57 protein-coding genes and 1 pseudogene (2 of these 58 running past the window's edge) are annotated in these 57,671 nt (G+C 53.3%); 25 read left to right on the forward strand and 33 right to left on the reverse strand.

Translation table 11 applies throughout. The features are described from left to right. Both CHU32_RS09975 and CHU32_RS09980 read right to left on the reverse strand, forming a co-directional pair. Positions 1-180: the 5' portion of a Slam-dependent surface lipoprotein gene (locus CHU32_RS09975; protein WP_176691681.1), read on the reverse strand. Its footprint begins 561 nt before the window's first position; the window shows 180 of its 741 coding nt (coding positions 1-180); it begins with the start codon at positions 178-180; its stop codon lies beyond the left edge, outside the window. A 272-nt stretch (positions 181-452) separates the two neighbouring features. Further along, on the reverse strand, positions 453-1,892 hold the full coding sequence (locus CHU32_RS09980) for an MFS transporter (RefSeq protein ID WP_103677091.1): 1,440 nt from the start codon (positions 1,890-1,892) through the stop codon (positions 453-455). A 107-nt stretch (positions 1,893-1,999) separates the two neighbouring features. On the opposite strand from CHU32_RS09980, the gene CHU32_RS09985 reads away from it, so the two are divergent. After that, entirely contained in the window at positions 2,000-2,872 is an 873-nt protein-coding gene (locus tag CHU32_RS09985) for a helix-turn-helix transcriptional regulator (protein WP_176691682.1), read from the forward strand. Positions 2,873-2,996: 124 nt separating this feature from the next. On the opposite strand, the gene nfsB is transcribed toward CHU32_RS09985, so the two are convergent. After that, positions 2,997-3,650, reverse strand: coding sequence for an oxygen-insensitive NAD(P)H nitroreductase (gene nfsB, locus CHU32_RS09990; RefSeq protein WP_103677092.1), 654 nt, complete (start codon positions 3,648-3,650; stop codon positions 2,997-2,999). Between the two features lie 146 nt (positions 3,651-3,796). Then, positions 3,797-4,378: a TetR/AcrR family transcriptional regulator gene (locus CHU32_RS09995; protein WP_103677093.1), complete on the reverse strand. Its 582-nt coding sequence runs from the start codon at positions 4,376-4,378 to the stop codon at positions 3,797-3,799. Between the two features lie 188 nt (positions 4,379-4,566). Here CHU32_RS09995 and CHU32_RS10000 point away from each other — a divergent pair, with 188 nt between their 5' ends. Together CHU32_RS10000 and CHU32_RS10005 are read left to right on the forward strand one after the other, a co-directional pair. Further along, positions 4,567-5,667 carry an MBL fold metallo-hydrolase gene (locus tag CHU32_RS10000; RefSeq protein WP_103677094.1) on the forward strand — a complete coding sequence of 367 codons (1,101 nt, stop codon included), beginning with the start codon at positions 4,567-4,569 and terminating at the stop codon, positions 5,665-5,667. 30 nt (positions 5,668-5,697) lie between these two features. Further along, a complete protein-coding gene (locus tag CHU32_RS10005; protein WP_103677095.1) occupies positions 5,698-6,039 on the forward strand; it encodes a RamA family antibiotic efflux transcriptional regulator in 342 nt (113 codons plus the stop codon). Positions 6,040-6,192: 153 nt separating this feature from the next. Here CHU32_RS10005 and CHU32_RS10010 read toward each other — a convergent pair whose 3' ends face one another. After that, positions 6,193-8,340: a TonB-dependent siderophore receptor gene (locus CHU32_RS10010; protein ID WP_103677096.1), complete on the reverse strand. Its 2,148-nt coding sequence runs from the start codon at positions 8,338-8,340 to the stop codon at positions 6,193-6,195. Positions 8,341-8,493: 153 nt separating this feature from the next. Here CHU32_RS10010 and CHU32_RS10015 point away from each other — a divergent pair, with 153 nt between their 5' ends. Continuing rightward, positions 8,494-10,149: an alpha/beta hydrolase-fold protein gene (locus tag CHU32_RS10015; protein ID WP_103677097.1), complete on the forward strand. Its 1,656-nt coding sequence runs from the start codon at positions 8,494-8,496 to the stop codon at positions 10,147-10,149. Here CHU32_RS10015 and CHU32_RS10020 read toward each other — a convergent pair. Both CHU32_RS10020 and CHU32_RS10025 read right to left on the reverse strand, forming a co-directional pair. Next, positions 10,048-10,296, reverse strand: a complete 249-nt coding sequence (locus CHU32_RS10020; RefSeq protein ID WP_103677098.1) for a DUF1158 domain-containing protein — start codon at positions 10,294-10,296, stop codon at positions 10,048-10,050. The genes CHU32_RS10015 and CHU32_RS10020 overlap by 102 nt on opposite strands. A 61-nt stretch (positions 10,297-10,357) precedes the next feature. After that, entirely contained in the window at positions 10,358-11,476 is a 1,119-nt protein-coding gene (locus tag CHU32_RS10025; RefSeq protein ID WP_103677099.1) for a YbdK family carboxylate-amine ligase, read from the reverse strand. A gap of 458 nt (positions 11,477-11,934) precedes the next feature. On the opposite strand from CHU32_RS10025, the gene CHU32_RS10030 reads away from it, so the two are divergent. The 8 genes and pseudogenes from CHU32_RS10030 (at position 11,935) to fhuE (ending at position 19,331) form a co-directional block, all read left to right on the forward strand. Then, complete coding sequence (locus tag CHU32_RS10030) at positions 11,935-12,303, forward strand: hypothetical protein (RefSeq protein WP_103677100.1); 369 nt, start codon at positions 11,935-11,937, stop codon at positions 12,301-12,303. 594 nt (positions 12,304-12,897) lie between these two features. Continuing rightward, positions 12,898-13,239, forward strand: a complete 342-nt coding sequence (locus tag CHU32_RS28560; protein ID WP_245880205.1) for a hypothetical protein — start codon at positions 12,898-12,900, stop codon at positions 13,237-13,239. Between the two features lie 179 nt (positions 13,240-13,418). Continuing rightward, on the forward strand, positions 13,419-13,958 hold the full coding sequence (locus CHU32_RS10040; RefSeq protein ID WP_103677101.1) for a hypothetical protein: 540 nt from the start codon (positions 13,419-13,421) through the stop codon (positions 13,956-13,958). A 282-nt stretch (positions 13,959-14,240) separates the two neighbouring features. Continuing rightward, positions 14,241-14,690, forward strand: a complete 450-nt coding sequence (locus CHU32_RS10045; RefSeq protein WP_103677102.1) for a hypothetical protein — start codon at positions 14,241-14,243, stop codon at positions 14,688-14,690. Positions 14,691-15,067: 377 nt separating this feature from the next. After that, complete coding sequence (locus tag CHU32_RS10050) at positions 15,068-15,739, forward strand: ankyrin repeat domain-containing protein (protein WP_103677103.1); 672 nt, start codon at positions 15,068-15,070, stop codon at positions 15,737-15,739. A 137-nt stretch (positions 15,740-15,876) separates the two neighbouring features. Continuing rightward, entirely contained in the window at positions 15,877-16,185 is a 309-nt protein-coding gene (locus CHU32_RS10055) for a hypothetical protein (RefSeq protein WP_103677104.1), read from the forward strand. 280 nt (positions 16,186-16,465) lie between these two features. Then, positions 16,466-16,996, forward strand: a pseudogene (locus tag CHU32_RS10060) (M20/M25/M40 family metallo-hydrolase); the annotation flags it as partial. 193 nt (positions 16,997-17,189) lie between these two features. Then, a complete protein-coding gene (fhuE, locus tag CHU32_RS10065) occupies positions 17,190-19,331 on the forward strand; it encodes a ferric-rhodotorulic acid/ferric-coprogen receptor FhuE (RefSeq protein ID WP_218113721.1) in 2,142 nt (713 codons plus the stop codon). Between the two features lie 55 nt (positions 19,332-19,386). On the opposite strand, the gene pdxR is transcribed toward fhuE, so the two are convergent. Further along, positions 19,387-20,853, reverse strand: a complete 1,467-nt coding sequence (pdxR, locus tag CHU32_RS10070; protein WP_103677107.1) for a MocR-like pyridoxine biosynthesis transcription factor PdxR — start codon at positions 20,851-20,853, stop codon at positions 19,387-19,389. Positions 20,854-21,075: 222 nt separating this feature from the next. Here pdxR and CHU32_RS10075 point away from each other — a divergent pair, with 222 nt between their 5' ends. The 4 genes from CHU32_RS10075 to CHU32_RS10090 are packed head-to-tail and all read left to right on the forward strand — an operon-like array spanning position 21,076 to position 24,044. Beyond that, the gene (locus CHU32_RS10075; RefSeq protein WP_103677108.1) at positions 21,076-21,924 is read left to right on the forward strand and encodes a transporter substrate-binding domain-containing protein; all 849 of its coding nucleotides are present in this window, start codon (positions 21,076-21,078) and stop codon (positions 21,922-21,924) included. 44 nt (positions 21,925-21,968) lie between these two features. After that, complete coding sequence (locus CHU32_RS10080) at positions 21,969-22,610, forward strand: amino acid ABC transporter permease (protein ID WP_103677109.1); 642 nt, start codon at positions 21,969-21,971, stop codon at positions 22,608-22,610. A 14-nt stretch (positions 22,611-22,624) separates the two neighbouring features. Next, positions 22,625-23,290: an amino acid ABC transporter permease gene (locus CHU32_RS10085; protein WP_103677110.1), complete on the forward strand. Its 666-nt coding sequence runs from the start codon at positions 22,625-22,627 to the stop codon at positions 23,288-23,290. After that, positions 23,283-24,044, forward strand: a complete 762-nt coding sequence (locus CHU32_RS10090; RefSeq protein WP_103677111.1) for an amino acid ABC transporter ATP-binding protein — start codon at positions 23,283-23,285, stop codon at positions 24,042-24,044. Before CHU32_RS10085 ends, CHU32_RS10090 begins: the two co-directional genes overlap by 8 nt. 61 nt (positions 24,045-24,105) lie before the next feature. Here the strand turns inward: CHU32_RS10090 and CHU32_RS10095 are convergent, their stop codons facing one another. Then, complete coding sequence (locus tag CHU32_RS10095) at positions 24,106-24,870, reverse strand: SDR family NAD(P)-dependent oxidoreductase (RefSeq protein ID WP_103677112.1); 765 nt, start codon at positions 24,868-24,870, stop codon at positions 24,106-24,108. Between the two features lie 182 nt (positions 24,871-25,052). On the opposite strand from CHU32_RS10095, the gene CHU32_RS10100 reads away from it, so the two are divergent. Next, on the forward strand, positions 25,053-26,390 hold the full coding sequence (locus tag CHU32_RS10100) for an aspartate aminotransferase family protein (protein WP_103677113.1): 1,338 nt from the start codon (positions 25,053-25,055) through the stop codon (positions 26,388-26,390). Positions 26,391-26,729: 339 nt separating this feature from the next. Here the strand turns inward: CHU32_RS10100 and CHU32_RS10105 are convergent, their stop codons facing one another. Genes CHU32_RS10105 through CHU32_RS10120 form a run of 4 tightly spaced genes read right to left on the reverse strand, consistent with a single transcriptional unit; the run spans position 26,730 to position 31,493 of the window. Then, positions 26,730-28,250: an FGGY family carbohydrate kinase gene (locus tag CHU32_RS10105; RefSeq protein WP_425444886.1), complete on the reverse strand. Its 1,521-nt coding sequence runs from the start codon at positions 28,248-28,250 to the stop codon at positions 26,730-26,732. Between the two features lie 18 nt (positions 28,251-28,268). Continuing rightward, positions 28,269-29,687 carry an L-fucose/L-arabinose isomerase family protein gene (locus CHU32_RS10110; protein WP_103677114.1) on the reverse strand — a complete coding sequence of 473 codons (1,419 nt, stop codon included), beginning with the start codon at positions 29,685-29,687 and terminating at the stop codon, positions 28,269-28,271. 35 nt (positions 29,688-29,722) lie between these two features. Next, positions 29,723-30,670 (reverse strand): transketolase family protein, encoded by a 948-nt coding sequence (locus CHU32_RS10115; RefSeq protein WP_103677115.1) that lies wholly within the window; start codon positions 30,668-30,670, stop codon positions 29,723-29,725. Further along, on the reverse strand, positions 30,663-31,493 hold the full coding sequence (locus CHU32_RS10120) for a transketolase (protein WP_103677116.1): 831 nt from the start codon (positions 31,491-31,493) through the stop codon (positions 30,663-30,665). The genes CHU32_RS10115 and CHU32_RS10120 overlap by 8 nt, the downstream gene beginning before the upstream one ends. Positions 31,494-31,800: 307 nt before the next feature. On the opposite strand from CHU32_RS10120, the gene CHU32_RS10125 reads away from it, so the two are divergent. The 3 genes from CHU32_RS10125 (at position 31,801) to CHU32_RS10135 (ending at position 34,338) form a co-directional block, all read left to right on the forward strand. After that, a complete protein-coding gene (locus CHU32_RS10125) occupies positions 31,801-32,751 on the forward strand; it encodes a sugar-binding transcriptional regulator (protein ID WP_103677117.1) in 951 nt (316 codons plus the stop codon). Between the two features lie 27 nt (positions 32,752-32,778). Further along, on the forward strand, positions 32,779-33,333 hold the full coding sequence (gene kptA / locus CHU32_RS10130) for an RNA 2'-phosphotransferase (RefSeq protein ID WP_103677118.1): 555 nt from the start codon (positions 32,779-32,781) through the stop codon (positions 33,331-33,333). 405 nt (positions 33,334-33,738) lie between these two features. Then, the gene (locus CHU32_RS10135) at positions 33,739-34,338 is read left to right on the forward strand and encodes a hypothetical protein (protein ID WP_103677119.1); all 600 of its coding nucleotides are present in this window, start codon (positions 33,739-33,741) and stop codon (positions 34,336-34,338) included. 327 nt (positions 34,339-34,665) lie between these two features. Here the strand turns inward: CHU32_RS10135 and CHU32_RS10140 are convergent, their stop codons facing one another. After that, positions 34,666-34,926, reverse strand: coding sequence for a hypothetical protein (locus CHU32_RS10140; protein ID WP_103677120.1), 261 nt, complete (start codon positions 34,924-34,926; stop codon positions 34,666-34,668). A gap of 228 nt (positions 34,927-35,154) precedes the next feature. On the opposite strand from CHU32_RS10140, the gene CHU32_RS10145 reads away from it, so the two are divergent. After that, entirely contained in the window at positions 35,155-35,358 is a 204-nt protein-coding gene (locus CHU32_RS10145; protein WP_103677121.1) for a hypothetical protein, read from the forward strand. Between the two features lie 90 nt (positions 35,359-35,448). Here the strand turns inward: CHU32_RS10145 and CHU32_RS10150 are convergent, their stop codons facing one another. From CHU32_RS10150 to CHU32_RS10210, 13 genes are all read right to left on the reverse strand, one after another. After that, positions 35,449-35,739, reverse strand: a complete 291-nt coding sequence (locus CHU32_RS10150; RefSeq protein ID WP_103677122.1) for a biofilm development regulator YmgB/AriR family protein — start codon at positions 35,737-35,739, stop codon at positions 35,449-35,451. 45 nt (positions 35,740-35,784) lie between these two features. Then, a complete protein-coding gene (locus tag CHU32_RS10155) occupies positions 35,785-36,000 on the reverse strand; it encodes a hypothetical protein (protein WP_103677123.1) in 216 nt (71 codons plus the stop codon). 64 nt (positions 36,001-36,064) lie between these two features. After that, positions 36,065-36,304, reverse strand: coding sequence for a regulatory protein YcgZ (gene ycgZ, locus CHU32_RS10160; protein ID WP_103677124.1), 240 nt, complete (start codon positions 36,302-36,304; stop codon positions 36,065-36,067). A 333-nt stretch (positions 36,305-36,637) separates the two neighbouring features. Then, positions 36,638-37,531, reverse strand: coding sequence for a hypothetical protein (locus CHU32_RS10165; protein ID WP_103677125.1), 894 nt, complete (start codon positions 37,529-37,531; stop codon positions 36,638-36,640). A 275-nt stretch (positions 37,532-37,806) separates the two neighbouring features. Next, positions 37,807-38,094, reverse strand: a complete 288-nt coding sequence (locus CHU32_RS10170; protein WP_103677126.1) for a hypothetical protein — start codon at positions 38,092-38,094, stop codon at positions 37,807-37,809. 70 nt (positions 38,095-38,164) lie between these two features. Next, positions 38,165-39,505 carry an MATE family efflux transporter gene (locus CHU32_RS10175; RefSeq protein WP_103677127.1) on the reverse strand — a complete coding sequence of 447 codons (1,341 nt, stop codon included), beginning with the start codon at positions 39,503-39,505 and terminating at the stop codon, positions 38,165-38,167. A 15-nt stretch (positions 39,506-39,520) separates the two neighbouring features. Beyond that, the gene (locus tag CHU32_RS10180) at positions 39,521-39,814 is read right to left on the reverse strand and encodes a hypothetical protein (RefSeq protein WP_133159263.1); all 294 of its coding nucleotides are present in this window, start codon (positions 39,812-39,814) and stop codon (positions 39,521-39,523) included. A 201-nt stretch (positions 39,815-40,015) separates the two neighbouring features. Beyond that, positions 40,016-41,104 (reverse strand): ABC transporter permease, encoded by a 1,089-nt coding sequence (locus CHU32_RS10185; RefSeq protein WP_103677129.1) that lies wholly within the window; start codon positions 41,102-41,104, stop codon positions 40,016-40,018. A gap of 1 nt (position 41,105) precedes the next feature. Continuing rightward, entirely contained in the window at positions 41,106-42,632 is a 1,527-nt protein-coding gene (locus CHU32_RS10190; protein ID WP_176691956.1) for a sugar ABC transporter ATP-binding protein, read from the reverse strand. After that, positions 42,632-43,240 (reverse strand): DUF2291 family protein, encoded by a 609-nt coding sequence (locus tag CHU32_RS10195; RefSeq protein ID WP_103677130.1) that lies wholly within the window; start codon positions 43,238-43,240, stop codon positions 42,632-42,634. Before CHU32_RS10195 ends, CHU32_RS10190 begins: the two co-directional genes overlap by 1 nt. 11 nt (positions 43,241-43,251) lie before the next feature. Further along, positions 43,252-44,193, reverse strand: a complete 942-nt coding sequence (locus CHU32_RS10200) for a D-ribose ABC transporter substrate-binding protein (RefSeq protein ID WP_103677131.1) — start codon at positions 44,191-44,193, stop codon at positions 43,252-43,254. 135 nt (positions 44,194-44,328) lie between these two features. Then, positions 44,329-44,973 carry an enterobactin synthase subunit EntD gene (gene entD / locus CHU32_RS10205; protein WP_103677132.1) on the reverse strand — a complete coding sequence of 215 codons (645 nt, stop codon included), beginning with the start codon at positions 44,971-44,973 and terminating at the stop codon, positions 44,329-44,331. Between the two features lie 381 nt (positions 44,974-45,354). Continuing rightward, positions 45,355-47,604 carry a TonB-dependent siderophore receptor gene (locus CHU32_RS10210; RefSeq protein ID WP_103677133.1) on the reverse strand — a complete coding sequence of 750 codons (2,250 nt, stop codon included), beginning with the start codon at positions 47,602-47,604 and terminating at the stop codon, positions 45,355-45,357. Positions 47,605-47,852: 248 nt separating this feature from the next. On the opposite strand from CHU32_RS10210, the gene fes reads away from it, so the two are divergent. The 3 genes from fes to entF are packed head-to-tail and all read left to right on the forward strand — an operon-like array spanning position 47,853 to position 53,160. Further along, a complete protein-coding gene (fes, locus tag CHU32_RS10215) occupies positions 47,853-49,049 on the forward strand; it encodes an enterochelin esterase (protein WP_103677134.1) in 1,197 nt (398 codons plus the stop codon). Between the two features lie 12 nt (positions 49,050-49,061). After that, positions 49,062-49,265: an MbtH family protein gene (locus CHU32_RS10220; protein ID WP_103677135.1), complete on the forward strand. Its 204-nt coding sequence runs from the start codon at positions 49,062-49,064 to the stop codon at positions 49,263-49,265. 10 nt (positions 49,266-49,275) lie between these two features. Continuing rightward, the gene (entF, locus tag CHU32_RS10225; protein WP_103677136.1) at positions 49,276-53,160 is read left to right on the forward strand and encodes an enterobactin non-ribosomal peptide synthetase EntF; all 3,885 of its coding nucleotides are present in this window, start codon (positions 49,276-49,278) and stop codon (positions 53,158-53,160) included. Between the two features lie 32 nt (positions 53,161-53,192). Here the strand turns inward: entF and CHU32_RS10230 are convergent, their stop codons facing one another. The 6 genes from CHU32_RS10230 to fepD all read right to left on the reverse strand — a co-directional run bounded on the left by CHU32_RS10230 (position 53,193) and on the right by fepD (position 57,415). Continuing rightward, positions 53,193-53,669 carry an Imm42 family immunity protein gene (locus tag CHU32_RS10230; protein WP_103677137.1) on the reverse strand — a complete coding sequence of 159 codons (477 nt, stop codon included), beginning with the start codon at positions 53,667-53,669 and terminating at the stop codon, positions 53,193-53,195. Between the two features lie 9 nt (positions 53,670-53,678). Next, positions 53,679-53,993, reverse strand: a complete 315-nt coding sequence (locus tag CHU32_RS10235) for an immunity protein TriTu family protein (protein WP_133159264.1) — start codon at positions 53,991-53,993, stop codon at positions 53,679-53,681. A 21-nt stretch (positions 53,994-54,014) separates the two neighbouring features. After that, the gene (locus tag CHU32_RS28025; protein ID WP_133159996.1) at positions 54,015-54,203 is read right to left on the reverse strand and encodes a hypothetical protein; all 189 of its coding nucleotides are present in this window, start codon (positions 54,201-54,203) and stop codon (positions 54,015-54,017) included. Positions 54,204-54,615: 412 nt separating this feature from the next. Further along, positions 54,616-55,422: an iron-enterobactin ABC transporter ATP-binding protein gene (gene fepC / locus CHU32_RS10240; protein WP_103677139.1), complete on the reverse strand. Its 807-nt coding sequence runs from the start codon at positions 55,420-55,422 to the stop codon at positions 54,616-54,618. Beyond that, positions 55,419-56,411, reverse strand: a complete 993-nt coding sequence (gene fepG / locus CHU32_RS10245; RefSeq protein ID WP_103750837.1) for an iron-enterobactin ABC transporter permease — start codon at positions 56,409-56,411, stop codon at positions 55,419-55,421. Before fepG ends, fepC begins: the two co-directional genes overlap by 4 nt. Then, on the reverse strand, positions 56,408-57,415 hold the full coding sequence (gene fepD, locus CHU32_RS10250) for a Fe(3+)-siderophore ABC transporter permease (RefSeq protein WP_103677141.1): 1,008 nt from the start codon (positions 57,413-57,415) through the stop codon (positions 56,408-56,410). The genes fepG and fepD overlap by 4 nt, the downstream gene beginning before the upstream one ends. A 144-nt stretch (positions 57,416-57,559) precedes the next feature. Here fepD and entS point away from each other — a divergent pair, with 144 nt between their 5' ends. After that, positions 57,560-57,671, forward strand: partial view of an enterobactin transporter EntS gene (gene entS, locus CHU32_RS10255; RefSeq protein WP_103677142.1) — the beginning only. 1,139 nt of this gene lie beyond the right edge of the window; the window shows 112 of its 1,251 coding nt (coding positions 1-112); it begins with the start codon at positions 57,560-57,562; its stop codon lies beyond the right edge, outside the window.

A 57,671-nucleotide genomic window follows, 5' to 3' on the forward strand; every position in this document is an offset into this window, starting at 1 on the left:
TTTACTTTCCGGTGGCGATTGCGGCTGCTCCGGTGCAGGCGTCGTTCCGTTATCAGGCTGAGTCGGCGTAGTCGTTTGCGGTGGGGTCGAGTCGTTATCATGGTGACCGCCGCCACCGCCTCCTCCACAGGCAGCAAGTACAAGAACGGAAAGTAAAATCGCAGGTTTAAGGTGAGTCATAATAAACATCCTGTTTCAGAGGAAATGTGCCGACGAGGAAAAGGAATTTGTGGACATATTAAGACATATTTTTTTACATAAATTATAGGAATTATCCTGGATGGCGGGCGTGGTGGCGGAGTGTGTAAAGGGAAACGTAAAGGTGGAATTATAACTCAATGAAATTAATAACTTTTATAAAAATATGGTAGAGCAGGATTATCCGCGCACCCTAATAATTGGTAGGGAAAATAACCCCGCGAAGATATTATTTTTCCGCGCGGGGCAAGCTCTTATCCTTTAATTTGCATACACCGATTATCCACAGCAATAAAAAGTCGCTGGCGGTACAGCACGGCAACAATCGCTAATATCACCATCATCACCACTTCTACACCAAGGAATCCAGCCATTGCCTGCGGGTAGTGTCCATTTCCCTGGCGCGCTATTGCCAGATACAGTGACCCAAGAACAGCTGGCCCTAACCCGAGCGTCGCCTGTTGCAACGTGCTCAGGATCGCGCTGCCTGCTCCGGCGTCGCAGGCGCTGATATCTTTCATCCCAACCCGATAAAAACTGTTTACTATCAATGCCTGCCCGTAACCAATTAACACGGTGGATGGCACCAGCAATAGCGTGGTGGTGGCGCTGTCAAAACGCCAGAAGGTGAACATCAGCGCCAGTAGCCCCAATATCTGCACCGTCAGACCCGTCAGCAGAATGCGCCCGGTGCTGTAGCGGGCAATCAAGCGCGGGGCATACAGTGCGGAAACAAAATAGGCGATACCCAGTGCGATAAAACTGTTGCCGGACTGCCAGGGAGCCATACCCAGCCCTTTTTGCATCGTCAGCGCCATGCAGAACATAAACCCCGACCAGGCGCTGAAGAACAGCAGAGCGATAACCATCCCAAAGCGGATACTGGCAAGCTGAAGCAGGCGCGGCGGCAGAAGAGGTTGCCTGCCCTGCGATTCCTGACGACGTGCGCTGGCCCGCATCCACAGCCCCAGCGGTATCATCGCTAATAGCGCGGCCTGTGTTGGCCATGGCCAGTGTAGTTCTGGCCCGAGCGCCAGGGGGAACAGCAGACAGCAAAGGATCGCCGCCAGTAAAAAGGTACCCTGCCAGTCAATACGCGACGCTTGTTCTCGACGCGTCTCCGGGACATAACGTCGGGTCAGCGCCAGCACGACCAGGCAAATCGGGACATTAATAAAGAAGGCGTTACGCCAGCCCAGCCCGGCAATATCCGCAGACACCAGCCAGCCGCCGCCCATCTGCCCAACGATAAAAGCAATCCCGCCGATCCCACCATACAGACTGATTGCCCGCGCATGAGCTGGACCTTTGAGGGTAACGTGCAGGGTGGCAAGGATCTGCGGCACAATCAGCGCCGCGCCTGCGCCCTGTATAATACGTGCGCCCAGCAGTTGCGTAATCGTCGTTGCCATTCCGCACAGCAATGAGGCCACGCCAAAGGCCGCCACGCCCCACATAAACAGGCGGCGTCGACCATAGTTGTCGCCAAGTTTACTGCCCATCGCCAGACATACGGCGAAGGCTACGCCGTAGAGCGCGACAATGAGTTCAAGCTGGGTCGCGCTGGCATGTAACGATTCGGTAATCGACTCCAGCGCTACGTTGGTAATTGAGGTGTCAATCAGCGGCAGCATCTGGCCGGTTAACAGTAGAATCAGGGCCGCCCGGCCCGGTGAAACAGCAGACGTATTCATGGTCACTCCATTGCGTCATACAACGATGGGGCGTAGCATCGCTGAATTAAAAAACCGGTACCAGTTCTTGCTTATACTGGTACTGGCACTACCCGGCTGGAGAAACCATGAGCCTGATGAGCGACCGTGAAACGTCAGAGATTCTGCAAAATGACACGCGTAAGCAGCTCGGCGCATTTTTGCGCGCGAGGCGGGAAAGTCTCGACCCGCAGCGGCTGGGTATGCCGCGTAGCGGACGGCGGCGTACGCCAGGGCTAAGGCGTGAAGAAGTGGCGATGCTGGCGGATGTTGGCGTCACCTGGTACACCTGGCTGGAGCAGGGGCGAGATGTCAATCCATCCCCGGTGGTACTGAATGCCATTGCTGCCGCCTTACAGTGCTCGCCGCTGGAGACGCGCCACCTGTTTGTGCTGGCGGGATTAACGCCGCAAGAATCATTTCAGCAGCCACCCTGTGAACGTATTAATGCGGGTACCCGGCGGATACTCGACAGCCTGATGCCCCAGCCCGCCAGCATTCAGAAACCCAATTTTGATATTGTGGCGTGGAACGACAGCTTTTGCCGTCTGATGGGCATTGATTTCAGTGCCATGCCGGAGGCTGACCGCAACTGTATTTATCTTTATCTCACTCATCCAGGCTGGCGAAGCCGACTGGGCGATCAAAATATATTATGTAATTACGTATCTTATTTTCGTGCCGCCATGGTGGATCACCGTGGTGATGCCGCATGGGAAAATAAACTGGCGCGCTTTTTTGCCGCCTCGTCGGAGTTTGAAGCAATGTGGCATCAGCGCCATGAAGTACGTGGTGTGGAAAATCAGATCAAAAATTTTACTCATCCGCAAGTGGGATGCTTTAGCTTGCAGCAGATGTACTGGTACTCCGCGCCGCGCAATGGTGCACGACTGCTGGTATATCTGCCGGTCGACGAGGTCGGGGAGAAAGCGCTGGCACGACTGGATGCAGAGGGAGGGTAGCCAATAGCGTTAGTTGATAAGATAAACCTGCCTGATGGCGCTGCGCTTATCAGGCCTACGCTTGCCTTTCATTAAATCACTACGCTTTAAACCTGCATGGCGCGCGATATCGCGCGCCAGAGCATTAGCACTCGGTCAGCGTGGTGCTGAGCGGCAGACGAGATTTCGGCAACGCGGCATTGAAATCCTCCACGCTGTGCTGGCCTACCGGCACGATCACCAGGCTGGTGAAGCCTTTCTCGCGCAGGCCAAATTCCTCATCAAGAATGGCGGCATCAAACCCTTCAATCGGCACGGCGTCCAGGCCCATTGCCGCAACGCCCAGCAGAAAATTACCCACGTTCAGGTAAACCTGTTTCGCCATCCAGTGATGATCGTCTTTTAAATCTTTACGGTGCATATCGGCAAAGAAAGTACGTCCTTTGTGGTTGGCGGCTTTTGCTTCCGGGGTGGCAAAACGGCCATCGGCTTCTTCCTGATCGACCACGCGTTCCAGCCAGGCATCATCCATTGCGGTTTTCGCACAGAAAACCACCACGTGCGAGGCATCAAGCATTTTACGCTCGTTAAAGACGAAGGTGCCGGCAGCGGATTTAGCCACGCGTGCTTTGCCTGCATCGGTCGAGGCCACAATAAAGTGCCACGGCTGAGAATTGGTGCTCGACGGGCTATAGCGCAGCAGCGTTTTCAAATGTTCAGCCTGTTCGGCGGTCAGTTTTTTGCTCGCATCGAATGCCTTGGTGGAATAACGCTTTAAGGCAATTGAAACAATATCCATAATGACTCCTGGTAGTGAAAATGCGCACCGCACCGGTACGCCCGACGCGCAGCAGAGTAGCGCTTGCGGACGGAAAAAATAAAGTGACTTATCTCGATAACTATTATCTTTTTGTGCGACAAATCTCAGAGCAACAGGGGGCCTTCTCAGGCCTTGCTGGTCGAGAGGGCGCGCCACATGGTTTCAAAACCAATCGCTTTGAATTCGCTGGCACGGGCCGGTTCACGCATGGCAAATTCCATCGTCGTTTCGGCCAGCGCGAGGAAACAGGCATCGCCGAAGGCGTTGAATTCTTCCGTTTTAAATACCGGCAGGATCGAACTGCGACAGAGCGTTTGCATTTCCGGAAACATGTCTTCAACTTGCTGTTTGGTTTGTCTGGTGATTTTCTCGCTCACCGCCAGCTGACGGACAGTGCGATTGCCCAGCGGGTTTTGCACGCCCCAGTCGATGTAGTTATTCCAGATATAACGGGTATTTTCCATCGGGTCGATCATCGCCGGATCGCGATTGGCCAGCATAGCCCGACAGAGCTGCTGTTTAAGGTGCAGATAAAGGGCGTTAAGCAAATCGTCCTTAGTGGCAAAGTAGCGGAACAGCGTACCCTCGGCAACCCCCGCGCTGCGGGCTATCGTGGCGGTTGATGCGGTGATCCCTGACTGAGCAAACGCGATAGTTGCCGCTTCCAGTAACGCCTGTTTTTTATCTTCACTCTTCGGACGAGCCACACCATTTTACCTTTTTGTTTGTAAAAACCACGATTGAAACATGCCCTTAAGAGCACTTCAACGGCGAATGTCAAAAAATGAAAAACGTCTTGACGATATTCGGCCTCTTTCTATAATGAGTGCTTACTCACTCATAATCAAGTTTCATGATACCGTTTCTATGGACAGAACGTGGTTCAGGTCAGGATATGAAACGTCTAACAATAAGTGTGGTTGTCGTTATGTTAATCGCCTGCGCAGCTGGTTTACCGTTTATATGCAATGCCGGATTTGGCCAGGCCCCGCAGGGGACGGAGCTGACAGAAGTGGAAAGATCGCCGCACTATCGCGACGGCAAGTTTCATAATCAGCTCCCCACGCCGGGTTTTACCGGCAAGAAAAACATGCTGGCGGCGTGGTGGGAATTTCTGACCACCCGGCGGGAAAATGCCCGACCTGCTAAGCCGCTGCCGCTGGTGAAGACCGGACTGGCGAGCCTGCCATTGAATGAGGATGTCGCGATCTGGTTAGGGCACTCTTCCTGGTATCTGCAACTGGGCGGAAAACGCATCCTGATCGACCCGGTATTCAGTGCCTACGCCGCGCCATTTTCATTTTTAAATAAAGCGTTTGATGGCGATTATCCGTGGACGGCGCAAGCCATGCCGGAGATTGACCTGCTGATCATCTCGCACGATCACTACGATCATCTCGACTACGCCACCATCAGGGCGCTGATGCCTAAAATTCACCGGGTGATCACGCCACTTGGTGTGGGTTCGCATTTGCGCTACTGGGGGATGAACCCGGACATCATCACCGAGGCCGACTGGAATCGGGCGATTACCGTTGATGAGCAGCTGACCGTGCACGTTCTGCCTGCACGCCATTTCTCCGGACGCGGTTTAAAACGTAACCAGACACTGTGGGCCAGCTTTATGTTTGTCACGCCGGCGGAGAACGTTTATTACAGCGGCGATACGGGCTATGGACCGCATTTCAAAGCCATCGGCGAGCAGTTCGGCACGGTGGATCTGGCGATTATGGAAAATGGCCAGTATGACGAAGACTGGAAATACATTCACATGATGCCTGAGCAGACGGCACAGGCGGCGGTCGATCTTAACGCCAGCGCGATTTTACCCGGCCATTCGGGGCGTTTTGTCCTGGCGAAACACACCTGGGACGACCCCTATAAACGGCTGGCGCAGGCCAGTGAAAATAAGCCATACCGGCTGTTAACACCACAGCTTGGTGAACCGGTAAACATTCACGATCGTTTGCAACACTTTAGCGCCTGGTGGGAATAAACCACCGTTACAGTAGAGAGGGGGAGCCATATGACTATTTCCGCTCAGGTAATCGACACCATCGTCGAGTGGATAGATGACAACTTGCATCAGCCGCTGCGTATTGAAGAAATTGCCCGCCATTCCGGGTATTCGAAATGGCATTTGCAGCGTCTTTTTTTGCAATATAAAGGGGAGAGTCTGGGACGCTATATTCGCGAGCGTAAGCTTTTGCTGGCGGCGCGCGACCTGCGTGATACCGATCAGCGCGTGTATGATATCTGCCTGAAATACGGCTACGAATCCCAGCAAACCTTTACCCGCGTGTTCACCCGCACCTTTAATCAGCCGCCGGGTGCCTACCGTAAAGAAAATCACAGTCGCACGCATTGAGGTGTCGGGCCTGTTAATCGGGCTACCTTTTTGCCGGGTGGCGCTGCGCTTACCCAGCCTACATGATATTAACTATCAAAAAGTTAAGTTGATAACGTAGGCCCGGCAAGCGAAGCGCCGCCGGGCGTTACCGGCAAGATGCTACGCCTGTTTTTACCAGGAATAACCGAACGTGGCCGTCATGGTCCGGCCAATACCGTAGAAACAGGCGGTATCGCTGGCACATGAGGCGACATATTTGGTATTCGCCACGTTATTGACGTTAAACTTAACACTCGCGCCCTTCAGGCTGCTGTTCAGTTCACCGAGTTCATAGCTTACCATCGCATCGTACAGATCCACGGACGGCACTTTAAAAGTGTTCTTCGCATCGCCGTAACTGGTGCCAATGTAACGCATGCCGACACCGGCGGTCAGGCTTTTCAGCGGGCCACCGGGGAAGGTATAGCTGGCAAACGCGGAGGCCATATGCGTTGGAATACGCGCCGGGGTTTTCCCTTCGGTGCCGGCCACGGTAGTGCTGGCAACCTCAGCATCGGTATAAGTGTAAGAGCCGATCAGATTCACCGTCTCATCCCACAGCGCAGAATGGATCTCCGTCTCCACGCCTTTCGAGCGCACTTCACCGGCATTTTCAAACCAGCCCAGCGAGCTGTTATACGTCGGCACGTTATTCTGACGCAGATCGTAGAGTGCCACGCTCATCAACGTATTTTGTGCTGGCTGATATTTCAGACCCACTTCCGTCTGCTTGCCGGTAGTTGGCGCGAACGGTGCCACGCCCGGCGCACGGTTGGTTTGCAGGTTCGGCTCAAACGAGGTGCTATAGCTCACATAAGGCGACAGACCGAAATCAAAGGCGTAAAGCAGGCCGGTACGCCAGGTAAACTTGTCGTCGTTTTGCTGGACTTTGTCCGCCGCGGTGAAATCGGTCGTCCGTACTTCTGACCAGTCGTAGCGCCCGGAGAGCAGCAGCTCCCAGTTATTCCAGCTCATCTGATCCTGAAGATAAATCCCCATCTGATCGAGGTTTTGCTGTTCGTCAGTCATGGTACTAAACGTGCTTTCATCGACGTTCACGCCATAAACCGGATGCGTCCAGTCCAGATCGTACTGGCTACCGGCACCGCGACCGAGGTACTGCTTATCGTGGCTGGATTTGTAATCAAGCCCGCCGAGCAGGGTATGCTCAAGCATCCCGGTCGCCAGATGAGCTTCAAGCTGGTTATCCAGACCAAACTCGTCGGTCTGGCGCTCCTCATGCTGCGCCCGGCGCGTTAACAGCGTACTGTTTGCCGCGCTATTGGCGTATACCAGATAGCGGTATTTTTGCTTGATGGTGGCGTAGCGGGCGTTCTGACGGAAGGTAAAAATGTCATTGAACTGATGTTCAAATTCATAGCCTACCATCGTCTGTTCGCGCCATGACTGGTCGTAATTCGGATCGCTGACGTTAAAATCCCATGGAATATACTGGCCGTTAGCGCTCACCACCGTGCCGTAGTAGGGCAGGAAGTTACGGTAACCAGCATCGGGATCTTTCTGGTAGCTGGTCAGCAGCGTGAAGCGGGTCTGATCGTTGGGAAACCAGGTAATCGCCGGGGCAATCGCCATGCGCGTCTCTTTATAATCATCCACCTGATTATGTTGGGTGCGGGCGATACCATTCAGGCGGTACAATACGCGCCCGTCGTCGCTCAGCGGACCGCCAAAATCAAAGGCACCTTCCGCCAGATCGTGATTACCGGTACGGAACTGGACCTCATGAACCGGCTCACTGGTGGGACGCTTACTGGTCATGCTGATAAGTCCCCCAGGATTCACCTGGCCGAATAAAACGGAGGCCGGACCGCGTACCAGTTCAACCCGCTCCAGCAGCCATGGATCGACAGTGCCGGTTTGCGATGATGCGGTAGCCCCAAAACTTAATCCGTCGAGGAATTTCGGCACATAGCTAAAGCCACGCACGAACACTTCATCGTTACGGTTGGATGAACCGCGATACTCGGTAAATGCCCCTGCGCTGTAGCGCAGCGCTTCTGATACCGACGTCACGTCCAGCGCGTTCATTTGATCGCGGGTAACGACAGAAACTGATTGCGGCGTCTTTACCAGATCCGCCGACGTTTTAGTCGCCGACAGCGTTTTGGTTGCCACCATACCTTTCAGCGGAGCGGTAGGATCTTCGCTGTTCCCCTGCGTGACGACCATGGTTTCTTCGGCAGCCTGTGCCTGAACACTGGCGGCTGCGGTGGCTATACTCATTAACCAGAAGTGCATTATCTTATTATTTTTAAACATATTTTAAATAAAACCCCGTGAACGATGCCATTGAAAATCCCCTGTTCTTGGAGGGAATAGCGGGAGAGGAAAACGTAAACGGCGCTAATGATATTGCAAATTGTTATCATTTGCATTAGCGTTGTAACAAATTTCACGGGGAAGATGGCTGTCATGAAAATGGCGTGGAGTGGTGTGTTAATTGGGCTAAGCGCGACGCCTGCGCTGGCCGCCAGCTGTGACGCAATGTCGGTGCAGGGCGAGCAGCAGGGGAAATTTGATGCCAGCGGCGAAGTGTGTTTTGTGCTCCCCGCGCTGGGTGAAAATTATGTCTCCGCAACGCTACGTGGTGTCACCGATGCACGCCTGCTCGATCAACAAAACCGCCGTTTGCGCACGCTGGTGGAGGGGGAACCTGCCGACAGCGAGCAGTCGCTGCTGTTTTCGCTTCCGTTTAATCAGCCTTCTTCACTGGTATTGCATGGCGAGGAGGGTACCCGCTGGCGCTTTAGCTGGCGGATCAAAGAAACCGCGTCTCTCGCCAGAACCCAGGTGCTCGATCCGGTAAGCCCGCTGTTACAACAATTAGCCCGCGAGCTTCAGGCAGGCGGCAGCACTGAGGCATTCTGGCAGGCGCGACGTCAGGAAGGAACCCCGCTGGTGGAGCCGGTGGATGCGACGCATAAGCGCGTAACCTTTTTGTGGCGCGGCGCGCGCAATAACGTGTTTATTCTCGGATCGCCTGCAGGCGATCACGATCCGCTGTTTCGTCTTGGTGACTCCGACATCTGGTTTCGCAGCTATGTCGTACCGGCCGATACGCTGATGCAGTACAAGCTGGCCCCCGACGTGCCAGTGGTCCAGGGCACGGCGCGCGATCAGCGACGGGCAATCCTGGTCAGCGCCCAGGCCGATCCGCTTAATCCGGCTACCTTGAGCACCGATCGCACCGACCGCTGGAATCGCTATTCGCTGCTGGCACTGACATCCGCCCGCTACTGCACCCCTCAGCGTATGACGCAGCCAGTGACGCATGGCACGCTGACGCGACAATCTCTTTACAGTCACCTACTCAATAACCAGCGCGATATTATTATCTACCGTCCCCGCGTGGCGCAGCCTGCGCGCTGGACGCTGATATTGTTTGACGGGCAGGTGTACCAGGATGAGTATCGCTTCGCCAGCGTGATGGACGATTTGATCGCCCGCCACGTCGTACCGCCGTTCAACATTGTCTTTATCGACAGCCTCGATCACGTCCGGCGCGGAAAAGAATTGCCGCCGAATCCGGCATTCGCTGATTTTATGGCGCATGAACTGGTGCCGTGGCTGCGTCAAAACGGCTTGCCGGTGCAGCGCCAGAAAACGGTGCTGGCAGGCTCCAGCTACGGTGGGCTGGCCTCATCGTGGGTAGCGCTGCGCTATCCACGCATTTTTGGCAACGTGTTGAGTTTATCAGGCTCTTACTGGTGGGCACCGCAGGGCGAAGCGCCGGGCTGGCTGACGCGACAGTATCAACAGTCGCCGCAGTATCCGATCCGCTTCTGGCTCCAGGCCGGACGCTTTGAAAGTCAGGGGCCGGACGGCGGGATCTATCGTAATACTGAAGCGTTTGCTCAGGTGCTGCGTGATAAAGGCTACCGCGCCAGTTTCCACCCGTGGTCCAGCGGCCATGACTATGCCGCCTGGTGTGAAGCGCTGGTGGCGGGGATGCGTGACTTTACCGGCTTAACCCGCCAGCGAAAACCAGCGACGCCAGATAAAGCGAATAATCAGATACTCGATAACACCCAGCGCCAGAAACCACAGGCAGAACAGCAGGGTATATAGCTGGCCGAGATCCATCAGATGAAACACGGCGACCAGTTTCTGCGCCAGCACCAGTCCAAGCGAAGGGGCCGGGAGCAGCAGACAGGAAAGAAACGCCAGCAGTAAAATGCTGCCAGCGATGGTCAGGGATTCAAGCGGGTGTTTCATGTACCGTTAATCTTCTGTTAAAAATCGTATGGCGCATTGTAAAGCCTGGCAAGAAGGGCGGCTAGCCTGCCGCCCAGATTTCGACGTGCTTTTGCACCAGTCCGATAAGCGATCCGCCGTCGGCGATAAACTCCCGCATGTTCTGCGCCTCACTTTTACCCGCTTTAAGCATCATGCCGATATCGTCGAGTGCGCTGCCTGCGCCGAGTTTATCAGCATAAGGCGTCAGCCGCTCAAGCAACCGCGTGAGATCATCAGCAATGGTACACTGTTCACCGGTGTGGACGTCCGTCAGCACGCCTTTCAGTCCGTAACGGCAGGCCTGAAAGCGGTTAAATTTATATAATAAATAGTCCCGCTCCTGATGTTTAAACGGCCGCTCCGTCAACAGCCAGCAGGCAAGCGCCTGGATAAATCCTGCCGTATTCACCGCGTGCGTTAACGTCAGCGGGGTATCCATTACCCGGACTTCCACCGTGCCGAAACCCGGACTCGGGCGAATATCCCAGTGCAAATCTTTAATGCTGTCGATCATACTGGTATAGCTCAGGCGGCGGAACAGCCCTTCGAACGCCTGCCAGTTGCTCACCCACGGCATCGGGCCGTTATCCGGAAAGGAAGAGAAAATATTCAGCCGCGAGCAGGCAAACTTACTGTCCGACCCCTGAAGGTACGGTGAGGCGGCATTCAGGGCGATGACGTGCGGCACAAAACGCGACAAGCCATGCACAAGATAAATTGCATCATCCCCACTCTGACAGCCGACGTGAACATGCTGACCAAACACCGTCGCCTGCTGGGTTAAATAGCCGTAGTACTCCAGTGTCTGCGCATAGCGCTCGCTCTTGCTGACCTCCTGACGCTGCCACGTCTGGAACGGGTGTGTTCCACCGCCGCAAATTTGCAGGTGATGCTTTTCGCCAGCACGCAGGATGACCTGCTGCATAGCCGAAAACTCCGCCGCCGCCTGATGAATGTCGCGGCACACCCCGGTCGCAATCTCCAGCATACTTTCCGTAATATCGTGCTTCACTTCGCCAGCGTTGACATCGGCGTTGACCGCCTCAATCAGCGTGGAAGAATCCTGGCTGAGATCGTAGCCCGGCGGGTTCACCACCTGTAGCTCCAGTTCAATGCCAAGCGTAAAGGGATCGGAGGTGTGGAAATCGGGTAAGGGCATAAAAGACCTCATAAAGTTGTGTTTCACAAAGTATAGAAGGGAGAGGCTTGTTCGTCGTGCGGGGCGCGGGGTCAGGGTAATAAGTACGATTCCGGAAAGACTATGATTTCAAAAGAAGAAACTGCGGTACGTCATATTTAGCTGCCGGGCGCATGGATAAAATCGACCAGGGCAGATGGCAGACGATCAGGGCGGGGCGGTAGCATGTGCACCACCGTTGGGCCATTTTATAAGTTTATTGTTGAGGCCCGGATGTGAGTTAATAATTCAATAAGATATCAATTACACGGAAGATCATATAACCTAATCCTTACGTTTTTTAAGTTTAGTTAGAAATATCAGATGCATACATAAAAACATAGTCTAATTGATTGAACAAAGTTGGACCTCTGTCGAAAACATGATTTTGTAGAAGTTCATATTTAATAAAACTTTATTTAATGAATAAGGGTAATGCAATGAATAATAAATTATTAATTGAAGTTGATGAGGCAATGTCTGCCCCGAAATTTTTTGACTTCCTTAAATCACTGAATGTCGATAATGCTTTAGATTCAAGGGATCAACCTGACTTTGATGAACGCTGGATGAACGAGTTTAATGCACTTGAAATTATAAGATTAAAAAATAGTGATGCTGTTTTTATTGATTTGCTGAGAGAAAAAGCATTTAAGTTATCGTTTAAAGTTATCAATAACTCGGAAATATCTTCATGCATATCTGATGACGTTGACCTGATCGCTAAAAGCTTAGCTTCTGGCAATAATGAGAGTTGGGCGTTAAATTATTTATGGATATCATATAAAAATGGCATTTTTCCTGATTAACTAATGGTTAATTTGGTATGCGAGTATAAAAAATTTCTGGATGTTGTTGTTCCGACAATGTTATATTAAAGTTTATTTTAGTTATTTGAGAGCAAGATAAGTTTTTTGCCATTATAATTTTTTATGTTAATAGGTATTATATTTATAGATAAGATGGATGCCTTTGTAAGCATTGTTTTTGTTCCCTGAGTTTACGATTAGTATTTGTTCCTTGAATCATTTTTTAATATTTTAATTATTTTTTTTTTTGGCGCTTTTATAATACGGACTGATGAATGAACTGAGCACCTTTGTAAGGTTATGGGATTACGGATTTTTGGTAAAGATTAAGATGGGATTACAATGACTGATTTTTTCTTTTCAGTAAGAAAAAATATACTGTAAATAAATGTATCATTAAAAAATGACCGGGCATTAAATATGAGATATTTGATAGCACTTTTATTCATTTTTTGCCTGAACGCTCAGGCCGAAACAGAGCGTTGTTCGCAGAAGGATTTTGATAAAGCGGATGTCGCTATGGATTATCTGACATCATGGAGAGCGGTTGCCGATTTTTTCTCGCGATATCATGGCTGTGACGAGGGGTACATTATGGAGGGAACCTCTGAGGCGGTCATTCGGCTGCTGGTGGATAAATGGGAACGGCTGGATGAGTTGTCTGTTCTGGTGAAAAACAGACCTGCATTGTTGAATGAGGTGACCGCCCATATTAATGAAACGTTAAATGAAGACGATGTTGAAAAGGTACTTCACTATACCCAGTCAAACTGTTTTATTAAAAATAAGTCATTGTGTAAAACGCTGGAGGAGGCTGCATCGCTCACGTTGAAGTGGATGAAAACGCCCTATGAGGACCCGGGAGAGCAGCAACCTCCCGTACAAAAAACACCTGAAATCAGGAACTATCAGGCGATATTGTCACAGCATATCTGACAAGCGTCATGTTTGACGTTAATGAAAACGGATATACCTGACAGCATGGCTAAAGCGTGTTTTCAGCCTGCGCAGCGCCTGATTTTTGGAGAGAGAAAAAGAGCTATTTAACAGAATTTAATTCATGTTTTTTCCTGCCATAATGTTAAACAGCAAGCGTCATTAACAGGTGAAAGGTTATGGCAACCATACGAATAGAAGATATAATTAGAAAACTTGATAATTTTGAATGCCCATATCTATGGGTAAATATTAATAATATCATCGGGATAGATAAACAAGCTGAAAAAGATAAAAACCGCAAAAATTGGTATGCAGAGAAAGAGTTATTCGATATGACATTTTCGAATGGTGATTATCTCACTGAGTATTATAGTGAGTGCTTAAAAGAACCAGGTTTGATAATATCACTTAAGCAATTTCTTGATGTAATTTATTTCATGATCGTTGAGTTGGGATGCCATGCCCCGGCAACTTTTTTAATCGATATAAATGGTGTTGTGATAAATAGGGGAAATGCTTCGAAAGTGTTAAATAAATTATGGGGATGGTACTTATCCCAACGGAATGATTTTGTGGCTGATATTTTGAGGGATTATATACTTGAACTATTTCAGATAGGTTCTTTATGGGGTATGAATGGGCGGGGGCGGTTTTTTAATTGTCTTTCCAAAGAGGAAAATGACAAATTGAATAAATTATATACTCGTAATCATTGAAGGGGCCTGACGCCCTATGAAGACCTGGGAGAGCAGCAACCTCCCGTACAAAAAACATCTGAAATCAGGAACTATCAGGCGATATTGTCACAGCATATCTGACAGCATGGCTAAAGAGTGCTTGCAGCCTGCGCAACACCTGATTTTTGGAGAGAGAAAGAGCGATTTAATAGAAATTTAATTCATGTTTTTTGCCTGCTGAAGTGCGAAAATGGCGGCGTGGATACCAAACTCAGTCCTGAGAAAATGCCTTTTTAGTGAGCAGATTATGCAGGCGCTAAGATGAATTTTGAAAAGCTAAATAAACTAAATTTTGAAGCAAAAAATAATGAAAATCATCATGTCTGTTGGGATGTTGACCATACACCAACCGCCCCACGCCTGTGTTATACAAATATTTCTGAAAAGGAAATCTCCATCCTTGATCCCCTTCTTGAGCGGGCAGTATACCAAACTGTCCTTGATTATCTGAATGAGGAGGCGTTGTGTAACGCTGATCCAGATATGTTTCCCTGTCGCAGTCGCCTGACGGGTAATTATTACATTGCAGAAAAATGCTGTGTGAAACAAGAAAATCGGTTTCATGGCTCCGTATTAACCCATTTCACCGAGTTGTTCACTGGTGGTGTGATCGTTGCTCCCATTGAGCAAGATTACCTGGCACTTGAAATTTATTTTTCGTTCCAGAATGGTGAGGTTGAGATAACAGGAATTGATTCAGCTTCTATCTAAATTGTTTGCTGAAGACCACTACAGCGTTCACTGCTTAATTAAGATTGTTGCATTATATCAAAAATCTGCATGTGCTCTACATTTGAATGTAACTCAAACATAATATTGAAGCTATCTAACATTATGAATGCATTAAACAATTAAATACTGCATGACCTTCATGGTGCTTATGGTGACTTTATGAATCCTCATTTTAATTTTGTACTCGAAAATTATAATTCACTGGTGCGAAGAGGGTAGTTAACTGATGTGGATGAGTTTTCTGATAGCAGAGGTTTTACCGATTTTAATTACGCCCCCTTTTGGTGTGAAAAGTGAAAAAGCGACGGTTTTATGTTTACTCTTTTCATTTGCGTTATCTATTGTCGAGGACTGAAATGTATTTCCCCACGCTCTTTAATATTGTTATGGTGTTTTGTCTGACATCGGCAACCTGCAATCAGCATGATAAATATGTAACACAAAGAAATTATTTATTATCTCCAGTTGCCAGTTTTACGCAGGATACAGATGAATTAAAAAAACGCTGGTTTTATTGTGAGCACTGTTTAAAGAGTAATAGCTGCTCTTCACAGGTCAGCAACCAATGTAAAACTGTTACCCTGCCGGACAGGGCAGAGGCCTTAAACAATGCGATTACTCAGGCTAATGCCGATGCGGTGCATTTCCTGGTGGATGTTGCAAAAACGGATGTCAATTCCATGACTGGAAGATATAAGGAAACACCGTTGATGGTGGCTGCGTATTATGGTTCGCAACGTCATCAGGATATTGCTGACTATTTAATTGCCCGTGGCGCAGAGATTAATGCCACTAATGGCCTGCCTGGAAATCATTCTGCATTATTAATTGCAATCTGGAAGAATAATATTAGCTTCGCCGCGCATCTCCTGTCTCGAGGCGCAAATCCTTCACTGGCTTACGAAGGCGAAGCCTGCAACGCGGCGATAGCCAGGCAGCGGCTCAATTTTATTCCACTTATTCCGGGATGTTGTTCTATTGTCAAAATTAAGCAACAACCAGCAGAGGCCCTTTATCTTTGCCCGTAGTTTCCGCCTTATTCTTCATTCATCTATAGCAATTTATCCGCTCTCATTTCCAGCCCATCATATTCAGGGGTAGTCACCAGGTTTTTCGCGGCGTATCATACCTTTAAAGATTGTCATCCACGATAAGGATATAAATATTGGATAATCAAGAAATTACCTGTCCACACTGCCGCAGCGATATTCCGTATGGCGCAAATGTTTGTCGCGGGTGCCGGGCAGAAATTAAGTATGGCACACCCAAATTTTTCATCTGGCTGGGCCTGTTGTTACCGGTCGTTGTGGGGTATTTTATCGCACGTTTTTTACACCTTACAATTGGCGCAGGAGAAACCATAGCCTGGGTCGTCTGGGGCATTGTCACTCTGGCGGGCTGGTATGGCTGCATCCGCGTATGCAAACGACTATTCAGAAATCACGTCTCTTTTACCCGGCAGACCAACCGTTAACCCTCTTTGTGAAGCATCAGGCGCATTATCGCGCTTGACAGCAAGTTTTATCTTATCCTTATACCCTTCCTCTCATTATTAAAGATATTAATAATATCCGCGCAGCGAGAATAGTTCCGTGGCAGAATTTTATTTTCGTACACTTCATGGTGCATTTCCGCAACATATTTCCCATCAGCAGTGCAGCAGAATGTTAAACAATAAGAGCAGGTGATAGGTCATCGGCTATTTTGCCCGCCTGCCATAATTAATTCTGATTTTATCGGTCTGTTCACCGTTAATGCAGGTCGCCGCGCGACTGATGCAGGACGTGGTGGCCATTGCGCGGCGCAGCGAGCACGGACGCGGGACCGTGGGGATGGTGCAGGTGAATCCCAATAGCCGTAACGTGGTGCCCGGTGAGGTCAAATTTTCCATTGATATGCGCAATATCAGCGACGATGAAGTTGCGAAGATGGATGCCGCGCTGCGGGCAACTATTGCGACGGTTAGAGAGCAGACGGGAATGGCGATAACGCTGGAAGAGGTGAGTCATTATCCCGCCGCGCCGTTCCATCCTGACTGTCAGGCGGCGATTAGCAGAGCGGCAACCGGGCTTGGCTATCCGTCGCGGCCGATTGTGTCAGGCGCGGGCCATAACGCGGTTTATATGAGTTATCTCGCACCTGCCGGCATGATTTTTATTCCCTGTAAGGACGGCATCAGCCATAACGAAATTGAGTATGCCGCGCCGCAGCACGTCACCGCAGGCGCAAATGTGCTGCTGAAGGTGATGCTGGACTATGCAAAGGTAGCGTCGGGCGAGGATTGATGCATTCATGATATGAATCAAATAACCCCCCCCCACTCAATTGAGAATGGAAATCCATCTCATTTGCATTTAGTATTGTTGCGCGCGTTTTCGCCAGCGGTCTCTGCCCTGAGGACGCTGGCACACCATAACAACACAACAATACTTATGGGGTTAACAGATGGCTTTTCACCACAGGAATCCTTCGCCCTGGATGGCTGGCTTTACGTCCGGGGATCGTAATCGCTTTTCGTTTTCACTGATGGCGCTGTGTATTAGCAGTGCGGTTTATGCTGCCCCGGCGGGGGCTGAAGATACCATCGTGGTCAATGCGGTGGAGGAGAATGCGGCCCAGGCAGCAACGTCGTATACCGTACCTGCGACTCGCGCCGGGACAAAACTGAATCTCACCCAGCGCGATATTCCGCAGTCGGTCAGCGTCGTGACCGAAGAAAGAATAAAAGACCAGAATATGCGCGATGTTAAAGACATTCTGGATAACGTGACCGGCGTGTCGGCCACGCAATATGACTCAGAGCGGTTCGATTATTTCTCTCGCGGGTTCTATATCAATAATTACACCTATGATGATATTCCCTCGACGCAATACGGCGCATGGAATTTTGGTGAAACCGACGGCGACGCCGCGATTTACCAGCGGGTCGATATTGTCCGCGGCTCTACCGGGTTGATGACCGGCACCGGTAATCCTGGCGCGGCCATTAATTTCGTGCGTAAGAAAGCTGACAGCAAAACCTTTGCCGGCGATCTGTCCGCCAGCTACGGTAGCTGGGATACCCAGCGCTATGTGGCTGACCTTTCCGGGCCGTTGAACGACGCCGGAACGCTGCGCGGCCGCGTCGTCACTGGCTATCAGGACGGTGATAGCTGGCTGGATCGCTACCATAAAACCAAAAAATTCCTCTATGCCACCGTGCAGGCCGATCTGAGCGACAATACGGTGCTGGATCTCGGCTACGATTACCAGTCGCGCGATACCGATGGCGCAACCTGGGGCGGGTTGCCGACCTGGTATTCAAACGGCAACCGCGTCGATTACGATCGCAGCGACAGCCTGGCACCCGACTGGACGTATTTTAATACCCTGTCGCGTAAAGTGTTCGCGGCGCTCACCACCCAGTTTGCCAACGGCTGGCAGACGCGCCTGAATGCGACGCATGGCGAAGCGAATTTCGACAGTAAACTGTTCTATCCCAGCGGTTTCCCGGATCAAAACACCGGTATTCTGGCGGCGGGCGGTTATGGTTTTGCCGGCTGGTATCACGGCCTGCGTACTCAGACCGCAGTAGACGCATACGCCAGCGGGCCGTTTACGCTGCTGGGCCGCCAGCATGAGCTGGTGGCGGGCGTGGATTACAGCCGCCAGCGCAACCGTTATCTTTACTCGTCATCGATGGTTTCTGCGGCGGATATCGGCAATATAATCAATTTTGACGGCAACCTTGCCGAGCCGGACTGGCCGGCATGGGGGCTTTCCGCCGAAGATACCATCCGCCAGAAAGCCGCTTATACTGCCGCGCGTTTCTCACTCGCCGATCCGCTCTCGCTGATCCTCGGCATGCGTTACACCCAGTACAGCACCAATGGCACTTCCGCCAATATGGACAAAAATAACCTGACCCCTTATGGCGGGCTGGTTTACGACATCAACGAGAACTACTCGGCGTTCCTGAGCTATACCTCTATTTTCCAGCCGCAAACCTACCGCGATCGTCAGGGGAACTATCTCAAGCCGGTAACGGGCCGGGATTACGAAGCCGGGATTAAATCTGACTGGTACAATGGCCGTCTGACCACCACGCTTTCGATTTTCCGTATTGAGCAGGATAATCTGGGACAGATTGACGGCGATAACTATGTGAATAACAGCAGCGAGCAGGCTTACGTAGCGGCCAAAGGGGTGGTAAGCCGCGGCGTGGATTTCGAAATTAATGGTGCCGTGACCGACAACCTGAGTCTCACCTTTGGTGCCACGCGCTATGTGGCGAAGGATGCCAGCGGCTCGCGTACCAATCCCCAGTTGCCGCAAACCGATCTGAAATTGTTTACCCGCTACAACGTGCCGGTGATGCCTGCGCTGACCGTCGGCGGTGGGGTGAACTGGCAAAACCGGACTTACAAGGATGCAGCTGGTCCTTCCGGCGCGACGCAGCGGGTGTATCAGGGCAGCTATCCGCTGGCGAATCTGTTCGCACGTTATGAGGTCAATAAGAATCTCTCGGTGCAGGCCAACGTCAAAAACCTGTTTGACCGGGAGTATACGTCCAGCGTCGGCAGCGGCGTGGTATATGGCGAACCGCGCAACTTCTCGGTGAGTGTGGGATATAGCTTCTGATCTTTGGCTATACCAGTCTAATGCGTCGTTCTCCTCACAGAAGAGGAGAACGACGTCATCCCATCTGCATCAACTGCCCCTTCAATACATCAACGCCCGGCGCAATTGCCTGCGGATCAATGGCGTGAAAGCCCATACGGAAAAAGTGATCCGGCGGGGCATCGCCGAGAAAATGACGGGCACCCGGCTCAATCAATACGCCCGCATGAGCCGCGCGCCAGGTCAGTTGCCGGGTGCTGATATGTTCCGGCGTGCTGAGCCAGAAAGCGTTCGCATGTTCGCTGCCGGGCATGAGTGTGCACTCCGGCAGTGACGTTCTTAACGCTTCGTGCAGGCGATCCCAGCGGCGGGCTGAATCATCATGATAACGGCGCAAATGCGTTTCATAATGGCCCTGCGCCAGAAAATGCGCCATCTGATACTGAATATTGGCAGGCGGATGGCGATACATCAGGCGACGCAAGGCGCGAGCTTCATCAATGACATCCGGATCGGCCACCATAAAGCCCAACCGTAGCCCTGGCGACAGCGCTTTAGACAGGCTGCTGACATAAATCACCCGACCGCTGCGGTCGCAGGCCTTCAGGGCGGGCAGCGGATTGCGTGTGAAATTACTCTCTGAATCATAATCATCTTCAATGATCACCGCATCATGGCGAACGGCATGATCCAGTAGCTGCTGACGGCGCGCCGGGCTCATGGTAACGCCGGTCGGCACCTGATGACCGGGGGTGACATAATAATAATCACAGGCGGTTTCCTCGTTAAGCATTATGCCTTCGCTGTCAACCGGGTGCGGCACGATGCCGGTTTCGCTGAGCATAAAGGTATTAATCGCTTCGCGAAATCCAGGATCTTCCACCGCTACCCGCGTTTGTCGGTCCATCAGCAGGCGGGTCAACAGATAAAGGGCGTTTTGTGAACCGAGCGTGATTAAGATTTCATCTGCCGAGGCGGCGATACCGCGTTTGGGCAATACCCGGGTACGGATCTGTTCAATCAGCATCGGCACATCCTGATCGATATGATCGACCACCCATGCCGGATCGCGCACGCCACCGTGCAGCCAGTTAGCGGTCGAGCGCCAGCTGGCAAGCGGAAACTGACGCGTATCCGGCTGACCATAGATAAACGGGTAGCGGTAATTCATCCAGCCTGCGGGTTTGAGGATCGACTCCTGCTGGCTGGGCATCATTTTCATTCGTCTGCTCCAGGATGGTGCAGTTTCATCATGGATGAGCAGCTCCTGCGCTGCCGGAGACGGTGAGGTATGGTAATCCGGATGCAGGTAATATCCGCTGCGCGGACGGCTGACGAGATAACCCTCGCTGACCAGGCTCTCAAAAACCAGCGCGGTGGTATTGCGCGACACGTGAAGCTGGCTGGCAAGCTGGCGGCAGGAGGGAAGCGGCGTATCAACCGGAAACAGTCCGCTCAGGATCGCCCGTACCAGCGATTCACGGACCTGCTCCTGTAAACCGCGCTGGCGGTCGAATTCCACATGCATCAGGTGTCGGATCATCGCACTCTCCTCGAAATCTGCCCGTATTCAATCCAGCAAATTCCGTACCAGCCTTTGACATACTGACACATCCACGCAACGCAACTGGCTCTATTCAGATTGCAAAAAGGCTCCCTACAGTAAAAACGAATTCAACCGACGCGTGGATCGCTGATATCGGCATGTGATTTGCAACGCATCAGCGGCTGGCGCGTTTCCGGCAAGGCAACAGAGGGCGGAAAAATGAAAAAAGTATGTAGCGCATATTATCTGGCAGCGGCGATGACGATGGCGTTTTCCTGCCATGCCATCGCTGATTTAGCGGAAATAGAAAAAGCTGGCACCCTGAAAGTGGCAACGGAGGACGATTACGCGCCGTTTAATTTTATGACCAACGGTCAGGCTGACGGCTTTAATAAAGACATGCTGGAGGAGCTGCGCAAATATGCCAAATTCAACGTTGATCAAAGTATTTTGCCGTGGACAGGCTTATTAGCGGCGGTGTCGACCGGGCAATATGATATGGCCCTCACCGGCGCGGTCATTACCGATGAACGACTCAATGTGTTTAATTTCACCCCGCCGTGGGCTTCCGCCCAGCACTATTTTGTTAAGCGCGCAGGCGATGACTCCTTAAACACTATCGCGGCGCTAAATGGCAAAAAGGTGGGGTTGCAGGCGGGAAGCGCGTTGCTGGCGCGATTGCCGGAACTGAAAGCGATGCTGGAAAAAACCGGCGGCAAACTGGGGCCGGTAGTGGAATATCCTTCCTATCCTGAAGCCTACGCGGATTTAGCCAATAAGCGTCTGGACTATGTAATTAACGTGGTGATCTCAGTAAATGATTTGGTAAAAGCCAAACCGAAAGTCTTTGCCAAAGGGCTGGCGGTGTCTGGCCCTGGCTATATGGCCTGGCCAATTCCTAAAAATTCACCAGAGCTGCTGGCCTATATGACCAAATTTATGGATCACCTGCGTGAAACTGGCAGGCTCGCCGAGCTTCAGAAAAAATGGTTTGGCGAAACTTATGACAATTTACCCACTGAGCCGATTACCAGTGCCGATCAGTTCCATAAATTAGCTGGCCTGTAATGTATTGCGGCGGGTAACCGCCGCCCATTGAAGGGGGGAGCACCATGGACGCAATGGCGTGGCAGTTATTAATTGAAGGTGCATGGACGACGCTCTGGATTTCAGGGCTGGCGATTGTTTTTGGCGTGGTGATTGGGCTGTTCATCGCGTTTATTCGCATGATGCGATTGCCCGTTATCGATCAGATTCTGGTGGTTTATATCAGCCTTGCCCGCGCCACGCCGCTGGTGACGCTGGTTTTGTTTTTATTCCTTTCGCTGCCAACGGTCGGGATTAACCTTGATAAAACCGTGGCGGCTATTGTGGCGTTAACCCTAAATACCTCGGCCTTTAATGCTGAGATCTGGCGTAACGCCTTTCGCAATTTCCCACGCGAACAGCGGGAAGCGGCAGAGTCGGTTGGCATGCGGCGCTGGACCTGGTTTCGCCATATTATGCTGCCGCAAATGTGGATTGAAAGTTTGCCCGCGCTGGTCAACGAAATGTCCTTTTTAATTAAAGGCAGCCCGGCAATAGCGGTAATAGGCGTGGTGGATTTAACTCGCGTGACGAATCGAATTTCGTCGGTGACCTATGAGCCATTATCGCCAATTCTGGCAGCGGCACTGCTGTACATCATTATTATTGGCTTATTGCTGCGTCTGCAGGGGATGGCGGAGCGCAAAGCAAAACGTCTGGCACGCTAGGGGCGGGAGGAGTTATGAACCAATGGGCGATTATCTGGAGTGCGCGGGAAAGCTTTTTCAACGGCCTGCTGGCGACGCTTGAGTTATTTATTATTGCCGCCGTGGCAGGCATGATGATTGGCGTTAGTTTGTGTTATGTGATGGAGTATCAAAATAAGGCCATTAATCGGCTCATTATTGCTTTTGTCAGCCTGATGCGCGCGATCCCCTTTTTGATTCTGGCGTATCTGCTGTATTACGGTTTACCGGAAGTCGACATTAGCCTTGAACCCTGGACCGCCGGACTGCTGGCGCTAATTATTTACCACGGTGCCTATTTTTTTGAGATCCTCCGCAGTCAGCGGCGGCTATTTTCAGGCGGTTACATTGAAGCCGCAACCTCGCAAGGATTTTCGCGCTATAACACCTTCCGACGGATTATTTTGCCCAATATTGTTTCATCAGCGCTACCGCTAATGGGCAATCAACTGATTATTTGTCTGAAAGATACCGCATTTTTATCTATTATCACGGTACAGGAAATTACCGCCGCCGCCAACAGCGTACAGGCGACCTGGTTTATTCCGTTCAACGCCTTTATTGTTGCCATTGCGCTTTATTGGGGGATTAGCATTCTGCTGGAATTACTGATTAAACGGCTAAGTATTTACGGAGCCAGAAGAGGATTAACCCATGCCTGATATCACAGCGGTAAGTGTAAAAAATGTCTCGAAGCAGTTCGATAATATTGAGGTGCTGCGCGACATTAATTTGATGGTAGAAAAGGGAACGGTGGTCAGTATTCTGGGCTCGTCAGGGTCCGGTAAATCGACGCTGCTGCGCTGTATGAACTGGCTGGAGCAGCCGGACCGGGGCGAAATCCGTATTAGCGGTCAGCGCATTGGTATTGATGAAGCCTCCGGCAAAAAGATGTCGCATCGCGAACTGTCCCGTATTCGCGAGCGGGTCGGGATGGTATTCCAGAGTTTTAATCTGTGGCCGCATTTGACGGTACAGCAAAACGTCAGCGAAGCGCTGCTCCATGTTAAAGGTATGAAACGCGCCGAGGCCCACGATATCGCCCGTCATCAGCTGGAAAAAGTAGGCATGATGCATAAAGCGGATGCGTACCCGATCACACTCTCCGGCGGCCAGAAACAGCGTGTTGCCATCGCCCGTTCGCTGGCGATGTCGCCGGAGGTGATCCTCTTTGATGAACCGACGTCGGCGCTCGATCCGGAGCTGGTCAACGAAGTGCTGGGGGTGATGAAGGCGCTGGCGGCGGAAGGTTATACGATGGTGGTCGTGACACACGAGATGGAATTTGCCCGTCAGGTTTCCGATGAAGTGGTGTTTCTGGAAAAAGGGCTGCTGATTGAAAAAGCGCCGCCGGAGACGTTTTTTACCCGCCCGGATTCAGAACGGGTAAGACGATTTTTGCAGAACAGCCGTTAGGTATTAGCGTTGCGCTTACGGTGTAAGCGCAACGCCGCTGAATGACGGGAGGCTTCAACCATTAATCGCGATCGATGGCAAAGGGCTGCCAGGCCTGGCGCACCGGCATCACCTCAATGTGGTTAATATTCATATGGTCCGGCAAGGTCGCAATATAAAACATCTGTTCGGCAATGTCCTGCGCACTTAGCGGAGTCGTGCCGCGATAAAGCGTATCGGATGCGGCACGATCGCCTTTGGTGCGTACCAGCGTAAACTCGGTTTCCGCAATGCCGGGAGCCAGATCGGTGACCCGCACCCCGGTGCCGAGTAAATCACAGCGCAGGTTATAGCTGAACTGCTTCACAAAGGCTTTACTGGCTCCGTAAACGTGGCTGCCGGGATAAGGCCACTGCCCGGCAATCGAGCCGATGTTGATCATCGTCGCGCCCGCACCGTGGCGTAACAGCGCAGGCAGCACGGCATGGGTGACGTTGACCAGCCCACTAACGTTGGTGTCGATCATCGTCTGCCAGTCGGCAAGATCCACCTGCTGAGCGGGCTGCGGAGCCAGTGCCAACCCGGCATTATTGATAAGGGTCGTGATATCCGCAACGTCCGCGGGCAGATCCTCGATCGCCTGTTTAACCGCCGCGCTATTACGAACGTCCATTTCAATAATATGTACCGCTACCTGTTGCCCCAGCGTCTCTTTCAGGGTTTCCAGACGTGATAAGCGTCTGCCGCACAGGATCAGCGACCAGCCCGCGGCGGCAAACACCTTTGCCGCCGCCTCGCCAAATCCGGATGTTGCGCCGGTAATTAGCACTACGTTATTTGCCTTCATTTTCTTCTCTCGTGTTGGTAGCCAGCCTTCACTATAAAAATCCTTATTTGGGCAGAACAGGGACAGACCTCCTGTGGCGATGTGACACAGGTGTCACAGCTTTTTAACAAAACTGGCACTACCTCGTGATGGCCGGGCGGCAGATGATGCGCATATCAACCATCACCAAAGAGGGGCAGAGAATGAAACTGGCACTTCAGGACGATATGGCAATCACGAATAACGATGTACGCCAGCTGGACCGCAATTATGTATTTCATTCATGGTCGATGCAGGGCAACCTGAATCCGCTGGTCATCGCCGGTGCGCAGGGCTGTGAACTGTGGGACTACGAAGGCAATAGCTGGCTGGATTTCAGTAGTCAGCTGGTGAATGTTAATCTTGGCTATCAGCACCCGCGCGTGCTGGCGGCGATGAAAGCGCAAATTGACGAGCTGGTGACGATTGCTCCAGCCACCGCCAACTTGACGCGTGGCGAGGCGGCGCGGCGGATTATCGAGCTGGCCCCGGCGGGGTTCAGCAAAGTCTTTTTCACCAATGCGGGCGCGGATGCCAATGAAAACGCCATCCGCATGGCACGGCTTTATACCGGGCGCGATAAAGTGCTGTCGGCCTATCGTTCCTATCATGGCAATACCGGCAGTGCGATTGCCGCCACCGGTGACTGGCGGCGCGTGCCGAACGAGTTTTCACGCGGGCACGTTCATTTTTTTAACCCGTATTTGTATCGCAGCGAGTTTAGCGCCAGCAATGAGCAGGAAGAGTGCGCTCGGGCGCTGGCCCATCTGCGGCGGATCATTGAATGTGAAGGGCCTGGCGCGATCGCAGCGATTTTACTGGAGTCGATTCCTGGCACGGCCGGTATTCTGGTGCCGCCCGCGGGCTATATGCAGGGGGTTCGCGCGCTGGCTGACGAGTTCGGTATTATTCTGATCCTCGATGAAGTGATGGCCGGTTTTGGCCGTACCGGGAGCTGGTTTGCTTTCGAGCAGGACGGGATTGTGCCGGACCTGATCACTTTCGCAAAAGGCGTGAATGCCGGTTATGTTCCGGCGGGAGGGGTGATCATCAGCGAGCCGATTGCCCACTATTTTGACGATCATTTCTTTGCCGGTGGCCTGACCTATTCCGGGCATCCGCTGGCGATGGCGGCGATTGTCGCAACGCTTGACGCGATGAAAGAAGAAAAGGTTGTGGAAAATGCTGCTTACATTGGTGACAACGTACTGCGACCGGGGCTGGAGACGCTGGCGGCAAAACACCCGTTGATCGGCGAGGTGCGCGGACGCGGCGTGTTTCAGGCCATGGAGCTGGTGACAAATTCGCAAACCAAAACGCCCGTCGGCGCGGCGGAGATGGCAAGTATTAAATTCGCCCTCACCGAAGCGGGGCTATTAAGTTTTGTGGTGGAAAACCGTATTCATGTTGTGCCGCCGTGCACCATCAGCGCGGAGCAGGTGGAGAAAGGATTGGCGATTTTTGACAGCGTGTTATCGCGGTTTGGCGGGCTGGTGCGGTAAATATTGTTAAACGTATGCCGGGCGGAAAACCTGCCCGGCGGCGCTGGCGCTTGCACGGGCCTACGGGGGAGCAACAGCGTTACCGTTTTGGTTTACCTGCCCGGCGGCGCTGACGCTGGCACGGGGCTACGGGGGAGCAATAGCGTTACCGTTTTGGTTTACCTGCCCGGCGGCGCTGGCGCTTGCACGGGCCTACAGGGAGCAACAGCGTCACCGTTTTGGTTTACCTGTCCGGCGGCGCTGGTGCGGGCCTACGGGCAATATCTAACGCTTTGATATTGTTGAGGTAGGCCGGGTAAGCGCAGCGCCACCCGGCAGAGTTTGCTCCGCGGCTGCGTATTACACCGCCACCCCGTGCTTATGACTGCGCACTATTTCCACCGCGCCCTGCCATTCATGCCAGCGCTTTTGCAAACGGCCATGACGCGTCATATCGGGTTCAAAGATCGCGTGCTCCGGCAGATAATGACGTAGCGCCTCAACCCCGACCTTCAGCAGCGCCTTGCGCGCCAGCAGCGCCGCGCCGATGGCGGATAGCTCTGCAACATCGCTGCGCATCACCGGACACCCCAGCAAATCAGCCTGATACTGCATTAGCCAGTCATTGCGGGTTGGCCCGCCGTCCACCATTAACGCTTTCAGCGCAAAATCGCTATGCTGGCGCATGGCGACCGCGACATCCGCAATCTGATAGGTAATCGACTCCAGCGCGGCGCGGATCAAATGCGCCCGTTTCACCCCGCGGCTCAGACCATGAATTAACCCGCGCGCCTGCTCATCCCACCACGGCGCGCCGAGGCCGGTGAACGCCGGAACAAAATACACGCCGAGCGTGGAATCAACCGAGGCGGGCAGGGCATTCAACTGCTGCGCCAGCTCTGCGACGGGAAGCTCGCTCAGCCCGGTACTGTCGGCCATCCACGCTACCGCGTCGCCAGTGTGCGGAATATTGCCTTCCAGACCATAAATCAAATTTTCGCCATCGTGCCAGGCCACGGTGGTCGCCAGCGTATTAACCCCGCTTTGGGCAGAAGAGACCGGGGCCATCACCGACGATCCGGTGCCGTAAGTCGCTTTCACCCGGCCTTCAGCACCCAGACTGTGCGCAAACAGCGCCGCATGAGAGTCGCCAATCATCGCGAGGATCGGGATACCATCCGGGATTGTTTTCAGCCCTTTCGTGCGGCCAAACTCGCCGCGCGACGGGCGGATCTCCGGCAGCGCGGCGCGGGGAATGCCGAACAGCGCCAGCATCTCGTCATCCCACGCAGCGGTTTGCAGGTTAAAAAGCTGGGTGCGCGAGGCATTTGAATAATCGCAGCAAAACGCCTCTCCACCGGTAAAATGCCACAACAGCCAGCTGTCCACGGTCCCGAGGCAGATCTCTGCATCGGCTGCCAGCGCCTGTCCGTCAGGGATCGCGTCCAGCAGCCAGCGCATTTTAGAGGCGGAAAACAGCGGCGCGACGGGCAGGCCGGTAATCGCCTTGATCCGCTCTTCATGACCCTGCTGACGAAGACTCTGACAAAACGCCGCCGTGCGTGAGCACTGCCAGGTGAGCGCGGACGCGATGGCCCGGCCATTGCGCCGGTACCAGCCAACTGCCGTTTCACGCTGATTGCTGATGGCCAGTGCCGCCACCCGTTCGGCACCGACCGCCGCTATCGCCTGCGAAACCACATCAAGAGAAGCCTCAATCAGCAGATCCGCTGACTGTTCCACCCAGCCTTCACGCGGCGTCTGAATCGAAAGCGCGCGGGAAAAGGTCGCCACGACCTTACCTGCCGCATCAATCGCCACGGCCTTGGCGTTGGTGGTACCCTCATCGAGCGCAATAACGATCTCTTTACTCACCGACATAATGTGCTCCGCCATCCTTTACTGGTGCAGGTAGGTACTGACGCCGAGATAGCGCGTAAAGGCTTCGTGTAACACGTGCGCGCTGGCAGAGTGGTTCATGGCCACATGGTGTTCAAAGCCGTTGCGACAGATCCAGTTCAGCAGGTTTTCCAGATGCGGCACTTCAATCACCGCCCGGCAGCCAACCGTATCCAGCGGATCGTCGACCGATTTGCCCGCGCCGACGTAGGCTTTAATTTCGCCGGTTAAATCGTCAGTGCTGAGGCGGAAATAGGTCAGATCGCCGCTGCGAAAACGCCCGTGCACAGCCCCGCAGGTATTCTCTTTACCGACGGTGGTGCCAATAATATCTGCCGTGCCCATATGTGGGTTGTCGAGGCTGGCGGCGGCAAAGTTACCGCAGTGAAACAGCACACATTTGTTGCGATCGTCGCCGAAGTTATTGTTCCAGTCGGCGATTGAGGCTGGACTCATATTGCTGCTTGCCAGCGCGTACATCGACAGCGCGCCCATCACGTCAACCTCACAGGCGCTGGGCATCAGTTGCCCGGACATCACGCTCATGATTGAGCAAACGTTAATGCCGAGGTTTTCCTGAAGCGAGGTCCAGCACTGAATGGCAGTCGTGTCGATATCATTAGCGATCACCCATTCGCTGATCACCACAAACAGCTTCGCCATCGTCACCAGTTTGTCCGCCGGAATGCCGCTGGTGTCAGCGTTGTCCAGCAGCAGACGACGTTTTTCATCGACGCGAATATCGTCATCGCGCAGCAGCTTAATGCGGGTAAATACTTCGGAGAGGTCGAGTGTTTCCACCGCGATGCCGAGACGTTCCAGCAATTTTTCGCTGTAGCGCACGGTATTGAAACCGGCAGGACGGGCACCGATAGCGCCGACACGCACGCCACGCATACTGCTCACCACGCGACAGACCTGCTCAAAACGCTGCAGATCCTGTGCGAAGATGTCACCGTCCAGCGCGCAAACGTGCTGGGTGGTCAGAGTGAAAGGAATGCCGTACTGGCGCAGGTTATTACACAGTGAGATTTTTCCGCAGAAGCTGTCGCGACGGGTGGCAAGGCCCATTTTATCAAGATTGTCTTCCTGCGCCTGCACCAGCACTGGCACGTTCAGACCGGAAAGGCGTAGCGTCTCTGCCACGGCTTTTTCATCACCGAAGTTCGGCAGTAATACCACAACGCCATGAATTTCATCGCGGTGCGCACGAAACAGTTCCGCACAGATTTTGGCATCCTGGCGGGTTTCGACGCCGCCCAGTTCCGTCTGCGTTTCATCCACCATAATGGTGTTGATACCAAGACGGGCAAAAAGCGCCACCGCCTGTTCACGCGCTTCCGCCACCAGGTAGCTGGGGAAAAATCCCCGGTTACCGATGATCACCGCCATGGTTAATTGTTGAGGGATTCGGGACATTGCATTATCTCCAGTAAGGTTCAGCGTTATTATTGTTATCGTTGTGCCTGATACAGTGCGGTGGCGTTTTTCACTACCCCTGCCGCGTCAATCTCATGCCGTGCGCGGGTAGCGGCACGGTCGGCGGCGATGGCGTATTGCCCGTCAGGAATGCCAAGCCGACGCAGCGGGATGCCGCAGCCCGCTTCGGCCAGTACTTCGGCCACCAGGCTACCGACGCCGCCGTTAACGTTGTGCTCTTCTACACTTACCACCGCGTTGTGTGCTTTCAGCAGTTCCAGAAGGCGGGAGGTATCACACGGACGAATAGAAGGTACACTGATTACGCTGGCCTCAATACCGGCTTGCGCCAGTTGTGTGGCGGCTTCGACAATTTCATGTACCGTCGAACCCATCGCTACCAGTGCGATATCCGTACCTTTACGCAGGACGTCAATCGCGCCCGGCGCAAAGCGGTAGTCGTCGTCATGCAGTTCTGGCAGGGCTTTGCCGTCGAGACGAATATAAACCGGACCAATATGTTCCAGCGCGTAATCGATGATCTGCCGACATTCCAGCGGGCTGGAAGGGGCGTAAATTTCGATGTTGCCAAAACCGCGCAGCACCGCAATGTCGTCAATACTGTGGTGGGTGCTGGCGAGCGGGCCATAGCTTGCCCCGGCGTTCAGACCGAACAGTTTGACGTTCGTGTTGTTGTAGCAAATATCGACTTTGATCTGTTCATTAGCGCGGGATATCAAAAACGGTGCGGCGTTGCAGGTTACAGCCACTTTGCCGCCAATCGCCAGCCCGGCAGCCGCGCCCACCAGCGTTTGTTCGGCAATACCGACGTTAACCAGCCGGTCAGGGAATTTTTTAATAAACGGGGAAATTTTGGCGGTGGATGTGGAGTCCGCCACCACCGGCACCAGATCCACGCCGCGATCGACGGCATCAATAAAGGCATTCACCATTACTGTGGCGAGATGTTCGCTATTACTCATCTTTCAGTTCCTCCAGCGCCAGTTCAATTTCTTCACCTTTCGGTACCCGGTGATGCCATTCAGGGCGTCCCTGAATAAAGGAAATTCCCGCGCCTTTGGTGGTATTGGCAATGACCACATGCGGCTTACCGTTAGGTTGTAGCCCTTCGAGGGTGGCGACCACATCCGCCATGTCGTTACCGCGGCATTCGGTCACTTCCATGCCGAACGCACGCCATTTCTCATCCAGCGGGTCGGTGTTCATGATCTCTTTGGTCGATCCGGCCAGTTGCAGATTGTTCTTGTCGTTAATGATGATCAGGTTATCAAGCTGGTAATGAGCGGCCACCAGCGCGGCTTCCCAGTTGCTACCTTCCGCCAGTTCACCGTCGCCGGTGATAGCAAAAACGCGACGTTTGCTGTTACTGCGTTTAGCGGCAAGCGCAATCCCTACCGCCACGGGCAGGCCGTGACCGAGCGCACCGGTATTGAGCTCAATGCCCGGCGTTTTGTGTTTCACCGGATGACCTGGTAGATGCGAGTCCGCATGCTGGTAGGTAGAAAGCCATTCCACAGGTATAAACCCGGCTTCGGCGAGCACGCAGTAATAGCCGCCGACAGCGTGGCCTTTGGACTGGATATAAATATCGCGCTCGTCGCTCTCTTGCAGCGCGGGCGAACAGTTCAGGATGCGAAAGTAGAGAGCGGTCAGCAGTTCTACCTGCGACAAATCAGCCCCGGTATGACCCCCTGCCGGACTTTCCGCATTGAGGACGATAATGCGACGACGGACGGCACGCGCTTTTTTCTCAAGCTCCTCAACGGAGAGCGAAAACGGATTCATAAAGCACCTCTTGAATGTATAATCTGTTATGAATAAATATTCCAGCAGGGTAAAAATGCACTCCGAACGTGGCGTAAGCGGGTGGGTTACACTGCCTTTTTTTACCGCTCGGAATATATATTCACTACTGATTTATTATTCATGCTCTAAAGATATGCCTTGTTGAACGCTTTGTCTACGACAACAATCGCGCGGCTTTACAGAAAAGCGAGTACGATCACAAATGATCGTGCGGGTAAGCGGCGGCTGGCTTGTTAAATATTCAACAATGCATAAAAATAACAGGCAGTAAATCAAGGGGAACCCTATGTCTAAGCAGGATGAGCAGCGCTTGCTGGTGAAAATTGCCACGCTTTATTACAGTGAAAATAAAAAACAGTCCGAGATAGCCTCGCTGCTTCACCTTTCCCAGTCTTTTGTCTCGCGGGCGCTGACGCGTTGCCAGAAAGAAGGGCTGGTGAAAATCACTGTGGTACAGCCGACCAATATCTTTGTCTCGCTGGAGAAAGCCATCGAAGAGCAATATGGTATTCGTCAGGCGATTGTGGTGGATACCGGAGACACGCCCGGCAATGCACAAATCAAACATGCCATTGGCAGCGCGGCGGCGCATTACGTTGAGACCCGTCTGCGCCCGGAAGACCTAGTGGGGATTTCCTCCTGGAGTAGCACCATCCGCTGTATGGTTGATGAGATGCACCCGCAAAACATCCGCGCCGCCGGGGTGATCCAGCTTTTAGGCGGCGTCGGCCCGAACGGTAACGTACAGGCGACGATCCTGACCCAGCAGTTAGCCGCGCATCTGGGTTGCCCGGCGTGGTTGCTGCCCTCGCAGAGTATTGAACACTCGGTTGAAGAGCGCACGCGTCTGGTGAGCAGCCCGGACGTGGCGGCCGTGGTCGAAAAATTCGCCCAGGTCGATGTGGCTATCGTTGGCATTGGCGAGCTGGAACCGTCTCAACTGCTGAAAAATTCCGGCAACTATTACAATGAACAGATGTTGAAATTGCTCTCCGAACGCGGTGCGGTGGGGGATATTTGCCTGCATTACTACGATGCGGCGGGGGAACCGGTACTGAGTCATGAGGAAGACCCGGTTATTGGTATGGAGCTTACGCAGATCCGCGCATGCCCGCATGTTATCGCCCTGGCGGGTGGTCCGGAAAAAAGTAACGCCATTCGTGGCGCGTTGCAGGGCAATTATATTGATGTGTTGATTACCGATTACCCGACGGCGCGCAGTCTGGTGAACGTTTAAAAATACATCCATAAGGTTTTTATCAGTATGGAAAAACAGATAACTGAAGCCAGTAAGTTTTTAAGCTTTGTGTTGCGCCATCAGCCTGAGGCCATTGGTCTGATGCTGGATGCCGAAGGCTGGGCGAATGTCGATGAACTGATTGACCGCGCTGCCCGTGACGGCAGGGTATTAACTTATGAGCTAATAGCGACCGTCGTTAAAACCAGTGACAAAAAGCGTTTTACGCTTTCTGAAGATGGCCAGTATATTCGTGCCGCGCAAGGGCATTCAACGCCGCAAGTCGCAATACGCTATGCAGAAAAAATGCCGCCAGAGTTTTTATATCACGGCACGGCGAGCCGCTTTCTTGAATCTATTAACACGCAGGGGCTGGTTCCCGGTTCGCGTCACTATGTGCATTTATCCGCAGATGTCGAGACCGCCAGAGCGGTGGGACGCCGTCATGGGAAGCCGGTAGTGATAACGGTTAAGGCGATGGAGATGTATCAACGCGGCATAACGTTTTATCAGGCGGAGAACGGCGTGTGGCTGGTGGCAGAGGTGGGGAGGGCGTTTTTGGTTAGGTGCAAAATGGTATAATACAATTATTATTAGATGATTACTTTTTATGTTCTGCAATGACACGGAAACGATAACTGATTGTTCGAAGTAAGGGCTGGGTTTTCTGTCCTTTTTAGCGACAGGTCATTCAGCATATCAATCTTGTGATGTTGCAGTGTAATATCTATTCGAATTTCTTCTGACCCCCTCAGCCAGACGGCAGATTGCGGGGTTATCCTATATTGGCATATAGTTAGCAGCAGATGATGATATTTGAACCCTGAATATGTATGATGCCAGGAAGTAAGGTGTTTATTTTCGAGGTTTAATTAATATATCGCTAAAAAATACCCTGAGTTATATAGGGTTTATTGAATGTAAAATAAATATTCAATAATTTTATTTGCAGGGTGTAAATATTTCTGTATAGGTGAGGATGTTTTTTTGAAATATTTAAGTTTTATCGTTGTAGTATTCGTATTTATAATTTCAGGTTGCACGCACCACGTGCCAAGCCAATACGATGGTGCACAAATCAAATATATGGATGGTGTAGCGACTAAGGCTTCAGTAATTGCCGACTGGGGAGTTCCGAATGTATCTTTCCCGGTAGATAAAACGAGTACTGCTTATCAATGGAACTCTGATAATGGTTCATCTTCTGTTGGTGCTTTCGATAGCAGTACTGTTAGCTCTGGTGCTGCGACGTCGGGAACAGATTGTCTGGGATGCGGTGTAAATACCTTTGGCTTAGGCAGTAGCCAAACTTCTGGAGCGACAGTCCAAAATATTGAAACACACACTTGTGCCCTTTCAATCATTGCGGATAACAAAACAGATAAAATAAAAGCGGCACACTTAGTCGGAACTGTTGACGACAAATGCTATGCTCATTTTTACAACGCATTAACACTTAACCAAAAATCCGTGAATGCTCACAATGCAGAGGTTAGCCACAATAAAAATGTTGCTACTACAAAAGCAATAATTGGTATTCTGGCTGTCATTGGCGGTGGTGCAGCAGTCTACAATGCTAACCATTAAATAAAAAGGGAGTATGATGCTCCCGCTTAACAGCCTGCTTCACTTACGTCAGATCTTGCAATGTATCATATACAATATTCGCAATTCTCCTAATATAAAGAGGTATAACGCATCTTTCTGGTTGAAGTGCTGAGATTTATATCACCATTTATTAACGTTTTTAACTGGATAGAGCCTAAACAATATTCAAAGCCTCTCAAGCTATAGTTACGTTTTGCGCAAGTGTCATCCCTGACAGTTTCTCCGGCCGGTACACGCTTGCGCGCGACCGATGAGGTCATCTCTCGCTGTCGTCTTCCGGCCGGAGCCGGACTACGTCCATTGGCGCTAGTTCTTTTCTTCGTTAAGGCCTGCCAGTGTATGCAGGTATGGCACATGTTGCGCAGCAACTTCCGGTGTTTCCATCGCTTTAAGCCAGCTTCTGGCTTCATGGATTTCTACAAGCCGCTCGTCGCTGGCTTCCATCCTGGCCATGTAACTTAGCTCGTTGATGAGAGAGTAAACGCTAATCTCTTTTTCGCTGAGCGCCAGGCTAAGTGCCGCTTCGCCAATAATGACGTGGCCTATCTCGTCTTCTGGAAATAACACTATAAAACCTCCTTTGGCACGAGTTAATGACAACCTCATTACACACTGTAGACCCTTACAGCCTTCATCACGCAAAATTAAGGCCAGTGAAGCTAATTAAAAGGATATTCAGATAAATCGCCACAGAAATGGAAGTGAGGCCAGGCCAGAAAACAAGTTTCTGTAAGAGGTATCGTTCAGGGGGAAACAGGTGTTATACTGTACATATATCCAACAGTTGGAGGGGCTTTGAAAAAAGATGACACCAGAAGTAACGTTGATTTTAGTGAGCTCATCGGGCACGTTGTTGTTGACCTGCTAGCGCCAGCCAGGATCATCACTATCCATGACATTATCGATTCACTGCACAGCGTAATGGAGCTTACAGAAAACAACACCACGCGCCAGAACTGCAAAATATTGATTGAGATGCTTGCGCGTAAAATGCACTGATAAACGGTCACCACAGGGTTTTTTGCTAAGAATGAAACAACAACTCGTATTGAGCAGAGGCGCTTCCCGCTGGATCAGACTCTGCTCAACTCAATGTGCCTGTCTGGCGCTGGCTGAACGAGGGCAGAAGTAGTCTTCATCTTCTGTTTTACGACCTACCACAATTTCAAGGCAATTGCGTAGAATATCAAGCTGTACAACATCGGAGGATTGTTCAAGCTCACCGATTAAGCAAAGAATAATCGCTTTGTTGGATAAGGTAATATTGCCTGCAATTAGCTTTTTTATGATGCTATCAAGAACACGCTGTTCGGCGGCGTACATATCCCCGGTATCGAGAAAGTACGCATGAAGGGCAGGATTATTTATTGTCTGACGCATATTCTTTTCTTCCTGTAATAAATTCACTGGCGGATAGGGGCTGGTTTAATTGACGTCATCTGTGGGCATTAACTTTGCCCGGACCTGAGAAATAGCGCTACCAACGGTCTGGATATGGGTGTCATCACGGCCTTCTTTTAAAGCCGTTTCCAGCTTATGCAGCACGGCGTCTGCTGTGATGGACCTGGTTTCATACAGTAAGTCCATCGCAATCTCCCCGATAACGACAAGGGATGAATTCTGCGTTTTACTCTCGTTCATTGCATCTCTTCAGAATTATGCTCACCCTGCTGGCTAAATTCCGCTTCCCTGTCCGAACCTTGTTTTAGTTGCGAAAAAGTAAACCTATTAATTCCTGATAATGCTGCTCTTCTTCGCGGGTTGCCGCTTGTTCCAGACGCGCCAGTAGTTTGAGACAAATTGCTTTACGATTGAGCGTCCGGCCAGAGCATAAAACGTCTACGACGATAGCGCCGAGCGTCTGCTGCTGGGAAGGCAGCGCTGCGTGTGTAAACAAGGCGGTAAGATGGCTTGATGTCACTTGCGGCGGCGTAATCTGTTGCATAGGATGCCTTATTGTCTGTTTACTGTACTTACGGTGTAAAGCAAAGTTATACAATAAATCTTTCCTTGTACAGGTTTTTATGGGTAAAAATTTCCAAATGGCGTCTGTTTTTTTAAAAAACATTACAATACAGTAAGTTAACAGATTGTACAGTTTGTGTGATACGGCATTGGCAAAATTGTACAAAGGGAGTGATGGTAGTGGATAGCTGATACTGGCGTTGTGTTAAAAACATCTGTCAGGCGGGTTATCACTGAAAGCGGAGATGAGAGGAAAGTTGCAAAAAACTGCCCGCATCACCAATACTGCGCGGGCAGGGAGCGTTAACAGGGATTATTTCGGCAGTATACCGTAGCCTGCAAAATTACCGGTTTGTTCAACAAACGCATTATAATATTTATTATCTTCAACTGAATTTTTTGCTGCTACCTTCACGTCCGCTGAGACCAGATCGCTGGTCGCCTGGAAGAGTGCCTTTCTGACATCTTCATGAACATCAGGGTCGGTAGAGTCGTTGATTTGTTTCAGCAGTGCCACTATTTTTTCTGCCTGTTTCTGCGTTTCAGCATCCTTAAATTTTGGCTCCGGAATCCGATAATCAAAGGCGGTATTGACAGAATCTTCCGTGCTGCCATTCTCTGCGGAGGGTGGCAGTTTTTGGTCGTATTCTTTCTCGAAATAGGTCAGCAGTTCCGTCTTATCAAAACATTTATTAAAAATATTACCTTCGGTATTCTTATCAAGCGTAGTGACGTTATCCGGGAAGGGTTCACCTAACTGATATTTGCAGGCAAAAAAATTGTGGTCAATGATCGCGGCATTGGCACTGAGGAGCGGCATTTTGAGATTATGGCCGTTGATCGTGACCGCGTATTCTGCGGGTCTGAAACGCTTTTCATGTCCTTTCACTGCGTAGACTTCAGAGAGCATATAGTACATCTGGCGCTCAGGGTTAATAATCCCGCCGGTGTTATTTTCAAACACCATAAACTGATTTTTTTCACCCTTTGCGTTCACCATCGTGTGCATACCCGGTGACAGGCTCAGTTGTCCGGTTGCACCAGGTTCCACCGTGTAATCCTTATCATCAACCTTAAAGGCGATGGCGGTAGTGGTAGGATTACTGTAATGAAATTCCCCTTTGGTACTGGTAGGATCTAAACTATCACACGCCGTAAGGGCGAGAATAATTGCGCCTGATAACCCTGCTTTTACTGCCAATTTCATCAATGTCATCCTTTTATGCGATGTCTTATTCGAACAACTCATCATAATGACTGGTGAGCGAAATGCTATGTTTTTACTAAAAAAATACGTCGGTCAGTGTGTCCTGGCGCCTTACTCTGGCGCTCAACCGATAAGTTGTAAAATGCTATTGATGCTGGCGCGTTTTTTAACAGGGAGAGGACTTCTCATCACCTCTTTGAATTCTGACTACAGGTTGGTTGATGAAGGCATTCAGTTAACAGTAGTGCGCCTGAGGCGTTACCACATTTAATGGTTTAAATATTATAACTGGACAGTAAGCGAAGGATATCATTGTTATCTGAATATTTTTTCTTTAAAAGTGGTAACGATTTCTCTGCCTGAGGGCAGTATTCATTGAGGCCTTTTTCAATGTCTTTTTTGTTCTCCTCTGGCAACGTCGGGTCCCATTCCCCGGCGAAATGCTGGCACATCTCGGCGTTATCTATAAAGCGTTGTACCTCCCCGGGCAAAGGCGTATCGCCCCATGCGCTCAGGCTAATACAGCCGAATAAAGACAGGCAAAACAGATAGCGATTGACCATATTTTTCCAGACTCGATTACTTTTACCGGTGAAAACACGCGATACCGCCTTTTCGCCCGAACCACATACTTTAAAACAATGCCTTTGTCGTCCAGACTCGGCTGCGCCAGCGGCGGTACATTAGCATCGCGCGTATGCCCTCATCAATAATATAAGCCAGCCATACGCCGACAAGTCCGAGACCGAACGAAATACCTAACATATAGGAGAAAGGCAGGCTGACAATCCACATGACAATAATGCCGCAAATAAAAGGAAAACGGACGTCGCCGGTTGAGTTGAGGCTGCTGATAACGATGATATTCGTGGCGCGGCCCATTTCCAGTAGTATTGCGAGCAGGAAGAGCTGTTTTGTCATCGCAATTATGGTGTGATTAGGGGTGAATAACTGCATGATCGGTTGCGCGAAAAGATAAATCACTATGCTTATCAGGCAGGCAATTGCCAGGCCTATTTTCCAGCTTCTGATGCCCTGACGATAAGCGCGGTCAAGTTCACCTGCCCCCGTTGCCCGTCCGATGATAATCTGTGAGGCCTGGCCGATGGCGATAGCGAACATGGCGACAAACTGGCTGATGCTCGATGCATAGACTTTGGTCGTCAGCGCTTCTGTGCCCAGATAAGCAATGATGGCCGTTACGACCAGTTGCGATCCCGCATAAGAAAGGTTTTCGCCCGCAGAGGGTAAACCATAGCGTAATATCGACCCGAGCATTTTCTTCGAGCAGTGCTTCAATTTTTGCCAGCGGAAGCGGTAGCCGATGTATTTTTTTATCATCCAGACCGTGATGACCATCCCAACGATATTGGCAAAACTGGTTGCAATGCCGACCCCGGTGACGCCTGAATTAAGGTCGCTGAGAGGACCGTATAAAAATAAGTAGTTAAAAATAACGTTTATCACGCCAACCGTGATCGGCACTATCATCGCCTGACGCACGTAGCCATGGGTGCGAAGGATGGGTAACAGAGAAGAATAAATGGCGATAATCACCGAGCTGCCGCCAATTATTTTAATAAACGGCGAGCCAACGGTGACCAGTTGTTCGCTCAATCCGAGCAGCCGCAGGAAGGTATCGCCAAGAAGAATAAAAATCGCGCTCATTGCGATGCCGATGATAAACGCCACCACCAGCCCGTTGGTGATTACTTTTTTAACCAGATGCTTTTTCTTCGCACCGAGCAACTGGGCGATAACAATTTGTACGCCGACGGTTAAAAAGCCATAAAAAATTACGGAGAGTGTCAGTATTTGGCTTGCCACCCCGGTTGCCGCCACGGCCTCATCTGAGTAATGCCCAAGCATAAATACGCTGACATAGTTCATCAGCAGACGCAGCAATTGTTCGATAAAAATGGGCCATGCAAGCGTGTATAACCCGAGTTGTAATGGCGTAATTGTTCCTGACATAACTCTCCTTGTTACTTATTTTTTACAAACTTTATCCCATGTCGATTTCCGCATCGCTACCGAAATCGCATCTTTACCTTCAGGAATAAACTGAGAGGAACGCCGTAGCTGACGGTGATTACCGGTATCGCTGTAGGTCAGATAAACGATAAATCTCTGCCTGGCATTTTGCGTTAACGCCATCCCACAAACAATACTGTCGACTTTTACATCGGTTCTTTCGCGTTCGATATAGATAATATCGCTATAGGTGACCGGGTGAGGGGAAGCAAGTTCTTTTTCAATGGCTTCTTTGGCGTAATTTACCATTGCGGATTCTGAGGGGGCGCGCATATAAATTTTATAACCTATAAACGCACAAATTATAATTGCTGTGAATAATATCAACTTCCGGTGTTTCATTATCAGCGTCCTGCTAAATGTTCAGATGCCAATAATAATCCTGCTGGTCATTATTCTCCATAATTTAATCATTGCGGCAGGCGGAGATCTTTCCGCCTGCCGTGTGGATTACTTGCCTTCAATCACCGCCTTTTGCGCAACCACCGCCGCCTTCTGCTGCATCCGGTTTTGCATCTGGTCGATAATGACCGCGACAATAATCACAATCCCTTTAATCACCATCTGCCAGAACTCGCTGACGCCCATCATTACCAGTCCGTCGGCGAGAAAGCCGATAACAAACGCGCCAATCAGCGTGCCGAGAATGGTGCCGCGTCCGCCTGCCAGTGACGTACCGCCCAGCACCACGGCAGCAATCGCGTTCATCTCAAACGCCGTCCCGTTGGCCGGGTGGCTGGCGAGCAACTGCGCGGAAACCACGATCCCGGCGATGGCCGCACACAGCCCGGAGAGCATATACACCAGCACTTTAATCTGTTTCACCCGCACGCCGGACAGTTCTGCCGCCCGTTCGTTATCGCCAATGGCATAGACATGGCGGCCAAACGGCAGACGACGCGCGATGTAAGCGATAATCAGCGCCAGTACGATCATCATCCAGATAGCCCATGGAATGCCCAGCAGCGAACCTGCGCCAATCTCATCAAAGCCGGTATTACCCAGTTGTGGATTACCCGACAGGCCGGGGAAGGTCTGACCATCTGAGGTGAGCATCGCCGCCCCGCGCAGGACGTACATCGTACCGAGGGTACAGATAAACGGCGCGACGTTATAGCGGGTGATGATCCAGCCGTTAACCCCGCCGATAAGCGCGCCAATGAGCAGGACAATCGGCACAATCACCCAGACGCTGGGGAAGATAGCGATGCCGAACATCGGCAGCACAATGCCTTTGGTGATAAGCCATCCGGCAATCATCCCGCATAGGCCAAGCGTGGCACCAATCGACAGGTCGATCCCGGCGGTGATAATGACAAAGGTGATCCCCAGCGCCAGGAAGGCGTTAATGGCGATATGCTTAATCATAATCACCATACTGCCTGCCGACAGAAAACCCGGCACGGTCATGGTGAAGAAGCCGACGATCAGAAACAGCGCAATAAAAGTGCGCAGTTTCAGCAGCATAAGAAGGATGTTTTCCCGCGACAGCGATGTTCCGCTACCCGGCACTGCTGCGACAGATTGTGTTGTTTTCATCTTAGAACCCCTGAGCACTTGCCGTTACCAGTGCCGATTCTTCGGCCCGATCGCGGACGATGTCGGCGGTCAGCTTGCCGCCGGACATCACCAGAATGCGGTCCGATACCGCCATAATTTCTTTCAGATCTGACGTTGAGAAGACCACCGCGATCCCCTGTTCTGAAAGCTGGACCATCATGCGGAACACGTCCGCTTTGGCCCCGACGTCGATACCGCGCGTCGGCTCGTCAAGAAACAGGATTTTCGGATTGGTCAGCAGCGAACGTCCAATCACCACTTTTTGCTGATTACCGCCGCTGAGCGCCTGGATTTCCACCTCCGGCGAGGAGACTTTAATCGACAGGCTGCCAATAGTGCTGGCAACCACTTTTTCCTCATCCTTCTGTGCAATGGCGAAACCGCGCTGCAAGCGCCGCCACAGGCTGGCAATGGTGAGGTTGGTGGCGACAGAGGAGATGGGAAATATCCCGGTGCGCTTGCGATCTTCCGGGACCAGGCTCATCCCCATTTTGATCCGATCGGCAGGTGTCAACCGCTGCGGAACGGGTTTACTGTCCAGCCAGAGTTTGCCGAGATAGCTGCGTTGTGTTCCGAGCAGGCACTCAAACAGCTCGGTACGTCCCGCACCCATGAGCCCATAAATGCCGACGATTTCCCCGGCGTGGACGTTAAACGAGACGTCATTAACTACGGCGTTACCGCTGGCGTTAACGCAGGTGATATGCTCCGCTTCCAGCACCGGTGCGCCGAACGTGCGTCCCGGCGTCAGGAAGTTCGTCACCGGATCGCTGCCGAGCATTTCGCGCACAATCCACGGTACGTCGATGTCACTGACCTTTGCTTCAGACTGAAACTTACCGTCGCGCAGGATAGTGATCACATCGCCAATCGCCATCAACTCTTCCAGACGGTGCGAAATGTAGATAATCGACACGCCCTGGCGGGTCAGCTCGCGGATCACCCGAAACAGAATTTCCACTTCGGTTTTACTCAGCGCCGACGTAGGTTCGTCAAGGATCAGGATGTCCGCATCTTCTGCCAGCGCTTTGGCGATCTCGATCAGCTGCTGCTGTCCGACCTTCAGATTGCCCACCAGCTCACGAGGGGAAATCGGCTGATCGAGACGCTTAAGCAGTTCGGCCGCGCGTTTTTCCTGTTCGGCCTCGTTAATCGGCGTGATGCCTTTCTGTAGCTCGCGGCCCAGAAAGATATTTTCCGCCACGGTGAGGTTCTCAAACAGATTAAGCTCCTGATGCACCATGCCGATACCGTGAGCCGCGGCAGCGCGGGTGTTGGGGAAATGCACCTGCTTACCGTTAAGCCACATTTCGCCGAGGCTTGGCTGCTGAACGCCGGCGAGAATTTTCATCAGCGTCGATTTCCCCGCGCCGTTCTCGCCGATGATCACATTTACCTTGCCGCGCCAGACGTTGTAATCGACATTGTCCAGCGCAATGGTGCCGGGAAAAAGCATTGATATACCGCGCGTGCGCAGGATGATGTCGTCCACAGGGCTATCGCTCATTACTGTGCCTCCTGTTTCAGCTCCAGCGCGGCGGCGTTTTCCGCTTTGCCGCCGTTAAGCGTTACCGCCATCAGCACGGTGGCGGTTTTACCCGTCCAGCTCTCGTCGATTTTAGGCAGATTTTTTACCGCTTCCCGGTTATAAGCGCGCGAAAGCTGGGCAAACTGTACCTGGTTCGTAAAGTCTTCAAATTTAAAACCGGTCGCATCGCGGATCGCATTGCCGCGTATCACCGGGCCGGTCTGTACCTCAAGCGGTTGACCGTTAAATGTCATGATCAGTTTTTGTTCACGCGCGTTGCTGAGATCCACGCGCTCCACTTTGCTGGTAAGGCGTACGAAGACGCTTTCCGCATCGGGCGACGGCGTTTTTAACTGCGTTGAGAGCGCGGTGGCATCGAGCGCCTTCTTATGCGCGGCATCAATAACGCGTTCCTGCCAGGTTTGTTGCGCGATCTGCTGTGGGGTCTGGTTGTCAAAGTTGGCTTTGGCATTGGGATCGGCAGGCATAATCGGCTTGCCGTTCTCATCCAGATCCACCACTGTGCAGGCCGTCAGCAACAGGGTGGCACAACCCAACAGCGCGGCACCCCATTGTTTTAACGACATAACGCCTCCGCTTACTTACTGAGGTTAAACATGTTCAGCTTGCTGGCGTTGGTTTCATCAATCAGCACGCAGTCCATCAGCTGTTTTTCTTCCTTCTGGGCTTTGCCGTTTTTCAGGAAGTAGTCAGCCTGTTCAACCGCCATTTGTGCCTGCTGCCAGCCAGGTTGCAGGACGGTGGCTTTGATATTGCCTTTGTTGATGATAGAGTCGCGGGTGTAGTCACTGCCGTCGAAACCCACCACCACAACGTCTTTTTTACCGGCGGCTTTCAGTGCGGCTTCTGCTCCGAGCGCCATGGTGTCGTTGCCGGAGATAACGCCGACGATATCCGGGTTGGTTTGCAGCATCGCTTCCATACGGGTAAAGGCTTCAGTCTGACTCCAGTTGGCGGTCTGCTGGGCGACCATTTTCATATCCGGGTAGTCATCCAGCACATCGTGATAGCCCTGCGAACGCACTTTAGCGTTGGTGTCCGACTGACGGCCCAGCAGCTCAACGTATTTGCCTTTGCCGTTCAGCAACGTGGCAAATTTCTCCGCGCCTAACTGTGCGCCCTGATAGTTGTTAGAGACGATTTGCGCGACGGCGATGCCGGTTTTATTAATCTCACGATCGATGAGGAAGGCCGGAACGCCCGCCGCTTTCGCTTTTTCCAGCGGGCCGACGGTAGCGTCCGCGCCGGCGTTGTCGAGAATAATCGCCTTCGCTTTACGGGCGATGGCGGTTTCGATGAGCTGGTTTTGTTTGTTCACATCATCGTCGTGAGACGCCACCAGCGTGGTATAACCCAGCTCTTTGGCTTTAGCGGCGGCACCGTCGGCTTCGGCTTTGAAGAACGGATTGTCATGTGAGGGGGTAATAATGGCGATCAGACCGCCGTCAGCGGCAAACAGCGAGCCGGACGCGGCGAGGGTGGAAGCCAGTAATACGGATTTTGCAAAGGTCATGTTCATCTTTTTCTCCACATTGAATATTTATTCAATAATGATTTATTATTCAAGTTAACGATAAAGCGACTCAATGAAACTGTCTACGGTTTACGCAGGTAATTTCTTAAAAGGAGAAAAGGATCACGATCCTGAGGGGGATTACTGGCTCACGGTAACAATTTTTTGCGCAATATGCGTCCAGTGGACCGTCATACATTGGCCTGCCAGAGAGGGAGAAAATGTCGGGTTAAGCTGTAGCGCCAGGGTGTCTGTGGTAAACGCCATCAGCCTGGCGCTGTGAAAACCGGGAAGCGGTAAGGCGAGAGTGGACCTGGCTTTAAACAGGCTCTCTTTGGCAGAGAAAGCGACGGTTAACGCCAGCGGGAAGGGGAGAGACGTGGCGCGCAGCAGGGCCTGTTCATCCGCATCAACAATGCTGTCGGCAAGCTCGTCGCTGAGTCGGGCGGTAAAAAGCGTTTCGAGATCCACGCCAACAGGACGAGGGGAAACGACGGCCAGCGCGGTCGTTTCGCTGTGGCTGATACTGCCATAAAGCCCCGCGGGCCACAGCGGCTGGCGCTGTTCGCCGATCCCCGGTACCCGTTTTTCGCCATATTCACCTAATGCATACATCGCGGCAATACGTCCGGCGAGATGTTCGGCTTTACGTTTACGTCCGGCGTGGGTGAACTGGTGGTGATGCGGCAGCCAGAGGAGATCGTGCTCGCGAAAGGTGTCGGGCAGAAAATCGACGCGATGTAGTCGATGAGATGCGAGGCGGAACGTTGTGCTGGTAGTGTGCATTATTCAGGACAAACGACGTGCGTTATGAAGGGGCGGCGGCGTGGGCAACAGGTATGTTGTTTTTGCAAGGTATGGAGTCTGTGGTTCATGTCATGGCCTTTTTCACCCTCACCCTAACCCTCTCCCTGAGGGAGAGGGGACGAAAACCGCATAACTCAGGCTCCCTGCCAGCGCAACAAACCAGTACCCGGCACGCCTTATCAGCCCCCCACCGTAAGAGCCGGTTAAGGGCCCTTTCTCCCTCTCCCTCAGGGAGCGGGCCGGGGTGAGGGTGGTTTAACCCCCCACGCCTTATCAGCCCCCCACCGTGAAAGCCGGTTAAGGGCACCTTTCTCCCTCTCCCTCAGGGTGAGGGTGGTTTCCACCCGCCCCCTCACGCTATCAGAAATGCGTATTCACACTCATATACCAGGTACGGCCTGACTCGTTATAGGTCTCAGCGCCCGCGCCGTACATATAACCGGTCGTGCCGCCGGTAGTCTGGGCATTACCTGCGCGCCAGTGACGTTTATCGAAAACGTTATCCACGCCGCCGGTCAGGCTGACGTTTTTGGTCGCATCCCAGGTCGCGCTCAGGCCAACGATGCTGTACGGACTGACCTCGTTGGTTTCTGAACCGGTCGCCGGTTTGCCCTGGTAGTTATATTTCTTCGGCTGTTGTTTGCCGTACCAGGTCAGGGTGGACTGGACAGAGAAGTCCTGTTGTACCTGCCAGCTCAGGGTTGAGTTGACGGTGTACTCCGGGATAATGGACAAGCGCTCGCCGGTCTCTTTGTTCTTACTCTGCAACATGTAGGTCATGTTATTGGTCCAGTTAACGGTGTCGCTGACCGGCACGTTAATGGTCCCTTCAAGCCCTTCCACCACCGCTTTAGGAATGTTTTCCCACTGGTAGATATCGGTCTTCACTTTACCGTTGCCCGTCTGGCTTACCGGCGCGTAGCCCGCTTCAATCTTGTCGCGGTAATCGTTGCGGAACCAGGTCAGCCCGGCCAGCCAGCCGTCGCGTTTAAACTCCAGCCCAATTTCTTTGTTGATGCTGGTTTCCGCCTTCAGGTCGTCGTTACCCATCATGTAGCAGCCGACGCCGGTGCCGCTGGCGTAGCAGCCCTGGCCTTTACTGTACAGGATGTAGTTCGGGTTGGTCTGATACAGGCTGGGGGCTTTATAGGCGCGGGCGATACCCATTTTCAGGGTAAAGTCATCGCCCAGACCCTGCGACAGGTTCAGCGACGGACTCCAGTTGTTGCCTACGATGCTGTGATGATCAAAACGCAGACCCGGCGTCAGCATGGTGGTGTCGGTCAGCTCGATATTATCCTCGGTAAACAGCGAGAAAATTTCGGCTTTCGAGTACGGGCTGCGGTTGGTGCTGTCATAACCAGGAATGTCGCCGCCCATAAAGGTCTGACTGTTGGAGGTCATGTCCTTCATGCGCTGCTGATTCCATTCGCTGCCCAGCGTCAGGTTTTGATTGACGAGGAAGTCGAAGGGCAGGTTGACCTCGCTGTGTAACAGCACGTCGTCCAGATCGATATCGGCGAATTTCTGTGAGGCATTCGGATCAAAAATCCCTTCCGTGCCGCCCGCCAGACCTTCCGGCGTGCGCGAGTTACGGGTATGTTCGTACTGTGCCCAGTTGCTGGTGGTAATGCCGTTATCCCAGCCGCCGTTCCAGGTGACGGAATAGGTTTGGCGATACAACCGGTTGGTTTCTTTGCCGTAGTTTTTCTTCACCAGCGCGTTGGTATTGGTGTTTTGCGTGTCACCCGCATAGAGATTGTTCTGGCGACTGTAGCCGGATTCAAACTCCAGCGACTGCATTGGCGCGAAATCCCAGCGTAATACGCCGTTGATATCTTTGTTCTCCACGCCTTCACGACCGGCGGGAAGCGTATCGGCATAAATACCGGTGCGTTCGGACTGGTGGCCCTGGTTGATATCCCAGGCGTCGGCCTGCGTTTTATCGAGGTTGCCGTACAGACGGAAGCTAACGTCGCCGCCCAGCGGGCCGGTCAGGTTGAAGTTAGTACGCTTCGTAGAGCCTTCGTCCTTGTGTTCCGGCGCGTCCAGATAGGTATCCCACGAGCCGTGCCATTCGCCGTCGCTTTTTTTGGTGATGATATTCACCACGCCACCCGCCGCGCCGTTGCCATAACGGGCCGCCGCCGGGCCACGGATCACTTCAATGCGTTCAATAAGCTCCGGCGGTACCCAGCCGGTATCACCACGGGTATCGCGCTCACCGCGCCAGCCGAGACGCACCGAGTTACGGCTGGTCACCGGCTTACCGTCGATCAGTATTAACGTGTTTTCTGGTCCCATACCGCGAATATCAATCTGACGGTTATTTCCGCGCTGGCCGCTGGTGGAGTTACCTGTCAGGTTAACGCCGGGCATGGTGCGGATAATTTCAGAAACGTCACGGGCGGGAGGGTTTTTGCGGATCTCGTCGGCGGTAATGGTTGAAACGCCGGGAGCCTGAAGATTCTGCTGTGCGGCGGTAACGACCATCGTTTCTCCATCGGAAGAGGTCTGCGTTTGCGCAGTCTCCTCCGCATGCAGCGGAAGCGCTACCCCGTAAATTCCCAGATTGACCAGCAAGGCCAGGGAGTGAATTTTGTTATTCATTGTAAGTCCTGCTTTTCGTTGCCGCTTCCCTGTTGAGCCCTTCCCGGTATTCAGGGTGCTGGCATTGTCATTGCCTGGTGCTGTGGACGTTTCATTCCGCTGAATCACTCAGCCCATAGACTATTTTTAAGATTTTGCGCTGCCACCGCGCGCCATTACGCTATTGCAAATGCAAATAGTTATCAATAATATTATCAATAAATTTTAACGATTAAAAAAAACGCTCCGGTAAACATAGGGTTATTAATGTGGTGAGTTTATCTACGGGTAGCGATGCCTGGTGGGCGACCAAAACGGGTCCGCAAATTACGCGGGAAGGGGATGGCTATCGGGTTACCTTTTTCTGGCGTGACCCTGCAGGCGTGGCGTCTTCGCTGCGCAGGGTGTGGATTTATATCACTGGCGTCACCGATCATCACCAGAATGCCGTCCCACAAACTCTGCAACGCCTTCCTGACACTGATGTCTGGCAGTGGCAAACCCTGCTCGCACCTGACTGGCGAGGCAGCTACTGTTTTATTCCGTCTGAACATGACGGCGATTTTGCGCCCGGGGTATTTATCGACGGCGCGCCAGACCGCATGGCGCTGCGTGAAGGCTGGCGCAAACTGCTGCCGCACGCGGTGGCCGATCCGCTGAATGCGCAGAGCTGGAAAGGGGGGCGCGGCCACGCGGTGTCCGCGCTGGAAATGCCTGACGCGCCGGTTCAGCCCGGCTGGAACGCCCCCGCGAAAGCATGGTCGCCTGCGCATCTGGTGCAGTGGCGTAGCGCCCGCCTCGGAAATTCACGCCGGGTATGGGTGTTTACCACGGGCGATGATGACAATACCGATCGCCCGCTGGTGGTTTTGCTGGACGGTCAGTTCTGGGCCGAAAGTATGCCGGTCTGGCCGGCGTTGACCGCGCTGACCCGTGACGGTCAGCTTCCTGGGGCTGTTTATGTGCTGATTGACGTCATTGATACCGCGCACCGCAGCGTCGAACTGCCGTGCAATCCTGATTTCTGGTTGGCGGTTCAGGAAGAGTTGTTGCCGCAGGCTCACGCGCTCGCGCCGTTTAGTGACCGTGGCGAAAAAACGGTGGTCGCCGGACAGAGTTTTGGCGGCCTGTCATCACTGTATGCCGCGCTGTACTGGCCGCAGCGTTTTGGTTGCGTATTAAGTCAGTCAGGTTCGTACTGGTGGCCGCATCGCGGCGGCAAGCATACCGGCGAGCTTGAGGAGAAAATCGCCTGCGGCGAACTCACGCCGAACGGGCTGAAGCTGGTGCTGGAGGCAGGCGTGCGCGAACCCATTATTCTGCGCGCCAATCAGGCGATGCGAGAACAGCTTCAGCAGGCCGGGCAGGCCGTGGAATGGCGGCAGGTGGAGGGCGGTCACGATGCGCTGTGCTGGCGCGGCGGGCTGACCTCGGGCCTGATTTATCTTTTGCAGCCGCAGTCATAACAGGAGCTGACAATGCAATTCAGTAACCCTTTCGATAATCCGCAGGGCCAATTTTATATTCTGCAAAATGCGCAGCAACAGTTCAGCCTCTGGCCGCAGCACTGCGCGCTGCCGGAAGGCTGGGCCGTTATTGGCGAGCCTCAGCCGCAACAGGCGTGTAATGACTGGCTGGCAGCCCACTGGACCACACTGACCCCCGCGCATTTTGCCCGTTAAGGAAGCTGTTATGACCACTCGTCTGCCGCTGGTAGCCGCTCAGCCTGGGATCTGGATGGCTGAAAAACTTTCCACGCTGCCTAACGCCTGGAGCGTGGCGCACTATGTTGAACTTCACGGTGAGCTGGACGCCGCCCTGCTGCAAAAGGCGATTATCACCGGCATGATGCAGGCCGACACGCTGCGGATGCGCTTTACGCAAGAGGACGGCGAGGTCTGGCAATGGGTGGATGAGCAGGCTGACTTTTCGTTCCCTGCAGTCGTCGATCTGCGCGGACATGCCGATCCGCAGCAGGCCGCGCTGGCACGGATGCACGCCGATTTACACCAAACTCTGCGCGTTGACAGCGGTGTTCCGCTGGTCTGCCATCAGCTTATTCAGGTAGATGATGCCTGCTGGTACTGGTATCAGCGCTATCATCATCTGCTGGTCGATGGCTTCAGTTTCCCGGCCATTACCCGCCAGATCGCCGCCATTTATCGCGCCTGGCAGTCCGGCGAGCCGACGCCAGTTTCACCCTTTACGCCGTTTGCTGAGGTTGTTGAAGAGTATCAGCGCTATCGCAACAGCGCCACCTGGACGCGCGATGCTGAATTCTGGGCGCAGCAGCGGCGTGAGCTTCCTGAACCGGCCTCGTTGTCGGCAGCGCCGCTGGCGGGAAGGGCGACCAGCAGTAATATTCTGCGCCTGAAATTAAGTGCCAGTCGCGTGGCGTTTAATCAACTTGCCGCCGCCGCGCCTGACTGTCAGCGCGCGGATCTGGCGTTGGCGCTGGCGGCGCTGTGGCTGGGGCGGCTGTGCGGGCGTAACGAGTATGCTGCCGGGTTTATCTTCATGCGCCGGATGGGATCGGCAGCGCTCACCGCCACTGGCCCGGTACTGAACGTACTGCCGCTGGCGATAACCATCAACCCGCTTGAGACGTTGCCTGAACTGACGGCACGCCTTGCCGGGCAGCTTAAAAAAATGCGTCGCCATCAACGTTATGACGCTGAACAAATCGTGCGTGACAGCGGCCGCGCGGTGGGCGACGAACCGCTGTTTGGCCCGGTCTTTAATATCAAAGTTTTTGAGTATCAACTGGATCTCAACGGCATTACCGCCACCACGCATACCCTGGCGACCGGCCCGGTAAACGATCTGGAGCTGGCGCTGTTCCCGGACGAAGAGGGCGGATTGTCGCTGGAGGTCCTGGCGAATCAACAGCGCTATGACGAGGCAAGCCTGACTGCTCACGTCGCCCGGCTTGATGCATTGCTCACTCAGTTCGCCATCTCGCCGCAGCTACGCTGTGGTGAAGCGGAATTAATTTCGCCTGAAGAGCGCCATCTGATTGCCGATGTTAACCATACTGCGCAGGATGTGCCGCTCACCACGTTAAGCGCGCTGGTGGCGGAGCAGGCGGATAAAACGCCGGACGCGCTCGCGCTTAGCGACGCGCAGTACCGGTTTACCTACCGCGAGATGCGCCAGCAGGTCACGGCGCTGGCGCTGATGCTGCGCGAGAAAGGCGTGAGGCCCGGCGACAGCGTGGCGGTGGCGCTGCCGCGCTCGGTGTTTCTGACCCTTGCATTGCACGCCATCGTTGAAGCCGGTGCGGCCTGGCTGCCGCTGGATACCGGCTACCCGGATGACCGGCTGCGGATGATGCTGGAGGACGCCCGCCCGTCACTGCTGCTGACCTCGGACGATCAGCGCCAGCGCTTCAGCGATCTGCCGGACCTGGATATTATCTGCTACAGCGCGCCGCTACCGCCGACGGACGCGCCGCCGCTACACCTTTCCCGCCCTGAGCATGCCGCTTATATTATCTTTACCTCCGGCTCGACCGGCCGCCCGAAAGGCGTGATGGTAGGGCAGACCGCGATTGTTAACCGTCTGCTGTGGATGCAGAACCAGTATCCGCTGGGGGCTGACGATGTGGTGGCGCAAAAAACGCCGTGCAGTTTTGATGTCTCAGTATGGGAGTTCTTCTGGCCGTTTATCACGGGCGCAAGCCTGGTGATGGCGGAGCCGGACGCGCATCGCGATCCGCTCGCCATGCAGCGTTTCTTTGCCCATTACGGCGTCACGACCACCCACTTTGTGCCTTCGATGCTGGCGGCGTTTATCGCCTCGCTCGATCCCGGTGATGCGCGTGGCGCTTGCCGCACGCTTAAACGCGTTTTCTGTAGCGGGGAAGCGCTTCCCACCCTGCTTTGCCGCGAGTGGGAACAACTTACCGGCGTGGCGCTGCATAACCTTTATGGCCCTACCGAGGCGGCGGTGGATGTGAGCTGGTATCCGGCTTATGGCCCGGAACTGGCGGCGGTGAAGGGCAGCAGCGTGCCGATTGGTTTCCCGGTGTGGAATACCGGGCTGCGGATTCTGGATACGATGATGCACCCGGTGCCGCCGGGCGTGGCGGGCGATCTTTACCTTACCGGCATCCAACTGGCGCAGGGCTATCTGAGCCGTCCGGATCTCACGGCCAGCCGCTTTATTGCCGATCCGTTTGCCCCCGGCGAGCGCATGTACCGTACCGGCGACGTCGCCCGCTGGCTGGACAGCGGCGCGGTAGAATACCTCGGGCGCAGCGACGATCAGCTTAAAATTCGTGGGCAGCGCATCGAACTGGGCGAAATCGACCGCGCGATGCAGTCACTGCCGGACGTCGCGCAGGCCGTGGCGCACGCCTGTGTCTTCAACGAGGCGGCTGCCGTGGGCGGCGATGCCCGTCAGCTTGTCGGCTATCTGGTTTTTGAATCAGGTTTGCCGCAGGATACCGACGCGCTTCTTGAACTGTTGCGTGCACGTCTGACGCCGCATATGGTGCCCGCCGTGCTGATCCCCTTGAGTGAACTGCCGCTGAGTGCTAACGGCAAGCTGGATCGCAAGGCATTGCCGCTGCCGACACTGGCAACGAGAAATCCAGGGCGTGCGCCGCGTTCCGGCACGGAGACGGCGGTGGCTGAGGCGTTTTCAGGGCTGTTAGGATGTACGGTAAAGGATGTGGATGCGGATTTCTTCGCCCTGGGCGGTCACTCATTGCTGGCGATGCGGCTGGCCGCACAGCTAAGCCGTCAATTTGCCCGCGAGGTCACGCCGGGGCAGATTATGGTTGCTTCAAGCGTGGGTAAACTGAGTGCACTGCTTGATTCAGTGTCAGGGGATCAACAAAACGCACGGCTGGGCTACGAGCCGCTGCTGCCGCTGCGAGAAAGCCACGGCCCGACGCTGTTTTGTTTCCATCCGGCCTCCGGCTTTGCGTGGCAGTTCAGCGTGCTGTCGCGCTATCTTCCGGCGCGCTGGTCGATCGTTGGTATTCAGTCCCCGCGTCCGCACGGCCCAATGGAAACAGCGGCGACGCTGGATGAGGTTTGTGAGCATCATCTCGCCACGCTGATTGAACAGCAGCCGCACGGCCCGTACTACCTGTTCGGCTACTCGCTCGGCGGCACGCTGGCGCAGGGCATTGCCGCGCGCCTGCAGGCAAAGGGAGAGGAGGTCGCTTTCCTTGGCCTGCTCGATACCTGGCCGCCGGAAACGCAGAACTGGGCCGATAAAGAGGCCAACGGCCTGGACCCGGAAGTACTGGCGGAAATTGCCCGCGAGCGCGAGGCATTTATTGCCGCTCAGCAGGGGCAAGGCTCCGGCGAACTGTTTACCGCCATCGAAGGCAACTATGCCGACGCGGTACGATTGCTTACCACCGCGCACAGCGCACGCTTTGAGGGCAAAGCCACGCTGTTTGTGGCCGAACGCACGCTGGCAAAAGGCATGGACCCGCACCGCGCCTGGTCGCCGTGGGTTGGGGAGCTGGAGGTATATCGCCAGGACTGCGCCCATGTTGAGATCATTTCGCCGCAGGCGTTTGAATCGATAGGTCCGGTTCTGAGGGAGATTCTGGGGTAAAAGCGGTTGCCGCCATCATTAGGATGGCGGCACTATTCTGGCGCAGAGGAAAAGGCGCTGACAAACGCCATGAGCTGCTCTGATACATAACCTGCCGGGAGGAAGGCTTCCCTCGGACGGGCGTCATTAAATGGCCTCCAGACGATCCGGTCATGCTCAGCGGAGGGCAGCAAAATAAAAATTTCACCGTCGAAGCAGGGAGTGAGATCAAGCGTGATCCAGGCTGAACTCAATTTTAGCACCTCAGTTCGGTCTTCGGCGGTTTCATAACCTTCAACGATGTACGCTATCACCTGGCGCTTATTAAACGTCATTAATTCATTCGCTAATGACTTATTAAGACCGAAAATTTTGTTATTAAGCAAGGCAATCAGCGTATCGAGGTCGTCAAATTCATCGTCATTGCCTAATTTTTCTGATTCACAGAAAAAGACAGCGTGGGCGATATTATTTTCGATCGAGACTTTGATAGCGAAAAGACTGCGGTCACCAAATTCGAAGGTTTTCATATCGGGTCGTTACTGAGATGTAATATAACGGGAATCACAATGTTCTAAAAATATATGGAACAAATCTACTAGTCCATCAAGGCCAACGTAATTTTCTATTTTATCCATTATGTAGACCCCCGTTTCAATGAGGATTACCTCGGAAAAGCAACTCCCGTCATCCCAGGCGGTAAATCTCGCGATATATTTTTCGTTGTCGATATCAATGACGATACTTTCTGTCAGGTGGTTGGCGTTATACAAAAAAGGGCAGGAGGCGTTGATTTTTAGCCAGTGTTCGAATTGTCTTAGCATGGTTTGTGATGCCTGTACTAAAAGAGCCATTAAGGGTGACCGTTCACGTTCTCAAAGGGCAGGAGTGAGGGTGTGTTTTAACCGCGCCTCAAACCTTTTCTTGCCCCAGCCAACCACCAGCGGCGTTCCCGCCGTGACGATCGCCATACCCTGATAACGTTGTGTTTGCGCCTGGCAGATTTTACCTGCGCTGGGATGTACCTCAAGTGAAAGTGTGGGAACGGGTAAAACCACCCTCACCCCAACCCTCTCCCTGAGGGAGAGGGAGCCGCCCGTGCTTGTTGTTGGGTCAGGGGACTAACATATACCTGCCATTAAGGGGTGGCCGTTCACGTTCTCAGGAGGCAAATACACCCTCTCCCTGAGGGAGAGGGTGCCGCCCGCGCTTGTTGTTGAGTCAGGGGACTAACATAAACCTGTAATGAAGGAGCCATGAAGGAGTGACCTTTCATGTTCTCAGGAGGCAAATACTCCCTCTCCCTGAGGGAGAGGGAGTCGCCCGCGCTTGTTGTTGGGGCAGGGGACTAACATATACCTGTACTGAAGGAGCCATGAAGGAGTGACCTTTCATGTTCTCAGGAGGCAAATACTCCCTCTCCCTCAGGGAGAGGGCAGGGGTGAGGGTGGTTTTAACAGCGCCTCAAACCTTTTCTTACCCCCGCGCACTCCTTCGCCCCAGCGGCACCACCAGCGGCGTTCCCGCTACTGGATCGTCGATAATCACGCACTTCATGCCGTAAATTTTCTCAATCAACTCAGCGCTAACAATCTCCTTCGGCGCGCCCTCGGCAACAATTTTTCCCTCGCGCAGGGCAATCAGATGCGTGGCGTAGCGGCAAGCCTGATTCAGATCGTGCAGCACCGCCGCGAGGGTGTAGCCTTTCTCGCGGTTCAGCTCGCTGAGCAGTTCCAGCAGTTCGATTTGATGGCTGATGTCCAGCCAGGTGGTGGGCTCGTCCAGCAGCATGATGGCCGTTTCCTGAGCCAGTACCATCGCAATCCATGCCCGCTGGCGCTGGCCGCCGGAGAGAGTGTCAACATTTTGCCCGGCTAAATCGGTAATCCGGGTGGCCTGCATTGCGCGGCTGACCGCCTGCTCATCTTCCTGCCGCCAGCGGGTAAACAGCGGCTGATGCGGGTAGCGTCCGCGCGCCACCAGCTCCTGTACCGTGATATCGCCGGGCGTGGTGGCATTTTGCGCCAACAGACCGATGCGTTTCGCGACCTCTTTACTGGCGTAGCGCTGGATCTGCTCGCCGTCGAGATACACCTGGCCGTGGGTTGGCGTCATCAGACGGCTCAACGTGCGCAGCAGTGTGGATTTGCCGCAGCCGTTAGGGCCGATAATCGCAGTAAAATGGCCGTCGGGGATCGCCACGCTCAGCGATTCGGCGATGGTTTTGCTGCCATACGCCAGCGTCAACTGGTCGCCGTGCAGGCGGGTTACGGTGTCGGTCATCTTTTACGTGACTCCTGAATAAGCAACGCGATGAGATAGATACCGCCAAGGCTGACGGTAACGACGCCTACCGGAAGCTGGTAAGGCAGGAAAAATTTCTGTGCGCAGAAATCTGCGGCCAGCAGCAGCAGCGCGCCACACAGCGCCGACTGGGTTAAGCCCCAGCGTGCGGTGCCGCTGATGCGCCGGGCGATGTGCGGTGCCACCAGCGCAATAAAAGATATTGGCCCGGCAAGGGCGGTAGAGGCGGCGGTCAGCAACACCGCAACCAGCATCAGCAGCAGGCGTGAGCGCTCAACGCTAACCCCCAGCGCACAGGCGGTATCGTCACCCATCTCCAGCAGACGCAGCCGGCGCACCAGCAGGGCCGCGCCAGTCAGCATAATGAAAATCAGCGGTGTGGCGGGCCAGGTTTTCGCCCAGGTCAGCCCGTTAAGTGAACCGGCGTACCACAGTCCGGCAGACAGCGCAGTCTCCAGCGATGCCTTTAACAGCAACCAGGTATTAAAGGCCATCAGCATGGCACGAATGCCAATGCCGATGATAATCAGGCGGAAAGTCTCGATGCCGTTGCGCCATGCCAGTGCCCACACGATAAGCGCCGTGAGAATGCCGCCCACCATCGCCGCCAGCGTAATGGCGGTCAGATGCTGACCAAAAAGAACCATCGCCACCAGCACGCCGCTCCACGCGCCGGTGTTCAGGCCCATCACATCCGGGCTGCCGAGCGGGTTACGCATCAGCGACTGGAAAATCGCGCCGCTGACACCAAGCGCGGCCCCGGTGACCAGCGCCATTAGCACCCGCGGCAGACGCCATTCGTTGACCACCAGTGAAATGTTGCGCGGCGCGTCGCCCAGCAGGGCAGCAATAACCTGACCGGGTGCCAGCGTGACTGCGCCGCTGCGCAGACCCCAGAGAGCCAGCAGCAGACTTCCCGCGCTAAGGATAACAACGCAGAGGATTAGGCGTCGTGAAGGTGCGTTCATCGCAGGCCTCCCGACTGGCGGCGGCGAACCAGCCAGATCAGTACCGGCGCGCCGATAAAAGCGCTGACCACTGACACGCGCAGTTCGCCCGGTACCAGCAGCCGTCCCAGTACATCTGCCAATAGCAGCAGGGAGGGCGTTGCCAGCAGCGTGGCGGGCAGGGACCAGCGATGATCGGCTCCCATCAGCCAGCGCGATAAATGTGGCATCATCAGGCCAATGAAGGCGATTGGTCCAACCACCGCCGTCGCGCTACCGCACAGCACGGTGATGGTCAGTAAACCGGTGATCTGCACGCGGGCGACGTTATTACCCAGCGCGGTGGCAGTATCGCTGCCGAGGCTCAGGCTGTTAAGACTGCGGCTGAGTAATAAGGCGATGGCCGCGGCAATGGTCACCGGAATAACAACCACTTTCAGGGTTTGCAGGGTGCGAATGTCCAGCGAACCCGCCTGCCAGAAGCGTAGCTGATCGTAAACGTCAGGATTAAGCAGCGCGATGCCGCTGGAAAGCCCCTCCAGCACTGCACTCAGCGCCACGCCCGCCAGCGTCAGGCGAACCGGGCTGAGCTGGCCGCCGCCCTGACTGCCGGTAAAGGCGACCAGCAATGTCGCCGCCAGCGCGCCGCAAAATGCCATCAATAACTGTTCCTGCGGCGAGGCGATGCCGAGCAGCGCGGCACCCAGCACGATGGCAAAACTGGCCCCGGCGTTAACGCCAAGAATGCCGGGGTCCGCCAGCGGATTACGGGTCAGGGTCTGCATTAGTGCACCTGCCAGCCCGAGAGCCGCGCCAGCCAGCAGTCCCGCCAGGGTGCGCGGTAAACGTGCATCAAGCACAATCGTGCAGTCAGCGCTCTGGCAGTGACCCGTCAGGGCATCAACAACCACGGTGAAAGGCAGAGGTTTTGCGCCAACCAACAAACTGAGTGCGGCGGTGGCCAGCAGCAATATCAAGAGTCCCGGTAGCGCAATGGCCCGAACCCGGGAAGGGGAGTGCGACATAACAGCTTCCATTGCATGATAATGATAGTAATTATCGTTATCGATCTTATTTGATTATGGTAGCATGTGCGGCCACCGAATGGGTATATCCAAAATCAATCGCAACGCATTCTGCCAGTGAATATGTTGCGTAAAGGCACTGTAATGAACCGACAATCCTGGCTGCTGAATGTGAGCCTGCTGAAGACACATCCCGCGTTTCGCGCTGTTTTTCTCGCCCGCTTTATTTCTATTCTTTCTCTTGGTCTGTTGGGCG

The organism is Superficieibacter electus (genome assembly GCF_002915575.1).
Taxonomy (GTDB): Bacteria; Pseudomonadota; Gammaproteobacteria; order Enterobacterales; family Enterobacteriaceae; genus Superficieibacter; species Superficieibacter electus.

Coding starts and splice junctions, on each gene's coding strand:
- CHU32_RS09980 (WP_103677091.1), bottom strand. CDS start 1,892: ATGAATACGTCTGCTGTTTCACCGGGCCGGGCGGCCCTGATTCTACTG.
- CHU32_RS09985 (WP_176691682.1), top strand. CDS start 2,000: ATGAGCCTGATGAGCGACCGTGAAACGTCAGAGATTCTGCAAAATGAC.
- nfsB (WP_103677092.1), bottom strand. CDS start 3,650: ATGGATATTGTTTCAATTGCCTTAAAGCGTTATTCCACCAAGGCATTC.
- CHU32_RS10000 (WP_103677094.1), top strand. CDS start 4,567: ATGAAACGTCTAACAATAAGTGTGGTTGTCGTTATGTTAATCGCCTGC.
- CHU32_RS10005 (WP_103677095.1), top strand. CDS start 5,698: ATGACTATTTCCGCTCAGGTAATCGACACCATCGTCGAGTGGATAGAT.
- CHU32_RS10010 (WP_103677096.1), bottom strand. CDS start 8,340: ATGTTTAAAAATAATAAGATAATGCACTTCTGGTTAATGAGTATAGCC.
- CHU32_RS10015 (WP_103677097.1), top strand. CDS start 8,494: ATGAAAATGGCGTGGAGTGGTGTGTTAATTGGGCTAAGCGCGACGCCT.
- CHU32_RS10020 (WP_103677098.1), bottom strand. CDS start 10,296: ATGAAACACCCGCTTGAATCCCTGACCATCGCTGGCAGCATTTTACTG.
- CHU32_RS10025 (WP_103677099.1), bottom strand. CDS start 11,476: ATGCCCTTACCCGATTTCCACACCTCCGATCCCTTTACGCTTGGCATT.
- CHU32_RS10030 (WP_103677100.1), top strand. CDS start 11,935: ATGAATAATAAATTATTAATTGAAGTTGATGAGGCAATGTCTGCCCCG.
- CHU32_RS28560 (WP_245880205.1), top strand. CDS start 12,898: ATGGAGGGAACCTCTGAGGCGGTCATTCGGCTGCTGGTGGATAAATGG.
- CHU32_RS10040 (WP_103677101.1), top strand. CDS start 13,419: ATGGCAACCATACGAATAGAAGATATAATTAGAAAACTTGATAATTTT.
- CHU32_RS10045 (WP_103677102.1), top strand. CDS start 14,241: ATGAATTTTGAAAAGCTAAATAAACTAAATTTTGAAGCAAAAAATAAT.
- CHU32_RS10050 (WP_103677103.1), top strand. CDS start 15,068: ATGTATTTCCCCACGCTCTTTAATATTGTTATGGTGTTTTGTCTGACA.
- fhuE (WP_218113721.1), top strand. CDS start 17,190: ATGGCTGGCTTTACGTCCGGGGATCGTAATCGCTTTTCGTTTTCACTG.
- pdxR (WP_103677107.1), bottom strand. CDS start 20,853: ATGATCCGACACCTGATGCATGTGGAATTCGACCGCCAGCGCGGTTTA.
- CHU32_RS10075 (WP_103677108.1), top strand. CDS start 21,076: ATGAAAAAAGTATGTAGCGCATATTATCTGGCAGCGGCGATGACGATG.
- CHU32_RS10080 (WP_103677109.1), top strand. CDS start 21,969: ATGGACGCAATGGCGTGGCAGTTATTAATTGAAGGTGCATGGACGACG.
- CHU32_RS10085 (WP_103677110.1), top strand. CDS start 22,625: ATGAACCAATGGGCGATTATCTGGAGTGCGCGGGAAAGCTTTTTCAAC.
- CHU32_RS10090 (WP_103677111.1), top strand. CDS start 23,283: ATGCCTGATATCACAGCGGTAAGTGTAAAAAATGTCTCGAAGCAGTTC.
- CHU32_RS10095 (WP_103677112.1), bottom strand. CDS start 24,870: ATGAAGGCAAATAACGTAGTGCTAATTACCGGCGCAACATCCGGATTT.
- CHU32_RS10100 (WP_103677113.1), top strand. CDS start 25,053: ATGAAACTGGCACTTCAGGACGATATGGCAATCACGAATAACGATGTA.
- CHU32_RS10105 (WP_425444886.1), bottom strand. CDS start 28,250: ATGTCGGTGAGTAAAGAGATCGTTATTGCGCTCGATGAGGGTACCACC.
- CHU32_RS10110 (WP_103677114.1), bottom strand. CDS start 29,687: ATGTCCCGAATCCCTCAACAATTAACCATGGCGGTGATCATCGGTAAC.
- CHU32_RS10115 (WP_103677115.1), bottom strand. CDS start 30,670: ATGAGTAATAGCGAACATCTCGCCACAGTAATGGTGAATGCCTTTATT.
- CHU32_RS10120 (WP_103677116.1), bottom strand. CDS start 31,493: ATGAATCCGTTTTCGCTCTCCGTTGAGGAGCTTGAGAAAAAAGCGCGT.
- CHU32_RS10125 (WP_103677117.1), top strand. CDS start 31,801: ATGTCTAAGCAGGATGAGCAGCGCTTGCTGGTGAAAATTGCCACGCTT.
- kptA (WP_103677118.1), top strand. CDS start 32,779: ATGGAAAAACAGATAACTGAAGCCAGTAAGTTTTTAAGCTTTGTGTTG.
- CHU32_RS10150 (WP_103677122.1), bottom strand. CDS start 35,739: ATGCGTCAGACAATAAATAATCCTGCCCTTCATGCGTACTTTCTCGAT.
- CHU32_RS10155 (WP_103677123.1), bottom strand. CDS start 36,000: ATGAACGAGAGTAAAACGCAGAATTCATCCCTTGTCGTTATCGGGGAG.
- ycgZ (WP_103677124.1), bottom strand. CDS start 36,304: ATGCAACAGATTACGCCGCCGCAAGTGACATCAAGCCATCTTACCGCC.
- CHU32_RS10165 (WP_103677125.1), bottom strand. CDS start 37,531: ATGAAATTGGCAGTAAAAGCAGGGTTATCAGGCGCAATTATTCTCGCC.
- CHU32_RS10170 (WP_103677126.1), bottom strand. CDS start 38,094: ATGGTCAATCGCTATCTGTTTTGCCTGTCTTTATTCGGCTGTATTAGC.
- CHU32_RS10175 (WP_103677127.1), bottom strand. CDS start 39,505: ATGTCAGGAACAATTACGCCATTACAACTCGGGTTATACACGCTTGCA.
- CHU32_RS10180 (WP_133159263.1), bottom strand. CDS start 39,814: ATGGTAAATTACGCCAAAGAAGCCATTGAAAAAGAACTTGCTTCCCCT.
- CHU32_RS10185 (WP_103677129.1), bottom strand. CDS start 41,104: ATGAAAACAACACAATCTGTCGCAGCAGTGCCGGGTAGCGGAACATCG.
- CHU32_RS10190 (WP_176691956.1), bottom strand. CDS start 42,632: ATGAGCGATAGCCCTGTGGACGACATCATCCTGCGCACGCGCGGTATA.
- CHU32_RS10195 (WP_103677130.1), bottom strand. CDS start 43,240: ATGTCGTTAAAACAATGGGGTGCCGCGCTGTTGGGTTGTGCCACCCTG.
- CHU32_RS10200 (WP_103677131.1), bottom strand. CDS start 44,193: ATGAACATGACCTTTGCAAAATCCGTATTACTGGCTTCCACCCTCGCC.
- entD (WP_103677132.1), bottom strand. CDS start 44,973: ATGCACACTACCAGCACAACGTTCCGCCTCGCATCTCATCGACTACAT.
- CHU32_RS10210 (WP_103677133.1), bottom strand. CDS start 47,604: ATGAATAACAAAATTCACTCCCTGGCCTTGCTGGTCAATCTGGGAATT.
- CHU32_RS10220 (WP_103677135.1), top strand. CDS start 49,062: ATGCAATTCAGTAACCCTTTCGATAATCCGCAGGGCCAATTTTATATT.
- entF (WP_103677136.1), top strand. CDS start 49,276: ATGACCACTCGTCTGCCGCTGGTAGCCGCTCAGCCTGGGATCTGGATG.
- CHU32_RS10230 (WP_103677137.1), bottom strand. CDS start 53,669: ATGAAAACCTTCGAATTTGGTGACCGCAGTCTTTTCGCTATCAAAGTC.
- CHU32_RS10235 (WP_133159264.1), bottom strand. CDS start 53,993: ATGGCTCTTTTAGTACAGGCATCACAAACCATGCTAAGACAATTCGAA.
- fepC (WP_103677139.1), bottom strand. CDS start 55,422: ATGACCGACACCGTAACCCGCCTGCACGGCGACCAGTTGACGCTGGCG.
- fepG (WP_103750837.1), bottom strand. CDS start 56,411: ATGAACGCACCTTCACGACGCCTAATCCTCTGCGTTGTTATCCTTAGC.
- fepD (WP_103677141.1), bottom strand. CDS start 57,415: ATGTCGCACTCCCCTTCCCGGGTTCGGGCCATTGCGCTACCGGGACTC.